A 57517-nucleotide genomic window follows, 5' to 3' on the forward strand; every position below is an offset into this window, starting at 1 on the left:
GGAGAAGCAACCTCCTTTCCCCGGCATGTTTTCGCGCCGCTTTTCCTCTGGGCGGGCGGACCAGCGGCCGCCTACCACCGGAGTTGCCTCGTGGTCGACCACATCGAACCGGCGCCCGACGCCGTCGCCGGGACCCGGGCGCGCTTCGCGGCGTTCGGGGACTTCTTCGCGGGGGTGCTCGGCGACGTCGGGATCGATGCCGGCGTGGGCGAGGTGCCGGGGGAGTACTGCCCGGGCGAGTTCAGCGTGCACGGGCGACTCGGCGGCGTCCCGGCGATCAAGCTCGTCGGGACCGCGCAGCGGGTGGTCGCGGGCGCGTGGCTGTTCTCCTCGGTGATCGTCGTCGAGGACGCGGCGCCCCTGCGGGCCGTCCTGACCGACGCCTACGCGGCCCTGGGGCTTCCGTGGCGTCCCTCCACGGCGGGTTCGGTCGAGGACCTTGCTCCCGGCGTGGCCGTCGACGCCGTCGAGGACGCCCTGCTGGCCGCGTACGCCGACGTCGTCAGCCTCTCGGGCGGCACGAGGGAGCCCCGCGTCGACACACCCATGGCGTCCGGCCTGTCCTGAGGCCGGACGCCGAAGGCATCAGGAGCCGCGCCGGATCCACTCCTCGAGGTGCGGGGCCTCGTCGCCGATGGTGGTGCTGTCCCCGTGCCCGGTCCGGGCGACGGTCTCCGTCGGCAGGGTGAGCAGCTTCGTCCGGATGGACTCGACGATCGTGGGGAAGTCGCTGTAGGAGCGTCCCGTGGCGCCGGGCCCGCCCTGGAACAGCGTGTCGCCGGTGAAGACGGTGCCCTCCTCCTCCAGGTAGTAGCACACGGAGCCGGGGGAGTGGCCAGGGGTGTGCAGTGCCCGCAGGGCCACCCCGGCCACCGCGATCGTGTCGCCGTCGCGGATCGACCGGTCGGGCGTCCGGTCGGGGAACACCATGTCCCACAGCGGAAGGTCGCCGTCGTGCAGGTGGATCGGCGCGTGCACGGCGTCGGCGAGGTCGCCGACCACGCGGATGTGGTCGTCGTGCGCATGGGTGAGGAGGATTGCCCGGACCGTCCGGCCGCCGACCCGCTCCACGATCGCCGCGGCATCGTGCGGCGCGTCGATGACCACGCACTCGTCGTCGTCGCCCACGATCCAGACGTTGTTGTCGACCTCCCAGGTGCCGCCGTCGAGCGAGAAGGTGCCCGAGGTGACGAGGTGTTCCACCCGCGCGGCCATCAGAGCTCCACCACCGAACGGAGCACCGTGCCGCCGTGCATCTTGTCGAAGGCCTCGTCCACCTGATCGAGCCGGATACGCTCGGTGACGAAGGCGTCCAGGTCGAGGGTGCCCTGCAGGTAGTGGTCGACGAGCATGGGGAAGTCCCGGCTGGGCAGGCAGTCCCCGTACCAGGAGGACTTGAGGGAGCCGCCGCGGCCGAAGACGTCGAGCAGCGGCAGTTCGATGGTCATCTCGGGGCTGGGAACGCCGACGAGCACGACGGTCCCGGCGAGGTCGCGGGCGTAGAAGGCCTGCTTGTACGTCTCGGGGCGTCCGACGGCGTCGATCACGACGTCGGCGCCGTTGCCGCCGGTCAGCGCGCGGATGGCCTCCACGGGGTCGTCGTCCTTCGAGTTCAGGACGTGCGTGGCGCCGAGTCCCTTCGCGAGCTCGAGCTTCCGGTCGTCGATGTCGACGGCGATGATCCTCGTGGCCCCGGCGAGCTTCGCCCCGGCGACGGCGGCGATGCCCACGCCGCCACAGCCGATGACGGCGACCGAGTCGCCGCGGGAGACGTTGCCCGTGTTGATGGCCGCGCCGATCCCCGCCATGACCCCGCAGCCCAGCAGGCCGACGGCCGCGGCGTCGGCCTCCGGGTCCACCCTGGTGCACTGGCCGGCCGCGACGAGGGTCTTCTCGGCGAACGCGCCGATACCGAGGGCCGCGGAGAGGACGGTGCCGTCCTCCAGGGTCATCTTCTGGGTGGCGTTGTGCGTGTCGAAGCAGTACTGGGGTTCACCGCGGCGGCACGCCCGGCACTCGCCGCAGACGGCGCGCCAGTTCAGGATCACGCGGTCTCCGGGAGCCACCGTCGTGACGTCCTCGCCGACCGCGCTCACGACGCCGGTGGCCTCGTGGCCGAGCAGGAACGGGAACTCGTCGTTGATGGCACCCTGCTTGTAGTGCAGGTCCGTGTGGCAGACGCCGCAGGTGAGGATGTCGACGAGCGCCTCGCCGGGCCCGGGATCCGGGACCAGGATGGTCTCGAGCGTGGCGGGGGCATCCTTCGCCCGTACCACGACGCCCTGAACTTTGTGCACCATGTGTTGCTGTCCTTCCGCTGGGGGCGGCGGCCGGGTGACCGACCTGCCGCTCCCAGCATATGGGGACGGCGCGGTGCCGCGGAGGGCGCCGGACCTACGCGGCGATCCGCGCCCGGACCTCGGCGAGTGACGGGTTCGTGGCGGTGCTCCCGTCGGGGAAGATCACGGTCGGTACCGTCTGGTTGCCGCCGTTGAGGGACGCGACGAGCTCGGCGGTCCCCTCGACCTCCTCGATGTTGATCTCGGTGTAGCCGATGCCCTGCGCGGAGAGCTGGGACTTCAGGCGACGGCAGTACCCGCACCACGTGGTGGAGAACATGGTGATGGATCCTGCTTCTGGCGTGTAGTCCACGGTGCTCCTCGTCTGTGCGCGGCGTCCCCGCGCGTAGGTGCTGGAAGGGTGGGGGGCCGGTATGGCCCCGCACCGTCGTCAACACGGAACCGCACCGGCTCATTCCTGCCGACCCGTTGCGGCAGGGACGCGCGCGGGTAGGCTCTCGGCATGGCTGAAGCAGAGGAAGACCCGAGCGTGAAGCAGTTGGCCGCCGTCCGCGTGGCCATCAACGAGGTGGACGAGCAGATCGTGGCCCTCATCTCCCGCCGCGAGCGCCTCGTCCGGCGGGCCGGCGCCCTCAAGCACGACGACGCCTCGGTCCGCGCCCCGGCCCGTGTGGAGCAGGTCATCACGAATGTCCGCGGCTACGCGGCCAAGCAGGGCGTGGACCCGAGCGTCGTCGAGCAGACGTACCGCGCCATGATCGACGCGTTCATCGAGTACGAGCTGCGGGTGCGGCGGGAGCGCTAGCGCCCGGATGACGCTCGCGTCGTCGCCGTCGGGTGGGCCTGTTGGTCGGCCCTGCGCGCACCCGATACGATCAGCAGGGCGGTCCCCGGGCTCACCGGGTGCCGTTCCGCCCTGTCGGGCGCCCCTGTTCCGATTCCCCAAGGAGACCCTCCGTGTCAGCGCCGCAGCCCATGAAACTCATCGTCGACGGCGAAGAGACGCAGGCGACGACGGGCACCACCGGGACGGAGCTGTTCTCCGAGCGGCGCGACGTCGTCGTCATGCGGGTCGACGGCACCCTGGTGGACCTCGACCAGGAGCTGTCCGACGGCGCCGCGGTGGACGGCGTGACGCTCGAGGACCCCGCCGGGCTGGAGGTCCTCCGCCACTCCGCCGCGCACGTCATGGCGCAGGCCGTGCAGCAGCTGCGCCCCGGGGCCCAGCTGGGCATCGGCCCGTACATCACGGACGGCTTCTACTTCGACTTCGACGTCGACGAGCCCTTCACGCCCGACGAGCTCAAGCAGCTCGAGAAGATGATGCTGAAGATCGTCAACGCCAACCAGCGCTTCGTCCGCCGGGTGGTGTCCGAGGACGAGGCCCGCGAGGCGATGAAGGACGAGCCGTACAAGCTCGAGCTGATCGGCCTCAAGGGCGGCGCCACGGACGAGGACGGCGCTTCCGTGGAGGTCGGAGCCGGCGAGCTGACCGTGTACGACAACGTCGACCGCAAGTCCGGCGACGTGGTCTGGAGGGACCTGTGCCGCGGTCCGCACCTGCCGAACACCAAGCTCATCTCCAATGCGTACGCGCTCACCCGGTCGGCGGCCGCCTACTGGCGCGGCAGCGAGAAGAACAAGCAGCTGCAGCGGATCTACGGCACGGCGTGGCCCACCAAGGACGCCCTCAAGGCCTACCAGGAGCGGCTGGCCGAAGCCGAGCGGCGCGACCACCGGCGCCTCGGCACGGAACTCGACCTGTTCTCCTTCCCGGACGAGCTCGGCTCGGGCCTGCCCGTGTTCCACCCCAAGGGCGGCGTGATCCGCAAGGCGATGGAGGACTACTCCCGCCAGCGCCACACCGACGCCGGCTACGAATTCGTCTACACACCCCACATCACGAAGGGGCACCTCTACGAGGTCTCCGGGCACCTCGACTGGTATCGGGACGGCATGTTCCCCGCCATGCACGTCGACGAGGAGCTGAACGAGGACGGCACGGTCCGCAAGCCGGGGCAGGACTACTACCTCAAGCCGATGAACTGCCCCATGCACAACCTGGTGTTCCGGTCCCGCGGGCGGTCCTACCGCGAACTGCCGCTGCGCCTGTTCGAATTCGGCTCGGTCTACCGCTACGAGAAGTCCGGCGTGGTGCACGGCCTGACGCGCGTGCGGGGCATGACCCAGGACGACGCCCACATCTACTGCACCCGCGAGCAGATGAAGGACGAGCTGACCGGGACGCTGAACTTCGTGCTGGGCCTGCTCAAGGACTACGGCCTGGACGACTTCTACCTGGAGCTCTCCACGCGCAACCCGGAGAAGTCGGTCGGCTCGGAGGAGATCTGGGACGAGGCCACCCGCACCCTCGAGGAGGTCGCCGAGGCGTCGGGGCTGGAACTCGTCCCTGACCCCGGGGGAGCCGCGTTCTACGGCCCGAAGATCTCCGTCCAGGCGCGCGACGCCATCGGCCGTACCTGGCAGATGTCCACCATCCAGCTGGACTTCAACCTGCCCGAGCGCTTCGAACTCGAGTACCAGGCGGCGGACGGCTCCCGCCAGCGCCCGGTCATGATCCACCGGGCCCTGTTCGGCTCGATCGAGCGCTTCATGGGCGTCCTCACCGAGCACTACGCCGGGGCGTTCCCCGCCTGGCTGGCACCGGTGCAGGTGCTCGCCGTCCCCGTGGCGGAAGCGTTCAACGACTACCTGTTCGACGTCGTCGACAAGCTCAAGGCCGAGGGGATCCGCGCGCAGGTGGACGCCGGCTCCGACCGGTTCCCGAAGAAGATCAGGACGGCGAGCAAGGAGAAGGTGCCGTTCGTCCTCATCGCGGGAGGCGAGGACCAGGAGGCGAACGCGGTCTCGTTCCGGTTCCGCGACGGCAGCCAGGACAACCAGGTGCCGGTCGACGAGGCCGTCCGCCGGATCGTGGAGGCGGTTCGCAGCAGGGAGGCGACACTCTGATGGCCGACGCCGACAGTCCGGACACGACCTCCGTCGGGCCGCCGGCGGTCTATCCGGGTGACCGGGAGGTCACCGACGGGTTCGAACTCGCCGGCGTGCCGGACTCCTTCCAGCGGCTGTGGACCCCGCACCGCCTCGCCTACATCAAGGGCGGGCAGGACCAGGTGACGACGGAGGAGTCGTGCCCGTTCTGCCGTGCACCGCAGCTGAGCGACGAGGACGCCCTGATCGTGCATCGGGGCGCGCACGCCTTCGTCCTGCTCAACCTCTTCCCCTACAACGCCGGGCACCTCCTGGTCTGCCCGTACCGTCACGTACCCGACTACACGGACGTCGACGACGCCGAGACCGCGGAGATCGCAGCCCTCACCCAGACGGCGATGCGCGTGCTGCGCCGGGTCTCCAACCCGTCGGGGTTCAACCTGGGCATGAACCAGGGCGTCACCGGTGGCGCCGGGATCGCCGCCCACCTGCACCAGCACGTGGTGCCGCGCTGGGGTGGGGACGGCAACTTCCTGCCGATCATCGCGCAGACCAAGGCCATCACGCAGACGCTCGGTGACGTGCGAGAGCAGGTCGCAGCGGCGTGGGTCGAAGACCGGGCCGGATCGGCGTCCTGATGCTCAACAAGTACGCGAGGGGCTTCTTCACCCGGCTCTTCACGCCCCTCGCGCGGCTGCTCCTGAAATGGGGGGTCACGCCCGACGCCGTGACCATCACCGGCACCATCGGCGTGGCCGTTGGCGCACTCGTGTTCTACCCACTCGGGCACCTGTTCTGGGGCACGCTCTTCATCACGGCGTTCGTGTTCTCCGATGTCGTCGACGGCATCATGGCGAGGATCAAGGGCCACAGTGGACTCTGGGGCAACTTCCTCGACTCCACGCTGGACCGCATCGCCGACGGCGCGCTCTTCGCCGGCGTCGCCATCTGGTTCTTCACGGGCGGGCAGAACACGCCCGTCGCGGTCGCGGCCCTGGCCTGCCTCGTGCTCGGCATGATCGTGTCCTACGCGCGGGCCAAGGCGGAGTCGCTCGGGTTCACCGCGAACGTGGGACTGGCCGAGCGCGCCGAGCGCCTCGTGTCCGTCCTCGTCGTCACCGGCCTCACGGGGCTGGGGCTGCCCGAGGGGTTCCTGCTCGCGGTGCTCGTCATCCTGGCCGTCGCGAGCCTCGTCACCGTCTACCAGCGCATCAGCACCGTCCGGCGGCAGTCCCGCGAACCGAGGCCGGCGGCCTGACCCCTCCCGTCCGCCTCAGGACACGGAGGCGAGGACCGGCCGGGCACCGGAGAATGCGGCCGTGTGGCCGCGTGGGGGTGTCAGTGCGGTGCCCAGGGCCGTGAGGTACTCGGTGCGCCGCTTCGGGGCCACCCTGGAGGTCGGGGCGGATGCCACGCCGGGGGTGTCGGAGTAATGGGTCGCGAGTCCGTCGTGCAGCAACCGGAGCGCCTCCGACTTCTGCTGTGACACGGCCGAGTGCGTCGTGCCGAGTTCGGCGGCGACGTGCGTCACGGAACGCCCCTCGAAGAAGACCTGCTCGATGATGTGACGCATCCGGGCGGGAAGATGGGCCACGGCGGCCCGCAGGTGGCGGATCTGTTCGTCGGCCAGAAGCGACGCCTCGGGAAGCTGCTCGAGGGACGGGACGAGATCGAGCACCGTGTCGTCGAGGACGCGCACGGAGCGGGCGGCGTCGTCGAGCGCGGCATGGACGTCCTGGCGGCTGATGCCGAGCGTCATGGCGAGCTCGTCCGTCGTCGGCGTGCGCCCGAGGGAGGCGGCCAGAGAGTCCTGCGCACCCAGGGTGTCGCCGATCCGCCGTCGGACGGAGCGCGGCGCCCAGTCGTTGGACCGCATCTGGTCCGCGAACGCGCCGGTGATGCGGCGCCGTGCGTAGGCGCCGAACGGCACGCCGAGCGTGGGATCGAAGGAGTCCGCCGAGGTGATGAGCGCGATCGCTCCGACGGACGCCAGGTCCTCCCGCGAGAGATGCGTGGCGCGGGCGCACAGGGACGACACGAGATACCCGACCAGTGGCAGGTTTCCGACGATGAGTTCTTCACGGTCCCGTGAATGCATGAGCAAGCTCCCCAGCTGCTTAGTCGCATTGCTGCCCGGACCAACCCCGTGGGGGCTGCCGCGCGGCGGTGTCCTGATGACGCTATCAGCGGCTTTTCGGACGAATGGGTTCGTGAGGCCAATCCTGCTCAAAGGCTGAGCTTCGCCGGCTTACACCCGGCAGAACTTCGGCCTGGGGTGTCGGATCCCGCGCGGCGGCGGCGATGATTCGTCGTCGTCGGACCCGTCTGAAGGGGGACCACTCATGCTGAGAGGAAGGACCTCCGATGGCGCACATCCCGGCGTTCCTGCCACCCGACCTGCACATCGTCTCCCAGGCGGAGTTGCTCCTGCTGGAGCGGGGAGCCGCCGCCCGGGAAGGCATACCGGCGGACCGTGCTGCGCGTCCGCTCCCGCCGTGGCCGGAGGAGCACCTCGACCGGCTGCTGGATGAGCTCGAACGCCGCGAGGTGGCCGCGGGCGACACAGTGACCGTCGCGGGGCGCGTATCATGAAGTGTCAGCTTTTATCTACGTTTTAGGGGCAAGTTGTGTCCACCGTTGAAGGAAATCCGGCCACCACAGCACAGACCGGTGGAAACCGGGTGAAGCGCGGTATGGCCGAGATGCTCAAGGGCGGCGTCATCATGGATGTCGTCACCGCCGAGCAGGCACGCATCGCCGAGGATGCCGGTGCAGTCGCGGTCATGGCGCTCGAGCGGGTACCCGCGGACATCCGGGCCCAGGGCGGCGTCTCCCGCATGAGCGACCCCGACATGATCGACAGCATCATCGCGGCCGTCTCCATCCCGGTCATGGCCAAGGCGCGGATCGGCCACTTCGTCGAGGCACAGGTCCTGCAGTCCCTCGGCGTCGACTACATCGACGAGTCCGAGGTCCTGACCCCCGCCGATTTCACCAACCACATCGACAAGTGGAAGTTCACGATCCCCTTCGTGTGCGGTGCCACCAACCTCGGCGAGGCCCTGCGGCGCATCAATGAGGGCGCCGCGATGATCCGGTCGAAGGGCGAGGCCGGCACCGGCGACGTCTCGAACGCGACGATGCACATGCGCAAGATCCGTTCCGAGATCAACCGCCTGTCCTCAATGGCCGAGGACGAGCTGTATGTGGCCGCCAAGGAACTGCAGGCCCCGTACGAGCTCGTGAAGGAGGTGGCCGCAGCAGGTCGCCTGCCGGTCGTGCTCTTCACCGCCGGCGGCATCGCGACCCCCGCGGACGCGGCCATGATGATGCAGCTCGGCGCGGACGGCGTCTTCGTGGGCTCCGGCATCTTCAAGTCGGGCAACCCGGCCGAGCGCGCGAACGCCATCGTCCAGGCGACGACGTTCCACGACGACCCCGACATGATCGCCAAGGTCTCCCGTGGGCTCGGTGAGGCCATGGTGGGGATCAACGTCGACGAGATCCCCCAGCCGCACCGCCTGGCCGAGCGCGGCTGGTAATCCACCCGGGCATCCGAAGGGTCGCAGCCGCGAGGCTGCGGCCCTTCGGCGTTCCCGGGAGCCCCGACGGGTCGCCGTCGGGTCAGAGCCCCAGGGCGTACGTCCTGCCGCGGCCGAGCAGCGTGAAGCCCCGGCGGGAGAGGAACGCGAAACCCTGCGGCGTGGCGTTCACCGCGAGGTCGACCGCCCCCGCCGCACCGGCGGCGCGCGCGGTGGCGCTCAGCAGCGCCGTCGCCAGCCCCCGCCGCTGGTAGGCGGGGAGGACCTCCAGCTGGTGGATGCCGCCCAGTCCCTTCAGCCCGGAGACCCCGGACGGATAGAACGAGTACGCCGCACCCGAGATGGTGCCGTGGTCGGGATCGCGCGTCACCGCATGCCAGGCCTGACGCGGCTGCGAGCGGACCACGCGCAGTTCCTGCTGCAGCGGACCCGAGTAGTCGGGCACGTCGGTGGTGAGGACGGCGGCGTCGTCCCCGGGCCGGACGACGGCGGAGACGGGCGCCGCCATCCACCAGGGTTGCCAGCTCGGGCTGAACCCGAGGTCGGCGAGCTCGGCTCCGTCCACCGCGCCGTTGAGCCAGACGCGTGCGGAGGACGCGCCGAGCCTGGTGCCCTCGGCCAGGGCCGGACGGACTGCGTGGGCGCGGACGGTGTCGGGGAACATCATCATGAGTTCCCGCCGCGCCGGCAGCCACACCCACGTGGCACCGTGCGTGGAGAAGGTCCTGCCGCCCGTCGCCGTCGCGAGGGCCGCGCACCAGGCGGACTGCAGCCGCTGGCACGAGGCGATGCTCACCACGCCTGATCACCGGCGGACGGGTGCCTCATGCGAGGCCGCGGCGCACGAGCAGGGGCTGCAGGTCCGCGTCCCGTCCCCGGAACCGGCGGAACGCCTCGAGCGGATCGATGCTGTTGCCCCGTGCGAGCAGCTCGCGCCGGAAGTGGTCGCCGTTCTCCCGGGTGAGCCCACCCGAGGACTTGAACCACTCCACGGTGTCGGCGTCGAGCATCTCGCTCCAGATGTACGCGTAGTAGGACGCGGCGTACCCGCCGGCGAAGATGTGCTTGAAGTAGGAGGTGCGGTACCGGGGCGGGACCGGGGCGAAGTCGATGCCGGCATTGGCGAGGGCGGCCGCCTCGAAGGCCAGCGGATCCTCGATCACCGCACCGGCCGGGACGGAGTGCCAGGCGAGGTCGAGCAGGGTCGCGCCGAGGTAGGCGGTCGTCTCGAAGCCCTCACCCCAGGCGCCCGCGGCGTGGATGCGGTCGATGATGTCCTGGGGGAGTGCCTCGCCGGTCTCGTGGTGGCGCGCGTAGTGTGCGACGATCTCGGGCCACAGGATCCACATCTCATTGACCTGCGACGGGTACTCGACGAAGTCGCGCGGCACGGAGGTCCCGGCGAAGAGCGGGTACGTGACGTCGGAGAACAGGCCGTGCAGGGCGTGGCCGAACTCGTGGAACATGGTGACCACCTGGTCGTAGGAGAGCAGGGTGGGCTCTCCGGCTCCCGGCTTCGAGATGTTCAGGTTGTTGATGACGACCGCCTGCGTGCCGTCGAGCCGGGACTGGTCCATGAAGGAGTTCATCCATGCGCCGCCGCTCTTGGTGTCGCGGGTGTAGAAGTCGCCGAGGAACAGTCCGAGCCCGGATCCGTCCTCGTTGAAGACTTCCCACACGCGCACGTCGGGGTGGTAGCCCGTGAGGTCGGGGCGCTCGGTGAACGTCAGCCCGTACAGGCGGTTCGCGGCGTAGAACACGCCGTCGTTCAGCACGCGCTCGAGCTCGAAGTAGGGGCGCAGGGCCTCCAGGTCGACGTCGAACTTCGCCTTCCGCACCTTTGCGGCGTAGAAGGCCCAGTCCCACGGCTCGATGGCGTGACCGGCCTCCGCCTCGAGTTCGGCGGCCTCCGCCCGGGCATTGCGTACCGCAGGCGCCGCGAGCACCCGCATGCGGTCGAGGATCGCCTCCAGCGACGGCGCCGTCTGGTTGTCGGTCGCCGCGGCCGCGTGGGTGTAGAAGCCGAGGAGGGCCGCGCGCTCGGCACGGAGCGCGGCCATGCGCACGGCGACGGCGAGGGTGTCCGACTCGTTGCCGCGTGCACCGCGGGTCACGGAGGCCTCGTGCAGGCGACGGCGGACGTCCCGGTCCGTGAGCGACTCCAGCGCAGGCTGCGCCGTCGGCAGGATGAGGGTCAGGAGGTACTTGCCCTCGTGGCCGGCCTCCGTCGCCGCGGTCGCCGCGGCGGAGATCGCGTCGGCGGAGAGTCCGTCGAGTTCCTCGGGGACGTCGAGGAGCAGTGCGGAATCGTTCGTGTCCTTGAGCAGCTTCTGCGAGAACTCGGTGCTCAGTGCCGACAGCTCCGCGTTCAGTCGGCGCAGCGTGGCCTGCGCGTCGTCGTCGAGCTCCGCTCCCGCGCGCACGAAGCTGCGCAGGTACTCCTCGACGAGGCGCACCGACTCGGCGTCGAGCCCGTCGAGGGGGACCTGCCGGATGCGCTCGAACAGGGCGCGATTGAGCTTGATGTTGTCCTCGTGCTCCGCGAGGCGGGGGGCGATCTGCTGCTCGAGTTCCTGGATGGCCTCCGTGGCGTGGCTGACCGAGTTGCTGAAGAAGACCCGCGCAACGCGGTCCAGGGTGCCGCCGGCGCGCTCGAGGGCGGTGAGCGTGTTCTCGAAGGAGGCCGGTTCCGGGGAGTCCGTGATGCGATCGATCTCGGCGAGGTGCTCGGCGAAACCGGCGTCGAAGGCCGGCAGGTAGTGCTCGTCCCTGATGGCCGCGAACGGGGGCAGCTGGTAGTCGAGGGTGCTGGGCTCAAGGAAAGGGTTGCTCATGGGAACTAACTTTTGCACGTTGTTGCACGTGTGCGCACCACCCTTGACCGCGTCGCGCCTGCCTCCCTACTGTCGGAATGCTTCGCTGCCTGATGATCCCCCGCCCGACCGGATCGGGAATCCTCCGGCGGGAGCGCACGGCACCGACGCCGCTGCGATGCGGGGCAAGCCGGGCAGCGCAGCCCGGCTTCGAGAAGGAGCACCGATGAGTCATCGTTCCCGAACGTCCATCCTGCTGACGCTGTCCCTCGCGCTCACGGGCCTCGGCGTGTCCGCCGGCCCCGCCGGCGGGGCACCGCCCCCGACGCCGGTCGGCACGACTCCGGTCGCCCCGACGCCCGACGGTACGACGCCGATCCCCGCCGTGGAGGGGCCCCTCGCCTCGACCGCCGCCTCCTACCCGTTCGGCGCCGCCGACCATCAGGAGGTGCCGCAGGACCTGTCGCGGCTGGGATACGTGGAGGAGGAGTACCTGGTCAGCGGTACCTCGAACGTCTACACGTGGCCCGCCGCCGGCCCCGCCCAGATCCGCACCGGGGACGCCCCGTACACCACCCGCGTGCTCGTCCGAAAGCCTGCGAAGGGCCAGAAGTTCAGCGGCAACGTCGTTGTCGAGATGCTCAACCCGAGCAATCTGTTCGACCTCAACATCGGCTGGGCCATGGCGCACGAACAGATCGTGGCCAACGGCGACGCCTGGGTGGGGATCACCGCCAAACCGATCGCCGTCCAGGCCCTGAAGAACTTCGACCCGGAGCGGTATGCGTCCCTCTCCTTCGCGAACCCGCTGCCGCTGGATGATCCGCTGAACTGCGCGACGGTCGCCGCCGACTCGGCCCGGACCACCGAGAACGGGCTGATCTGGGACATCTACTCGCAGGTGGGGGCGTGGCTGAAGAGCAGCGACGCCGACAACCCGCTCCGCTACGGAGCGCGGGAGTCCCGCGTGGAGTACGCCTACGGCTTCGGGTACTCCCAGACCGGCGGGTACCTGGTGAACTACATCAACGGCGTGCACCCGCTCGTCGTCGAGTCGGACGGTGAGCCCGTCTACGACGCCTACATCGTCGCTGTCGCGGGGGGTGCCTTCGCCGGGGCCTACCCGATGAACCAGTGCGAACCTCCTCCTCCGGCCACCGACACCCGCCGCCAGTTCAAGGACGTCGGCGTGCCCATCATGCGCATGATGTCGCAGTCCGACTACCTGCGCGGCATCGGCTCCCGGCGTGCGGACAGCGACGAGCCGGGCGACCGGTACCGGCACTACGAGATGGCCGGCGCCGGACACGCGACGCCGGACGAGCTGACGTTCTCGGCGTCGTCCGCGGACATCGTCGCGGCCGGTCGCGATGTCCCACCGGCCTCGTGCAACGAGGGACCGCGCAGCAGGTTCCCCAGCTCCATCTTCTTCAATGCCGCGCTCCGCAACCTCGACCTCTGGGTGCGGGACGGCATCGCACCGCCTCGCGCCGAGCCGATCCTGGTCCGTGACGGGGCTCCCGTGCTGGACGAGTTCGCCAACGTGCAGGGCGGACTGCGCTCGCCGTTCCTCGACGCGCCGACCAGCACCTGGTACGGCATGGCGACGGGGGCGTCGTTCTGCTTCATCGCGGGCTACGAGCGGCCGCTGTCCCAGGACGTACTCGACGGCCTGTACCGGAACCACGGAAGCTACCTCCGGGCTGTCAAGGACAGCGTACGGACGCTCGAGGACGAGGGATTCCTGACGCGCTACGACGCCCGCGAGCTGTGGCGCGACGCCGCGCGGAGCGACATCCCCTGACCTGAGGCGGCCCCCGGCCCCGGTCCCTACCGGGGCCGGGCGCCGGCGTGCACGCGTGCGAGCTCGGCGAGCGAGTCGTCCACGCCGCCGTCCTCGAACGCACCGAACTTCCGCTCGGCGGCGGTGCGCAGGAGGAAGTCAGCGATCGCCGGGTTCTTGGGCAGCAGCGATCCGTGCAGGTAGCTCGCGACGATGTTCCGGTAGCGGGCGCCCTCGTGCTTCTCCTCGGCGTTGTTGCCGGCACCCTTGACCACGGTCGCCAGGGGCCTGAGTCCGCTGCCGAGGAAGGTCTGTCCGCTGTGGTTCTCGTAGCCGTGGATCTCCCCGAACTCCTCGCTCGTGGCCACGACGTTCCCGATCAGCCGTTCGGCGCCGCCGCGGGTCTCGAGGTCGAGAACCCCGATACCGGGGATCACCGCGCCGTCGACGGTGTGGAAGCTGTTACCGAAGAGTTGGTAGAGCCCGCAGATGAGGAGCATGGGCGTGCCGCCCTCGGCGAGGTCCCGCAGCCGTGGCGCGATGGCCTGGAGGTCCTCCTGGATGACCACCTGGCCGCTGTCCTGCCCGCCGCCGCCCACAATGATGTCGACGTCGTCCGGGAACGTGTCGCCCGCGTTGTGCTCGAGGATCTCGGCGCCGTAGCCGCGCCAGGCCAGGCGCTGCCGGAGCACGAGGACGTTGCCGTAGTCGCCGTAGATGTTCATCTCGCGGGGGTACAGCTGCAGGATGCGCAGCGATCCCTTCTGCGGGTCGGCGGGCGCCTCGGTGAGGGCGGCAGCGGATGGGGCGTCACTCATCAGGAGACCACCTCGACCTTCGTGATCTTGGACAGCTCGCGGCGGACCGCGAGCATGGCGGTGTAGGTGCAGAAGATGCGCTTCGGTCGTCCCGCGGACGCCGCGATGAACTGCCGGAGCGCTTCGGTGGTGTCGGGTTCGACGGCTCCGACCCGGACGTCGTCGTACTTCAGGCGCAGCGCCATGTCGTAGGCACGGACCCCGCTGACGACGTCCACGCCGCCGAGGCCCAGCGAGTCGAAATCGACGTCCCACAGCCAGGACATGTCGCGTCCGTCGGCGTAGTTGTCGTTGATGGCGATCATCGTGGAGCACCCGGCGGGGTCGAAGGACTTCAGGCCGAGGCGGAACCCGCTCGGGTTCTTGACCAGCACCAGTTCCAGGGCCTGGCCGTCGACGACGAGGCTCTCGCCCCGGCCGAACGCCGGCTCCACGGCGGCGAGGGAGGAGAAGAGCCGGGCGCTGTCCGCGCTGCCGCCGAGGACGGCGCGGGCTGCCGCGAGGGCTGCCGCCGCATTGAAGATGTTGTACACGCCACGCAGGCGGAGGTCGGTGTGCGTCGTCGTGCCGTCGACCTCGAAGGTGGCCGAGTTGCCGTCCACGGACGCGAGGACGACGTCGGCGGGCAGGGCCGAGGCCGGTGCGGTGCCCGCGGCGCCGCGCAGTTCGTCGTCGTTCGGGAAGGTGCTCCGCAAGGAGGCGTCGAGACCGAAGTAGACGACGTCGGCTGCCGTGATCGACGCCGCCAGGCCGGCGACGCGCGGATCCTCGCGGTTCAGCACCACCGTGTCCGTGGTGGCGAGTGCGATCCGCTCGAGCAGGCGCGTGGTCGCGTCGATCTCCCCGAAGCGGTCCAGCTGGTCGCGGAGGACGTTCAGCAGCAGCGAGTACCGGGGAGGGACGAGCTTCACGAAGTGCACGGCGTGGGCCTCATCCAGTTCCAGGACGGCGACGTCGGCCTTCAAGCGCCCGCGCCAGTCGACCTCGCCGAGCAGGGCCGCGGCGACGCCGCGCGTGAAGTTGCTGCCCGTGCGGTTGGTGAACACCGTCAGGCCCTGGCCCTCGAGCAGTTCCACGACCATCTTGGTGGTGGTCGTCTTGCCGTTCGTGCCGCTGACGACGACGACGCCGCGGGGGAGGGTGGACAGGGCGCGGCCCATGAAGCCGGGGTCGAGGCGTTCGACCACGAGGCCCGGGAACGCGGAGCCGCCGCCGCGCAGGCGGGAGGCGAAGCGCGCGGCCTTGCCCACGAGAACTGGAAGGGGATTCATGCCTCCAAATTATCGCAGGCCCGCCGGCCTTCCCGGGACGCGGTGCGGAGGCGCCCCCCACGCCCAGGCGGGAACGGTGGCGGGAGAACCTAGAATTGGGGGATGACCTCCCCGTCCTCCCCGGTTCCTCCGCCCCCGTCCGGCGTCGTCGTCGGTGTCCTCGCCGTCCAGGGCGATGTCCGCGAGCACATCGCGACCATCGAGTCCCTGGGCGGGCGTGCCGTGCCCGTGCGGCGGGTGTCGGAACTGGCCGGCGTGGACGGCGTGATCATCCCCGGCGGGGAGTCGACGACGATGGACAAGCTCACCCGCACCTTCGAGCTGGCGGAGCCGCTGCGCGAGCGCATCGCCGACGGGATGCCCGTCTACGGATCCTGCGCCGGGATGATTCTGCTGTCCGACGTCCTCGCGGACCCGTCGACGGACCGCCTCGGCAACCCGCAGCAGACACTCGGGGGCCTGGACATGGTGGTGCGGCGCAACGCGTTCGGGCGGCAACGGGAGTCCTTCGAGACGGACCTGGCCTTCAGCGGCCTCGCCGCCACCCAGGGTGTGGCGGGTACCGATCCGGTGCGGGCGGTGTTCATCCGTGCGCCCTGGGTGGAGAAGGTGGGCGAGGACGTCGAGGTGCTGGCGCAGGTGCCGGCGTCGGAGACGCCGCAGCCCGGGCCCACCCCGGACGGGGACGGCGCCGGTACGGACTTGGAACCGGTCGCTAGGATTGTCGCAGTGCGTTCAGGGAACCTGCTGGCCACGAGCTTCCACCCGGAGGTCACCGGCGAGCGGCGGGTCCACGAACTGTTTATTCGGATGATCAGAGGAGAAGCGTAGGCATGTCGGGGCACTCCAAGTGGGCAACAACGAAGCACAAGAAGGCTGCGATCGACGCCAAGCGCGCGAAGTCCTTCGCCAAGCTGATCAAGAACATCGAGGTCGCGGCGCGGGCCGGCGGCGCTGACGTCGCCGGTAACCCCGGTCTCGAACTGGCTGTCTCGAAGGCCAAGAAGACCTCCGTCCCCATCGACAACATCAACCGCGCCGTCAAGCGCGGGGCGGGCCTGCTCGGCGAGGCCGTCGACTACCAGACCATCATGTACGAGGCCCGGGGACCGCAGGGCTCGGCGCTGCTGATCGAGTGCCTCACGGACAACAAGAACCGTGCCGCCTCCGAGGTGCGCCTCGGCATCTCCCGCAACGGCGGCACCATCGCCGATCCCGGCTCGGTCGCCTACCTTTTCGCGCGCAAGGGTGTCGTGACACTGCCGAAGAAGGACCTCACCGAGGACGAGCTGCTGATGTCGGTCCTCGACGCCGGTGCGGACGAGGTCAAGGAATCGGCCGAGACGTTCGAGATCGTCTCCGAGCCGCAGGACCTCCGGGCCGTGGTGGCCGCGCTCGACGAGAGCAGCATCGAGTACGAGACCGACGACGTCGAGTTCGTCCCGTCCATGCAGGTGGACCTGGACGCCGACGGCGCGCGGAAGTTCCTCAAGCTCGTGGACGCGCTGGAGGAGCTCGACGACGTCCAGAACGTCTACTCGAACGCGCACCTCCCGGACGAGGTCCTGGCCGAGCTCGAGAACGACGACTGACATCGTCCCTCCCGGCCCCGGGCGGCGGACAGCCCCGTGACCTTCCGCGTGATGGGCGTCGATCCCGGGCTGACCCGCTGCGGGCTCGCCGTCGTCGACATCGAACCGAACCGGCGCTCCACCCTCGTGGCCGTCGGGGTGGTCGGCACCGACGCGGGGCAGAGCCTCGACCAACGGCTCCTGGTCATCGCGGAGGCCGTCGACACGTGGCTGGACCTGCACGAGCCGCACGCCCTCGCCGTCGAGCGCGTGTTCAGCGGGACCAACATCAGCACCGTCATGGGTACCGCGCAGGCCTCCGGCGTCGTCATCGTGTCCGCCGCCCGCCGGGGCGTCCCGGTGGCCCTGCACACGCCCACCGAGGTGAAGGCGGCCGTGACCGGGAACGGGCAGGCGGACAAGACCGCGGTCACGAAGATGGTGACGAAGATCCTGCGCCTCGACACGCCGCCCCGGCCCGCCGACGCTGCCGACGCCCTGGCCCTGGCCATCACGCATGCGTGGCGCCGGGGCGTGGTGACGCAGGGTGCGGCCGCGGCCGCAGGGCTGGCCACGCCGGCGCAGCGCCTCTGGGCCGAGGCGGAGGCCCGGGCGCGACGCCGCTGACCGGACAGACGGCGGTGTGGCGACTCGTGCCCGCCGCGGGACACCGGTACCGTAGAGCATTAGAACGTATGTTCGACGTCGGGTGGACGCCCGGCGGTCCCGCCCCGCAAGTGCCTTTGGAGCCCTTCATGATCAGTTCCCTGCGCGGAACAGTGACCCACGTGGGCCTGCACTCCGCCGTCCTCGACGTCAACGGCTTCGGCATGCAGGTCCAGGCGACCCCCCAGACCCTCGCCGGACTCCGCATGGGGGAGCAGGCCAGCCTTGCCACGGCCATGATCGTCCGTGAGGACTCGATGACGCTCTTCGGCTTCGAGGACGCCGACCAGCGCGAGGTCTTCGAGACGCTCCTGGCGGTCAGCGGTGTGGGGCCCCGCCTGGCACTCGCCGTCCTCGCCGTGCACACGCCCGACGCCATCCGCATCGCCGCGTCGTCGGGTGACGACAAGGCGTTCAGCAAGGTGTCGGGGATCGGCCCCAAGGGTGCCCGGCGGATCGTGCTCGAGCTCGCCGGCAAACTGGTCCCGCTCGACGCGAAGCCCGGGGTGCCCAAGCAGACCTGGCAGGGCCAGGTCCTCACTGCCATGATGGGCCTCGGCTGGTCCGAGAAGGACGCCGGCGCGGCGATCGACGCCGCCGTCGACGAGGCGCCCGAGGTCGCCGCAACCGGTGACGTGGGCCAGATCCTGAAACTCACGCTGCGTCGGCTCGGCCAGGACGGCGCCCGCAGCTCGGCCCGGACGACGGTGGGCACATGAGCGACGGGCCGCAGGAGGCGCCGCTCGTCGCGCCGGCCGCCGATCCCGAGGACCGCGCCGTCGAGGCGGCGCTCCGGCCGAAGAACCTCGACGACTTCGTGGGTCAGAAGCGCGTGCGCCGGCAGCTCTCACTCGTCCTGGAGGCATCCCGCCTGCGCGGGCGCAGCGCGGACCACGTGCTCCTGTCCGGTCCTCCCGGCCTCGGCAAGACGACCCTCGCCATGATCATCGCGGCCGAGATGAACGCGCCGCTGCGCATCACGTCCGGGCCCGCCATCCAGCACGCCGGCGACCTCGCGGCGATCCTCTCCTCCCTCACCGAGGGCGAGGTGCTCTTCCTCGACGAGATCCACCGCATGTCCCGGCCCGCCGAGGAGATGCTCTACATGGCCATGGAGGACTTCCGCGTCGACATCATCGTCGGCAAGGGGCCCGGGGCCACGGCGATCCCACTGGAGCTGCCGCCCTTCACACTCGTCGGCGCCACGACCCGCGCGGGGCTCCTGCCCGGCCCGCTCCGTGACCGCTTCGGCTTCACCGGACACCTCGAGTTCTACTCCACCGAGGAGCTCGAGCTCGTGCTCCGGCGCTCGGCCATGCTCATGGACATGAAGGTCAACTCCGCCGCGTTCGCGGAGATCGCCGGCCGGTCCCGGGGCACACCGCGCATCTCCAACCGGCTGCTCCGGCGCGTCCGCGACTGGGCCCTGGTACACGGCGTGGACCTCATCGACGCCCGGTCCGCGAGTGCCGCGCTGGACATGTACGAGGTGGACGCACGGGGCCTCGACCGGTTGGACCGCTTGGTGCTCACCGCGCTCATCACCAAGTTCAACGGCGGACCCGTGGGGCTGTCGACCCTCGCGATCGCCGTGGGTGAGGAACCGGAGACGGTCGAGACCGTCGCCGAACCCTACCTGGTCCGCGAGGGCATGCTCGGGCGCACGCCGCGAGGACGCATCGCGACCGCGGCCGCGTGGCGGCACCTGGGGATCGAGATGCCCGCCACCGTGGCTGCCGCGATGCCCGAGGACCTGTTCTCCGTGACCCCCGAGGACCTGCTGGCCACGGACACGGCCACCGACAGCTGGTCCCAGCCGGAGTCCTGACGCTGGACGCTCAGGAAACGGCTCTACACTGGTGTCTCACGATGTGTGCCGCGGCACAGTCCTGCCACCACACCCCATCCCCAGGAACGGATCTCCAGTGCTTGCACATGTAGTCGCCCAACCCACCACCGGTCAGTCCGGCGGCTTCGACATCTTCAGCCTGCTGCTCCCGCTGGCTCTGGCCTTCCTCATCTTCACCATGTTCCGCAGGCAGCGGAAGGCGCAGCAGCAGGTCAGGGACATCCGGACGCAGATGGAACCCGGTACCGAGGTCATGACCCAGTTCGGTCTCTACGGCACCATCGTCTCGATCGACCAGGACAACAACAAGGCCGTCCTCGAACTGTCGCCGGGCACCTTCGCCACGGTCCACACGCAGGCGCTCGCCAAGGTGGTCCAGCAGGAACCCGCCGTCGCCGCCGAGGACGCGGACCCCGCCGTCGCCGACCGGGCGGACCGGGCCGATCGCGACGACCTGGACGGCGTCGTGGCGCCCGACGACGTGTCCTCGATCGACGGCGTCGACCGCCGCCCCGCCGGTGGGTCCACCGCCGCCGGCGCTCCGGGATCCACCTCCGGCGTCGAGACGCCCGACGAGACGCTGGCGCGCCTGGACCGGGAGGCGCAGCGGGAAAACCGCGACGCGCGCAACGCCCGCGACCCCAAAGCGAACCCGGACAACTAGCATTCCGTAGGGCGCCGGTCCGCGGACCGGCGCCCCCACGATCCACCGGCGCACCCGTCGCGCCACTGCATAAGGACTTCTCACCATGCCTCGTACCGGTCCCGGGACGGCAGCCAAGCGGACACTCGTCTGGCTGGGCGTACTGACAGCACTCCTCGCCACCCTGCTGGGAGCGGGCGCCCACTGGAGCACCGCGAGCTGGAGCCCGCGCCTGGCCCTCGACCTCGAGGGCGGCACCCAGATGATCCTGGCCCCCCGGGTCCAGGACGGCAGCGAGATCACCCCCGAACAGCTCGACCAGGCAGTGGAGATCATCCGCCAGCGCGTCGACGGATCCGGTGTCGCGGAAGCCGAGATCAGCACGCAGTCCGGCCAGAACGTGATCGTCTCGCTGCCCGGTACCCCCGACGCACAGACACGCGACCTCATCCAGGCGTCGGCCCAGATGGAGTTCCGCCCCGTCCTCGCCGGCGGGCCCGGCCAGGCCCCGGCCGCCGAGACCCCGACGCCCGAGGACCAGCTGCCGACGCCGGCCGCCGAGCCGCAGAACGCGAGCGATCCGAACTGGATCACCCCCGAGCTGTACCAGGAGTTCGAGGCCCTCAACTGCCTCGACCCGGCAGCGCTGGAGCCGGCTGAGGAGCCCGCGCCGGCCGACGAGCCGATGGTCGCGTGCGAACCGGACACCCAGGGCAAGTACATCCTCGGCCCCGTGGAGGTGCCGGGCACCGACATCACCACGGCGAGCTACGGGCTGCAACGCAGCCAGGGCGGCCAGGCGCTCAACAGCTGGGCCGTGAACATCGACTTCAACGACGAGGGCACCGAGACCTTCCGCGAGGTCACCGAGCGCCTCTACGCACTCGGTGAGGGCGACCCGCGCAACCAGTTCGCGATCGTCCTCGACGGCCGGATCGTGTCCGCGCCGACGACCAACGCCGTCATCCCCGACGGCAACCCCCAGATCAGCGGAAACTTCACGGAGGAGTCCGCGGCGGCCCTCGCGGAGCAGCTGAAGTACGGCGCGCTGCCGATCAGCTTCGAGATCCAGAGCGAACAGCAGATCTCCGCCACGCTGGGCGCCGATCAGCTGCGCCTCGGGCTCATCGCGGGGCTCATCGGCCTCCTCCTCGTCGCCGCCTACTCGATGTTCCAGTACCGGCTCCTCGGCCTGGTCACCATCGCCTCGCTCGTCGTCGCCGGCGTCCTGACCTATCTGGCCATCTGCATCCTCGGCTGGACGGAGAACTACCGTCTCTCGCTCGCCGGCGTCGCCGGCCTCATCGTCGCCATCGGCCAGACCGCCGACTCGTTCATCGTCTACTTCGAACGCATCCGCGACGAGCTCCGCGAGGGGCGCGGTCTCGTCTCCGCCGTCGAGAACGGCTGGCGGCGGGCCAAGCGCACCGTGCTCGCCTCGAAGGCCGTGAACCTGCTGGCCGCGCTCGTGCTCTACTTCGTCGCCGTCGGCAACGTCCGCGGGTTCGCGTTCACGCTCGGTCTCACCGCGATCGCCGACCTCATCGTCGTCTTCCTCTTCACCCACCCGGTCCTCCGCCTCCTCGCGAGGACGAAGTTCTTCGGTGAGGGCCACCCCTGGTCCGGCCTCGATCCGAGCCGGCTCGGCGGCATCCCGCTGTACCGGGGCGCCGGGCGCCTCCGCCAGCCGGGCGAGGGCACGGTCAAGCCGGTCGCCGTCGCGCGGACCAAGAACAAGGGTGCCTCGGCCGAGGCCGAGCGCCGCCTGACCATCGCCGAGCGTCGCCGTGCGGAACAGCAGAAGGCCCTCGCGGGCCGCACCGGTTCCACCCAGAAAGAGACCAACGAATGAGCCGCACGAACTTCGCCACCTTCGGCAACGAGCTGTACTCGGGGAAACGCTCCTACCCCTTCGTCGGCAAGCGGAACCTCTGGTTCCTCATCGCCGGTATCGCCCTCCTGATCTCGATCATCATCCCCGTGGTCAAGGGCGGCTTCAACCTCGGCATCGACTTCCGGGGCGGCTCGGAGTTCACCGTCTCCTCCACGCAGGACACGGATCCCGCGATCGGCGAACGGGCCGTGACCGACGTCGTCCCCGAAGCCGTCCCGCGCGTCACCAACATCGCGGGCGACACCATGCGCGTCCAGACGGAGCGCCTCTCGGACGACCAGACGCTGAGCGTGCGGGACAACCTGGCAAGCGGGTACGGGGTCGGTCAGGACGAGGTCACCTCGAGCTACGTGGGCCCCACATGGGGTGAGGACGTCAGCCGGCAGGCCCTCATCGGATTCGGGGTCTTCGTCCTCCTGGCCGCGATCCTCATGGCGCTCTACTTCCGCACCTGGAAAATGGCACTCGCCGCGATGGCCGCCCTGGTGGTGGTCATGGTCGTCACCGCCGGGCTCTACTCGCTGAGCGACTTCGAGGTCACGCCGTCGGCCATCATCGGCTTCCTGACGATCCTGAGCTACGCGCTCTACGACACCGTGGTGGTGTTCGACAAGATCCGCGAGAACACCGCGGACATCAAGACCTCCACGGAGCGGACCTTCGCCGAACAGGTCAACCTCGCGGTGAACCAGACGCTCGTCCGGTCCATCAACACCTCCGTCGTCGCGATCCTCCCGGTCGCCTCGATCCTGTTCATCGGGGCCTTCCTGCTCGGCGCCGGTACCCTCCAGGACCTCTCCCTCGCCCTGTTCATCGGCATCATCCTCGGCACCCTGGGCACCATCTTCATCGCCGCGCCGCTCTACGCCGCGCTCCGGCTCAACGAACCCGAACTGAAGCAGCAGGAGGAGCGGGTGCACGCGCGGCGCGCCCAGGCAGTTCCCGCCTGAGCGGACCACCGCCCCGGCACCGGCATCGGCCGCAGGCGGCCCGTCCGGGTCCCCTGGGGCCGATGCCGTTCTCCGCACGGCTAGAATTGGACCGTCGCATGACCGGTGGCATCGCGGGTCCTCGACGGGCCCGGGATCGAGATTGAGGGATGGCACATGGCTGAAGCGGTGAAGCCCACGGCAGGGCCGGACGGCGGCCCGGGCGCGCCCGGGGCGGGCGGGCAGGGTCCGATCGCCACGGACGCCGTGCGACCCGCAGCGTCCCGCGGACTCGTGCAGCCCGAATCTCCGACCTCCGCGCCGTCCGCGACGAGCGCCGACCAGGTGGCACCCGGCAGGCGCGGGCGGACCCGCGCGCGCATCGCCCGGCTCACCGGTCGTGGGTCCTCCGGCTACTCGCCCGTCCTCGAGCCGCTCCTGCGGACGGTCCGGGCCAACAACCCGAAGGAGGACCTCGACCTCATCCAGCGGGCCTACCTCGTCGCCGAGCGCAGCCACGAGGGGCAGACGCGCAAGAGCGGCGACCCGTACATCACCCATCCCGTCGCCGTCGCGACCATCCTCGCCGAACTGGGCATGACCGGTACCACGCTCGCGGCGGCCCTGCTTCACGACACCGTCGAGGACACCTCGTATACGCTCGAGGAGCTCAAGCGCGATTTCGGGCCCGAGGTGGCCATGCTCGTCGACGGCGTGACCAAGCTCGACAAGGTCTCCTTCGGTGACGCGGCGCAGGCCGAGACGGTCCGGAAGATGGTCGTCGCGATGGCGAAGGACATCCGGGTCCTCGTCATCAAACTCGCCGACCGGCTGCACAACGCCCGCACCTGGCGCTTCGTCTCGCCCGCCTCCTCCGCGAAGAAGGCACGCGAGACCCTCGAGATCTTCGCCCCGCTCGCCCACCGGCTGGGCATGAACACCATCAAGTGGGAGCTCGAGGACCTGTCCTTCGCGGCCCTGCACCCCAAGGTGTACGAGGAGATCGTCCGCATGGTGGGGGACAGGACCCCCGAGCGCGAGAAGCATCTCAGCCTCGTCCGGAACCAGATCGACGAGGATCTCCGTACCGTCAAGATCAAGGCGACGATCACGGGGCGGCCCAAGCACTACTACTCCATCTACCAGAAGATGATCGTCCGCGGTAAGGACTTCGACGACATCCACGACCTGATGGGCGTGCGCGTCCTGGTGGACAGTGTCCGGGACTGCTATGCGACCCTCGGCTCCCTGCACTCGCGCTGGAACCCCCTGCCCGGGCGGTTCAAGGACTACATCGCGATGCCGAAGTTCAACATGTACCAGTCGCTGCACACCACCGTGATCGGTCCGGGAGGCAAGCCCGTCGAGATCCAGATCAGGACCCACGACATGCATCGCCGCGCCGAGTACGGCGTCGCCGCCCACTGGAAGTACAAGAGCGGTGGCCGGCAGCTCGAGGCGCAGGACGGTGGGGACATGGGGTGGCTGCGCAGCCTCGTGGACTGGCAGCAGGAGACCTCGGACCCGAACGAATTCCTCGACTCCCTGCGGTTCGAGATCAATGCCGCGGAGGTCTTCGTCTTCACCCCCAAGGGCGAGGTGATGGCGTTGCCGGCCGGGTCGACGCCGGTGGACTTCGCCTACGCGGTGCACACCGAGGTGGGTCACCGGACCATCGGGGCGAGGGTCAACGGGAAACTCGTCCCCCTCAACAGCGCCCTCAATCACGGGGACTCGGTGGAGATCTTCACCTCGAAGGCCGAGGGGGCGGGTCCGAGCCAGGATTGGCAGGGCTTCGTCAAGAGCCCGCGCGCCCGGAACAAGATCCGGCAGTGGTTCACGAAGGAGCGGCGCGAGGAAGCCGTGGACAAGGGCAAGGACCTGCTGACGCGCGCCATGCGCAAGCAGAACCTGCCCCTGCAGCGCATGATGACGCACACCGCCCTGATGACCGTGGCGGAGGAACTCCACCACCAGGACATCTCGGCCCTGTACGCCGCCGTCGGTGACGGGCACACCTCCGCCCAGAACGTGATCGAGCACCTCGTCGCCCTGATGGGCGGGCACGAGGGTGCCGAGGAGAGCATCGCGGAGACCGTCGTGGCCACCCAGCCCCGGCGGCCCAAGTTCTCCGACTCCGGCGTGACCGTCCGCGGTGTCGGCGACGTCTGGGTGAAGCTGGCCCGCTGCTGCACCCCCGTCCCGCCCGATCCCATCATCGGGTTCGTTACGCGCGGCTCGGGTGTCTCCGTGCACCGGAACGACTGCCGGAATGTGCAGGAGCTGCGCGACCAGCCGGACCGCATCGTTCCGGTGGACTGGGCTCCGACGCAGTCGAGCGTGTTCCTCGTCGAGATCCAGGTCGAGGCCCTCGACCGCAAGAGCCTCCTCTCCGACGTCACGAGCGTGCTCGCCGAGAACCACGTGAACATCCTCGCCGCCAACGTGAACACGTCCTCGGACCGGGTGGCGATGTCCCGCTTCGCGTTCGAGATGGGCGACCCCAAATACCTCAGCCACGTCCTCAGTGCCGTCCGGCGCATCGACGGCGTGTTCGACGTCTACCGGACCACCGGCTCGCAGCGCCGACCCTGACGGCGGAACCGGGCGACCGCGGCTCCGGGGCCTGTCCCTCCGGCGTCCCGTGGGCGCCTCACCGTGTGGGGTCCCGTCCTCCGTGGTCCGCCGGGCGCCGGGCGGCCCGCACCCTCGACAGGGCACGGGTCTTCCCGGGCACCCGGGACGCATTGACGAGCGCGGCCTCCACGAGGCGGAGCGGGCAGTCCAGGCTCCGGTCCCCGCCAATCGCCCGCAGGATGCCCACCGCGTCGCGGTCCTCGCCATGCACCGCGATGTCCAGGGCCGTGCGGAGCGGCGTGGTCACGGGCACCCCGCCAACCCTGTTGACGTCGAACGGTCCGAGGGCCACCTGATGCATGACGGCGGGGGTGAACGGCGGCAGTGCCGTGGTCCGACGCCGGTGGTCCGTCACGAGGCTGATCACGGCCGGTGGAGATGCGCACCCGTAGACCCAGGCCGCGCAGGACCGGCCCAGTGCGACCCTCGGCCGTACCGACGAAGGGATGCTCCGGGCCGCGGCCTGCGCGCGGATGGCGGGATTCTCCCGGAAGTCGCTCCGGAGGTAGGACCCACCGATCACGAGACGCACGAGGCCCTCGAGACGCATGGCCTGCAGTTCCGGGGACGTGAAGATGTCCCCCGCGTGGAAGAGCGCGCCGCCGGTCGAGGTGACCGGAGGGTGCAGCGCTCCCGGGTACCGCTCGGGAGGAGCTGCGACGGAGGTGCTGTGCAGGGGGGCCATCACCTCAGCATGGGGACTGCCCCGCCCACGGAAAAGCCCTCCGGCGCCGATGTGGACAAGGGTGCCGGAGGGCTTCCGCCGCGTGCGGACGCTGCGCTAGGAGAAGTCCTGGGCCGACTTCTGCAGCATGTCGAGCCACTGTTCCCGGGCTGCCAGTGCTTCCCGGGCCGTGGCGATCTTCTTCGCATCACCGGCGCGTTCGGCGGCGGCGAGGTCGTCCTTGAGCTGGGCGATCGTCGCTTCGAGCTGGCTCAGGGCGCTGTTCGTACGCGCCTTGGTCTCCGGGTTCGTCTTGGTCCAGTGCTCGTCGTCGGCGGCCCTGACGGCGTCCTCCACCTTGCGGAGACCGGCGTCGATACGCCCCATGTCGGCGCGCGGCACCTTGCCCGCCTCGTCCCAGCGGTCGCGGACGGACTGCAGCGCCTTCTTCGCGGAGGCGAGGTCCCTGATCGGCAGGATCTGCTGGGCTTCCTTCAGCAGTGCTTCCTTGGCCACGAGATTGCCTGCGTACTCCTCGTCGACGGCTTCGTTCGCGGCCTTGCGGGCCTCGAAGAAACGGTCCTGGGCGGCGCGGAAGCGGGCCCACAGCGCGTCGTCGTCCTTGCGGCTGGCGCGCTTGGAGGCCTTCCATTCGTCCATCAGGTGCCGGTACTCGGCCGCGGTGTGGCCCCAGTCCGTCGACCCGGACAGCTGCTCTGCACGCTTGATCAGGGCTTCCTTGGCCTGCTTGGCCTCGGCGTTGTCACTGTCCAGCTGCGAGAAGTAGGCACGGCGGTGGCGGTCGAAGATGGTACGGGCAGAGCGGAAGCGCTTCCAGAGCGCGTCCTCCGTCCCTCGGCCCAGCCTCGGTCCGTTCTTCTGGGCAGCCTTCCAGAGCTCGAACAGCTCGTTCATCCGGGTGCTGCTGGCCTTCCACTGCACGGTGGACGGGTCGCGGCCGGCGAGCTCTTCCGCTTCCGCCACGATGGCCTCGCGGGCCGCGAGTTCCTTGGCCTTCAGTGCGTCGTGGACGGCCCGCTCGGCCTTCTCCAGGCCGGCGATGGCCTCCAGCAGCGCGTCGATGCGCGCCTCGAGAGCGAGAACGTCGCCGACCACCTTGCGTTCACCGATCTGCGCGCGCAGGTGCTTGGCCGTCTTCGCCATGTCCGACGCCGGTGCCTTGGCCTGCACCCGCTGCTCGAGGAGTGCCACCTGGCTGACGACGTCGTCGTACTTGCGCACGAAGTACGCGAGGGCCTCCTCGCGCGTCGCGTCCGGGTACTGGCCGACCGGATGCTCCTCGCCCTCGACGAGCAGGAAGACGTGGCCGTCCTCCTCGACGCGCGCGAACCTGCCGGCCTCGGCGAGGGGGGTGCTGTGGGCGACGGGGGCCGCCACCGGCGTCGCGGCCTTCTTCAGCGGGCGCGGGGCCATCGTCGTCGGAAGCGGCGGGCGGGGAGCGGACAGCGGGGGAGTGGGCGTGCTGACCGGCGCTGCCTCGGCGGCGACCGGCGGAGTCTCCACGGCAGCGTGGGCCGGGGCCGGAGCCTCATCCTCCGGAGCATCCGCGTGGGCGGCCTGGTCTGCCGGTGCCTCGTCGGCTGCCTGCTCTGCCGGTGCCTCGTCGGCTGCCTGCTCTGCCGAAGCCTCGTCGACGGCGACCGGCAGGGTGTCGACCGGCGCGTCCGCGGGGGCTGCGTGTTCCGCCGGGGCCTCATGGGCGGGAGCGGCTGCCAGTTCGGCTGGGGCCTCGTCGGCCGGCGTCGGGTCGACCGGCGCCGCTGCGTGGTCTGCCGACGCCTGGTCTGCCCGTGGGGATTCCTCTGCTCCTGCTCCGGGTCCTGCCGCTACGGGTGCTGCATCGGTACCGTCGCCTGCCGCAGCGTCCCGCTGCGAGTCCTGGCCGATGGTCGTGTCGTCGGATTGCTGACTGTCTGTCACCGCTAGAAGTCTTTCGCTCGTCGGATGGTCGTGAACCGCGCCACGGCCATTTCGTGCAGGGTCTCGGAGTCTATCGCTCACACCGACAGGGCAACGGCGGGACGTGCCTTCCGGCCGGTCTCGCTACGCACCCCGCCCCGACGTCACTACCGGGAACCTGCCCTGAGGCTACTTTACCCACTGGCCTGTGTTCCGCGGCATGGCGGGAGGGTTCCACGGCATCGCGGGAGGTACGCGTGCCGGGCAGAGCCGGCAGTCGCCGTCGGGCCCGGACTTTTCCCGCGGGGGGTGCCCTGCACCTAGGATTGAGGCCGCAGAACCGGACCGTCCCGTCGTCGGGACGAGGACCGGAAACCCCGCGCAGGAGGAGATCCCCCGCATGGCCCGCAAGGCATCACTGTCAGGCTTTCCCGAATGGCTCCCGGAGGAGCGCCTGGTCGAGCTCCACGTGCTCGAGGTGCTGCAGCGCACGTTCGAGCTCCACGGGTTCTCCAGCATCGAGACACGCGCCGTCGAGACGGTGGACCACCTCCTCCGCAAGGGTGAGATCGACAAGGAGGTCTACGCGGTCTCCCGCCTGCAGGCCGACGAGGCGTCCGCCTCCGAGAGCGGCCTGGCGCTCCACTACGACCTCACCGTGCCGTTCGCACGCTATGTCGTCGAGAACGCCGGTCACCTCGCCTTCCCTTTCCGCCGCTTCCAGATCCAGAAGTGCTGGCGCGGCGAGCGGCCGCAGGAGGGGCGCGCCCGTGAGTTCACGCAGGCGGACATCGACGTCGTCGGTGACGGCACGCTCCCGTTCCGGTACGACGTCGAGCTGGCCCTCGCCGTCGTCGAGGCGCTCGGCGCCCTGCCCATCCCCGACTTCACCCTGCGCGTGAACAACCGGAAGCTCGCGGAGGGGTTCTACCGGGCGATCGGGCTCACCGACACGGCGGCGGTGCTGCGCAGCATCGACAAGCTCGAGAAGATCGGCCCGGAGAAGGTAGGCGCGCTGCTGCGCGACGAGGTAGGAGCGGACGAGAAGCAGGTGCGCCTGGCCCTCGACCTCGCCGGGATCCGTACCCCCGACACGTCCTTCGTGGAGCGGGTCCGTGAGCTCGGCGTCACGAACGAGCTCCTCGAGGAGGGGCTCGAGGAGCTCCGGCAGGTCGTGGGGGAGGCGTCGCGGCGTGCGCCGGGCCGGGTGGTCGCGGACCTCAGCATCGCCCGCGGGCTCGACTACTACACCGGGACGGTCTACGAGACGGTGCTCGACGGGCACGAGGGGCTCGGCTCCATCTGCTCCGGCGGCCGCTACGATGCGCTCGCCCGCAAGGGCAACCGCACCTTCCCCGGCGTCGGTCTGTCCATCGGCGTCACCCGGATCGTCTCGCGGATCCTCAGCCAGGGCTTCGCGACGGTCTCGCGCGGGGTCCCGACGGCGGTCCTGGTGACGCTCGCGGACGACGACGCCTGGTCGCAGGCCCAGGACGTCGCGACGGCGCTCCGGGGCCGCGGCATCTCCGCCGAGGTGGCCGCGACGGCCGAGAAGTTCGGGAAGCAGATCAAGTTCGCGGACCGCCGCGGCATCCCGTTCGTCTGGTTCACCTCCACCGACGGCACGCACGAGGTGAAGGACATCCGGTCGGGCGACCAGGTCGCAGCCGACCCGTCCTCCTGGACACCCCCGGCCGATGACCTCCGGCCCGTCGTCGCCCGCGCCTGAGGCCCAGCGGGCCGGACCGCCGCGGCGGGCGTGCAGACCCGGCGGAACGTCACCGCGGGTCTGCACCGCCGCGCCGCGTGCACGCCTGCACGCGACCGGATGGTCGGCCGTGGTCCCTCAGACCGTGCGCCTGCGTCGGGCCAGGACCACAGCCCGCACGGCGACCCCGGCTGCGAGCACTGCGAGCATGGTCAGCACCGACGTCGCCGGCAGCGTGACGGCGAGTACCATGCAGGCCACCGCGCCGACGGCGTTGAGCCAGCGCGGGGCGTACCACTGCCGGTCGGCGAGCGTGAAAGCGGAGATGTTCGCGATCGCGTAGTACACGAGCACCCCGAAGCTGGAGAACCCGACGACGGTCAGGACGTCAGTGGCGAGCAGCAGCACCACGACGACGACGGCGGTCGCGACATCCGCCGCCCACGGCACCCCGAAACGCGTCGAGATACGCGAGAGCACCACCGGAAGATCCCTGGCGCGAGCCATCGCGAGGCTCGTGCGGCCCACGCCGGCGATCAGGGCGAGCAGCGCACCGAGACTCGCGAGCGCCGCCGCCCCGACGACCACGGCGTTCAGCACTCCGGCGGCCCCATCCGGCCGTGCCCCGGCGTCGACGACGTCCAGCAACGGCGCCGTCGACGCGGCGAGCGCCTCCGGGCCGAGCGCATGAAGCAGTGAGAGCGCCAGGAGCAGGTACAGCACGAGGGTGAACCCGAGGGCACCGAAGATCGCCCTCGGGATGTTCTGGCGGGGTTCCCGCACCTCCTCGCCCATGGTCGCAATACGCGCGTAGCCGGCGAAGGCGAAGAAGAGCAGGGCCGCGGCCTGCAGGACGCCGCCCGGCCCGCCGGGGACGTCGGACCCGGCGACGGCCGCGGGGGCTGCGGGAGCGGTGAACGCCACGACGACGACGAACGCCAGGACCGGCACGACGAGCGAGACGACCGCGCGCGTCGCGAGGGCCGTCCGCGTGACCCCGAGGAGGTTCACCACCGTCAACCCGACGACGGCGGCCACGGCAGCTGCCTTCTCCGCACCCGGTGCCGCATACAGGCCGAATGTGAGGGCCATCGCCGCGCAGGACGCCAGTTTGCCGGTGACGAACCCCCACCCGGCGAGGAACCCGGGCCAGTGCCCGAGCTGCTCCCGGCCGTACACGTAGGTCCCTCCGCTGGAGGGGTAATGGACAGCGAGCGAGGCTGTCGCCGCGGCGTTGCAGTAGGCGACGAAGCCGGCGATGACGACCGCGAGGGGCAGCAACACCCCCGCCGAGGCACTGGCGGGCGAGAAGACGACGAAGGCGCCGGCACCGATCATCGCGCCGACACCGACCGTGGTGGCATCGAAGCCGCCCATCGCGCGGCGCAGTCCCGGGGGCTGGGTCATGGTCCTCCTCGACGGTCCGGGAACCCGGTGGCTCCGGCACGGTATGGTCCCGCCGCGCGGTGGTCGCGGACGGGCTGTCCGGCCGGTCCGAACCGGACCGGTAAAGTTGGACGGGTTTGCACCAACTCTAGGCAGGCGAGCTCGCCTGCGACTCATCGAACTGTGGGAAGGAATGCTGTGCTCCGCACGCATGAACTCGGCTCGCTTCGGCCCGAGCACGTAGGACAAACGGTCACCCTGGCGGGATGGGTCGCCCGTCGCCGGGATCACGGCGGTGTCGCGTTCCTCGACCTCCGGGATGCCTCCGGCGTCGCGCAGGTCGTCGTCCGCGAGGAGGACGTCTTCTCGTCCCTGCGCAACGAGTACGTCCTGCAGATCGTCGGCGAGGTCCAGCAGCGCCCCGAGGGCAACGAGAACCCGGCCCTCCCCACCGGCGCCATCGAGGTCATCGCACACACCGTGACCATCCTCAACACCTCGGACCCCCTGCCGTTCCAGATCGACGAGCACGTCGAGGTGGGCGAGGAGGCACGGCTGCGCCACCGCTACCTCGACCTCCGCCGCCCGGGCCCCCAGGCCAACCTGCGCCTCCGGTCCGAGGCCAGTCGGATTGCCCGCGAGCTGCTGCACGCGGACGGGTTCGTGGAGATCGAGACCCCCACCCTGACACGCTCCACGCCCGAGGGTGCCCGCGACTTCCTCGTGCCCGCGCGCCTCGCGCCCGGCTCCTGGTACGCCCTCCCGCAGTCCCCGCAGCTGTTCAAGCAGCTCCTGCAGGTCGGCGGGTTCGAGAAGTACTACCAGCTGGCCCGCTGCTACCGCGACGAGGACTTCCGGGCGGACCGCCAGCCCGAGTTCACCCAGCTCGACATCGAGGCCAGTTTCGTGGAGGAGGACGACATCATCGCCCTCGGCGAGCAGCTCGTCGCCGCGCTCTGGAAGCTCATCGACGTCGAGATCCCCCTACCCATCCGCCGCATGACCTATGCCGAGGCGATGGCCAGATACGGCTCGGACAAGCCGGATCTCCGCTTCGGGCTCGAGCTCACCGAGCTGACCGAGTTCTTCAAGGACACCGGCTTCGGCGTCTTCAAGGCCCCCTATGTCGGTGCCGTCGTCATGCCCGGTGGGGCATCCCAGCCACGCCGACAGCTGGACGCCTGGCAGGAATGGGCGAAGCAGCGCGGGGCGAAAGGCCTCGCCTACGTCCTCATCGACGACGACGGCAGCCTCCGCGGCCCCGTCGCCAAGAACCTCACCGACGCCGAGCGCGAGGGCTTGGCCGCCGCGACCGGGGCGAACCCGGGCGACTGCATCTTCTTCGCGGCCGGTGACCGGTCGTCGTCGCGCGCCATCCTCGGTGCCGCCCGGGTCGAGATCGGCCGGCGCACGGGGCTCATCGCCGAGGGTGACTGGGCGTTCGTGTGGATCGTCGACGCGCCCATGTTCGAACCTGCCTCCGCCGCGGTCGCCGCGGGCGACGTCGCCGTCGGGGGTGGCGCGTGGACGGCTGTCCACCACGCCTTCACCTCCCCGAAGCCCGAGTTCCTCGACACGTTCGACACCGATCCGGAGAACGCCGTCGCCTACGCCTACGACATCGTGTGCAACGGCAACGAGCTCGGCGGCGGATCCATCCGAATTCACCAGCGCGACGTCCAGGAACGCGTGTTCGCGGTCATGGGCATCAGCAAGGAGGAAGCACAGGAGAAGTTCGGATTCCTGCTCGAGGGCTTCAAGTACGGCGCGCCTCCGCACGGCGGGATCGCCCTGGGCTGGGACCGGGTGGTCTCGCTCCTCGCGGGCACCGACTCCATCCGCGACGTCATCGCATTCCCGAAGTCCGGCGGCGGCTTCGACCCCCTGACCGCGGCCCCGGCGCCCATCACCGCGCAGCAGCGCAGGGAGGCCGGCGTCGACGCCAAGCCGAAGACCGACGCGACGCCGAAGGCCGCCGAGGGCTGACCTCCGGCTCCCCTCCGGAGGCGTGCAGTCGTGGCGGGTGCGGATCGCTGACACCCGCCACAGCTGTACCCGGAGATGCCCCCGGTGGATGCACTCGGTGGACGCCTCCGCGCCGCTTCGCTGTCGGACGAATTGTGACCGATCACCGGCAGCCGCCGTGGGGCTGTGGAATAATCCTCGGAGTACGTGCTCCGGGGTCGGTGTAAGTCCGAACCGGCGGTGATAGTCCGCGACCCGCTCAACGTCCCGCACCCGCGGGACGGCGGCGGTTGAGCCGGTGGAATTCCGGGACCGACAGTTAAAGTCTGGATGGGAGAAGCACGAACAGCAGGGACTTGCCGCTGCCCTTCGCCGGGCCGCGGCATCTGTCGTGGCAGCAGCCGCGACGGGAGGTCTCTCCTGCTGCCGTTGCCCGGAGCCGTCGACTCGGTGAAGGATCGGCATGGACTTTCTGCAGTGGCTCTTCGAGGCCCGCATCCCCGTAGGCAACGGGTCCCTCCTGCTGCGCGAAGTGGTGGGCAACGTCTTCGGTCTCCTCAGCGCCCTCGGCGGCATGCGCCGGCGCGTGTGGGCCTGGCCGGTCGGGATCATCGGCAACGTGCTGCTCCTCACCGTCTTCCTCGGATCCCTCTTCGGCGCCGCGAGCGCCGCCAATCTGCTGGGACAGGCCGGCCGGCAGGTCATGTTCATCGCCGTCTCGATCTACGGGTGGCGCCGGTGGCGCGAGGGCCGCGACCAGACCGGCCGGGCCGTCGAACCCCACTGGGCCGGGACGAGGGCGCGCCTGGGGATGGTCTCCTTCATGATCGTGGGCACCTTCGCCGTGACCCCCCTGTTCCGCATGCTCGGCTCCTACGAGCCCGTGTGGGCTGACGCCTGGACCTTCGTCGGATCCCTGCTCGCCACCTACGGGATGGCCAAGGGCTGGGTGGAGTTCTGGCTCGTGTGGGTCGCCGTCGACATCGTCGGCGTTCCCCTGCTGTTCAGCGCGGGCTACTATGCCAGCGCCTTCATGTACCTGTTCTACGGCGCCTTCACCCTCGTCGGCTTCTTCGTGTGGGCGCGCGCCCAGGCCGCCGGGAAGCCGCGCATCGAGACCCTCCTCCCGGATCCGACGCTGCGATGAGCACCGGGTCCGACACCGGCACGTCCGCCGCGGAGGCGACCGCGATGCTGCGCGGCCTGGACCTCGCGGGCCGTGGGGTGCGCGGCGCCAACCCCCTGGTGGGTGCCGTCCTGCTCGCCGCCGACGGCACCGTCCTGGGAGAAGGGCATCACCGCGGGGCGGGCACGCCGCACGCGGAGCCCGCCGCCCTCGCCGACGCCCGGCGGCGCGGCAACGACTCCAGGGGCGCCACCATGGTTGTCACCCTGGAGCCGTGCAACCACACCGGCCGGACCGGCCCCTGCAGCGAGGCGCTCATCGAGGCCGGCGTGGCCCGTGTGGTCTACGCGGCCGACGACGTCAACGGTGCTGCCGCCGGCGGGGCACGGCGGTTGCGGACGGCCGGCGTGGACTGCGTCGGGGGGCTCGAGGCCGTCCGCTCGCGGCACCTGAACCAGCGCTGGACGGCGTCCGTCCTCGCCCGACGCCCCTTCGTCACGCTGAAATCCGCCCAGTCCCTCGACGGGCGCGTGGCGGCTCGGGACGGCTCCAGCCAGTGGATCACGGGCGCCGACGCCCGCGCCGACGGACACCGGATCCGCGCCCTCGCCGACGCCGTCCTCGTCGGCACCGGGACCGTCCTCGCCGACGATCCGCGTCTCACGGCGCGCGTCGATAGCCGCCCGGACACCCCGCCGCGGAACGCCGGGAACGCCGTGGCGGCCGCACCTGCTCGGCACCCCACGCTCCGGGTCGTCCTGGGGCGCACCCCCGTCCCCGACGACGCCCTGGTCCGGGGCGAGGGCTTCCTCCACCTGGAGACCCGGGACGTCCACGCGGCCCTCGGCGAGCTCCACGCCCGCGGCGTCCGGCACCTCCTCGTCGAGGGCGGGCCGCGCATCGCCTCCGCCTTCCTCCGGGCCGGAGTCGTGGACGAGCTGTTCAGCTATGTCGCGCCACTGATCCTCGGCGACGGCGCCCCGGCCTTCCCCGACCTCGGCGTGGGGACCCTCACCGACGCCGTCCGCTGGGCGCTCGACGACGCCGGCGGTCCCGCCGTCCAGCAGTTCGGTCCCGACGTGCGGCTGCACCTCGGGCCCCCACCGGCTCCCTCCTGACCCGGCATCCCAGCCCACCACCCGCGAAGGAAGTACCAGTGTTCACAGGAATCGTCTCCGAGCAGGGCAGCGTCGTCTCCCTCGACCTCACCCCCGACGGCGAGAGCGCCCTCCTCGTCTTCGAGGCGCCCGACACCGGCCGTGACCTCACGCCGGGCGCGTCGATCGCCGTCAACGGCGTCTGCCTGACGGCCGTCACGCTCGACGGCGGCCGCGTGGGCGTCGACGTCATGGGGGAGACCCTGCGCCGCACCACCACGGGCGGCCTGCAGCCCGGCGCGCCGGTCAACCTCGAGCGGTGCGTCCCGGCGGGCGGGCGCCTCGACGGCCATGTGGTCCAGGGCCACGTGGACGGTATCGGGGTGCTGCTGGAGCGGGAGGATCTCGGCGCCTGGCACCGGCTCCGCTTCGGGCTGCCCGCCGGCCTGGGACGCTACGCCGCGGAGAAGGGGTCGGTCGCGATCGACGGCGTCTCCCTGACCGTCACCGCGGTCAGTCCGCCCGAGGACGCCGAGCAGTGGTTCGAGGTGGGGCTCATCCCGACCACCCTCCGGGAGACGGGCCTCGGCGCGAAGGCCCTGGGTGATCCAGTGAACCTGGAGATGGACGTGCTCGCGAAGTACGCCGAACGGCTCCTCGGCTTCGCCGCCGTCGACGCCCGCCGGGACGCTGCCACGGGCGGTGCCCGATGACGGAGAGCGCACCGGTGCGCCTCGACCCGATCCGTGACGCCATCGCCGCCATCGCCGCCGGCCGCGCCGTCGTCGTTGTGGATGACGAGGACCGCGAGAACGAGGGCGACCTGGTCTTTGCCGCCGAGGACGCGACACCCGCCCTCGTGGGGTGGACGGTGCGCTGGACGTCGGGCGTGCTCTGCGTGCCACTGCGCTCCGACGACGCCGACCGCCTGCTCCTGCCGCCCATGACGGCGGTCAACGAGGACTCCAAGGGCACGGCCTACACGGTCTCGTGCGACGCCGCGGCGGGCGTGAGCACGGGCATCAGCGCTGCCGACCGCGCCCGCACCGCGAGGGTGCTGGCAGATCCGGCCAGCGGCCCGCTGGATCTCACCCGGCCGGGCCACGTCTTCCCCCTGCGAGCCGCCCCCGGCGGCGTCCGCGAACGGCCCGGGCACACCGAGGCCGGCGTGGAGCTCAGCGTCCTGGCCGGCAAGCGCCCAGCGGCCGTCATCGCCGAACTCGTCCACGACGACGGCGACATGATGCGCCTGCCCGCGCTGCGCCGCTTCGCCGACGAGCACCGGCTCCCGCTGGTCTCGATCGAGGACCTCGTGGCCCACGTCCGGGCGCGCGAGGACCACCGCACCACCGCCTGACCCGGAACGACACCCACCGAGACATCCCGGCAGTACACGAACCGAAGGAGAACCATGAGCGGCCACGGAGCACCCAGCATCGACGTCAGCGCACTGACCACCCCGGACGGCGCACCCCTGCGCCTGGCGATCATCGCCGCGAGCTGGCACACGCAGATCATGGACGGACTGCTCGACGGCGCCCGCCGCGCCGCAGCGGAGGCCGGGGCCGAGGTGACGGAGATCCGGGTGCCCGGCAGCTTCGAACTGCCGGTCGCCGCCGCGCGCCTCGCCCCCCGCTTCGACGCCGTCGCCGCCCTCGGCGTCGTCATCCGCGGCGGCACGCCGCACTTCGAGTACGTGTGCCAGGCGGCGACGTCGGGCCTGACCGACGTCAGCGTCAGCACCGGCGTGCCGGTCGGTTTCGGGGTCCTCACCTGCGACACCGAACAGCAGGGCCTGGACCGCGCCGGCCTGCCGGGCTCCTCCGAGGACAAGGGGCACGAGGCCGTCTCGGCAGCCCTGGCGACGGCCGCCGTCCTCCGTGCAGCGGAGCGATGAGCACGGAGGCGTCCGTCACAGGATGCGGACCGCGTGCCGCGGCCGCCGTGCGAGCCGATAACCTAGGAGGTGTGAAAACCTTTGATTCCCTGTTCGAGGAACTCAGCATCAAGGCGGTCGAGCGCCCCACCGGGTCGCGGACCGTGGCCGAGCTCGACTCGGGCGTGCACGGCATCGGCAAGAAGGTCGTCGAAGAGGCGGCCGAGGTGTGGATGGCCGCCGAGTACGAGTCCGCAGGGGAGGCCGCGGAGGAGATCTCCCAGCTGCTCTACCACCTGCAGGTCCTGATGATCGCCAAGGGGCTCACGCTGGAGGACGTCTACAAGCATCTGTAGCCGCACCGGGCGCCCACGCGCCCGCCCGCGGCTCCTGCCCGTCCCTGTTCCTGCGTCCCTCAGCCTGAACGTCTCCACCAGCGAAAGATCCCCATGCTCCGTGTAGCAGTCCCCAACAAGGGCGCCCTCTCCGAGGCCGCCTCGTCCATGCTCTCCGAAGCCGGCTACCGCCAGCGCCGTGACACCCGCGAACTGGTGCTCGTCGACCCCGAGAACGAGATCGAGTTCTTCTTCCTCCGCCCGCGGGACATCGCGGTGTACGTGGGCTCGGGAACCCTCGACGTCGGCATCACCGGCCGCGACCTCTTCCTCGACGCCCAGGTGGAGGCCGAGGAGCTCATGCAGCTCGGCTTCGGCGCCTCCACCTTCCGGTTCGCCGGACCCGTGGGGGACTTCTCCTCGCTCGAGGAGCTCGAGGGCCGACGCCTGGCCACGAGCTACGAGGGACTCCTGAACGACTACCTCGCCGAGCGCGGCATCACCGCGTCGGTGGTCCGGCTCGACGGCGCCGTCGAGTCCTCGGTGCGCCTCGGGGTGGCCGACGCCATCGCCGACGTCGTCGAGACCGGTAGCACCCTCCGCGCCGCGGGCATGGAGATCTTCGGCGAGCCCATCCTGCAGAGCGAGGCCGTGCTGATCGGCCGGTCCGGCACGGAGGCGCCCGCGGGTCTGGACGTGCTGCTGCGGCGCCTGCAGGGCGTCCTCGTGGCCCGCCAGTACGTGATGATGGACTACGACATCCGGAAGCACCTCGTGGACGAAGCCGCGGCGCTGACCCCCGGGCTGGAATCGCCCACCGTCTCACCGCTGCGCGACTCCGAATGGGTCGCCGTCCGCTCCATGGTCAAGCGCCACCAGACCAACCGGGTCATGGACGAGCTGTACGAGCTCGGCGCGCGCGCCATCCTCGTCAGCACCATCCACGCCTGCCGGATCTAGGGGGAGGGCAGCCATGACCGTCGCCATCCGCGTCATCCCCTGCCTCGACGTCGACGCCGGGCGCGTGGTGAAGGGAGTCAACTTCGAGGACCTGCGCGACGCCGGGGACCCCGTGGAGCTGGCTCACCGCTACGACCGCGCCGGCGCCGACGAGCTAACCTTCCTCGACGTGACCGCCTCCTCCGGCAACCGCGAGACCACGTTCGACGTCGTCGCGCGCACCGCGGAAGAGGTCTTCATCCCGCTCACCGTGGGCGGGGGCGTCCGTGAGATCAGCGACGTCGACCGCCTCCTGCGCTTCGGCGCGGACAAGGCGTCCATCAACACCGCCGCCGTCGCCCGCCCGGCCGTGATCGACGAGATCACCGCGCATTTCGGCGCGCAGGTGCTCGTGCTCTCCCTCGATGCGCGGCGCACGCGGGACGCGAGCACGCCGTCGGGCTTCGAGGTCACCACGTACGGAGGCCGCAAGGGCACCGGGATCGACGCAGTGGCCTGGGCGAAGGAGGCCGCGGACCGCGGGGTCGGGGAGATCCTGCTCAACTCGATCGACGCCGACGGCACCAAGGAGGGCTTCGACCTCGAACTCATCCGCGCCGTGCGGGCCGCCGTCGGGGTGCCCCTCATCGCCTCGGGCGGCGCGGGCAGACCCGAACACTTCCCGCCGGCAGTGGCGGCCGGAGCCGACGCCGTCCTCGCCGCCTCGGTCTTCCACTTCGGCCCTCTGGACGCGATCGCCCAGGTCAAGGCCGCTATCCGGGACGCCGGCTTCCCCGTCCGCTAGTTCTCCAATCCGGCCGGGCTTCCCCGCCGACGGGCACCCGGCGCGGCGGCCCGGATCCGTGGGGGCGTTCCCCCGGGGATGGGCACCCGGCGCGGCGGCCCGGATCCGTGGGGGCGTTCCCCCGGGGATGGGCACCCGGCGCGGCTGCCCAGGAGACGGAACGGCTCAGGCGACGGAACGGCCCGGTCAGATGCCGACGGCGGCGCTCTGGAGGAGCGCGACGGCGTCGGCCTGGCCCTCGAAGGTGACCAGGGCCTGCGTGCGCCCGTGCGCGTGCATGAGCAGCTCACCCGGATCGCCGACGATCGCGACCGACACCGGTGCACGCTTGGCCACGTGCCGGGGCCCGTCGGGGCACACCAGGACGATCCCCAGGTCCACCCCCCGGTAGAGGAACGCCGCACGCTTGACGAGTTCCTCCCAGAGAGCGTTCGCGTACGCCGCGTCGAGGGCGCGCGGCGCCCAGCGCGTGGTCGCGCGACGGACGTCCTCGGTGTGCACGAAGTACTCGATCAGGTTGGCGCTCCTGTCGATCGCGCTGACGCGCATCGGCGACAGGAGGGGCGGACCGGCCACGAAGCGGTTCACGAGGGCCTCGTAGGCCGCCGGCGACGCCGCGCGTTCCGCCGTCTGCCGCGTCGCGCGCTCGGTCGCGGTGGAGAACTTCTTGATCACCATGCCGAGGCCGAGGGAAGGCCGGTGCTCGCGGAGGTAGAGATGCGCGGCCAGATCACGCGTCTGCCACCCCTCGCACAGGGTGGGGGCGTCGGGGCCGGCTGCGAGAAGGGTCTCGGCCAGGACCTCGCGGGACGGGGTTACGTAGCGCATCACTGCTGAAACTAGCATGACGGGCCGCTTCGGGGCAGGGCCCGCGGATCCCTGCGCGCGGCCCGCACTAGAATCAGGAGTGATGCTTCCCTCCACCTCCTCCCCGAACCTCACCGCCCCCTCCGCCGGCCCCGCCTCGGAGGGAAACGGTCCCGCCCTCGATCCCGGCATCGCCCGCGCCCTGAAGAAGGACGACGCCGGTCTCGTCGCTGCCGTCGTGCAGCAGTACGACACGCTCGAGGTCCTGATGCTGGGCTGGATGGACGAGGAGGCGCTGCGGCGGACCCTGACCACGGGCCGCGTGACGTTCTATTCGCGGTCCCGCGCGGAGTACTGGCGCAAGGGCGACACCTCCGGGCACCGGCAATGGGTCAGGGGCGTGGCCCTCGACTGCGACGGCGATACCCTGCTCGTCACGGTGGACCAGGAGGGCGCGGCCTGCCACACCGGTACCCGCACGTGCTTCGACGGCCGCGCCCTGCCCGCCGAGACCGCCCACCGTCCCGACCCCGAAGGACTCTGACCCATGCACCACCTGGGCACGATCAGCCCCACCCTCGAGGAATTCCGCGTCCTGGCGAAGGCCCGCCGCGTCGTCCCCGTGCACCTGACGGTCCTCGCGGACGCGCATACGCCCATCGGCGTCTACCGCAAGCTCGCTGCCGGGCAGCCCGGAACGTTCCTCATGGAATCCGCCGCCGTCGGCGGCGTCTGGTCGCGCTACTCCTTCATCGGCTCGCACTCACGCGCCACGTTGACCTCCCGGGACGGGCAGGCGCACTGGCTCGGAGAGCCCCCGGCCGGTGTCCCCGTGGCCGGGAACCCCGTCGAGGCCCTGCGCCTCACTGTCGAGGCCCTGCGGACCGAACGCTTCGAGGACCTCCCACCGTTCACGTCCGGGATGGTCGGATTCGTGGGGTGGGAGGCGGTCCGGCACTGGGAGCGGCTCACGAGCCCCCCGGAGGACGACCTCCTCCTGCCAGAGCTCGCCATGTGCCTGGTGTCCGACCTCGCCATCCACGACAATTCCGCGGGTTCCCTCACCCTCGTCGCCAATGCGATCAACTTCGACAACACCGACGAGCGCGTCGACGAGGCCTGGCACGACGCCGTCGCACGCGTCGAGGGGATGCTCGCGAAGCTCGTCGCCCCGACCGAGCTCGCCGTCTCGGTGATGGCGGCCGACGCGCCGGACGCCGAGGCGTCGACGGACCGCGTCCGCGAATCGTGGTTCGAACCGGACTACCTGGCGGCCATCGAGCGCGGCAAGCGGGCGATCGTCGACGGCGACGTGTTCCAGGTGGTCATCAGCCGACGCTTCGAGATCGAGTGCGACGCCTCCGCCCTGGACGTCTACCGGATCCTGCGCACCACGAACCCCAGCCCGTACATGTACCTGTTCAGCCTCGAGGACGCCGAGGGGCGCGGCTATTCGATCGTGGGCAGTTCGCCCGAGGCCCTCGTCACGGTGACCGGGGACGAGGTCATCACGCATCCCATCGCCGGATCGCGGCCCCGGGGTCGGACCACGGAGGAGGACCGCGACCTCGCCGTCGAACTCCGTGCCGACACCAAGGAGATGGCCGAGCACCTCATGCTCGTCGACCTCGCCCGCAACGACCTCTCCAAGGTCTGCACCCCGGGCAGCGTCGACGTCACCCAGTTCATGGAGGTGGAGAAGTTCAGCCACATCATGCACCTCGTGTCCACCGTGGTCGGACGGCTGTCGCCCTCGAAGAGCGCCTACGACGTCCTGGCCGCGACCTTCCCCGCCGGCACGCTCTCAGGGGCACCGAAGCCGCGCGCCCTGCGCCTCATCGACGAGGTCGAACCCCACCGCCGCGGGATCTACGGCGGAGTCGTGGGATACCTGGACTTCGCGGGGGACATGGACATGGCCATCGCCATCCGGTCGGCCCTGCTGCGCGACGGCAAGGCGTACGTGCAGGCCGGCGGGGGCATCGTGGCCGACTCGGTGCTCGAGGCGGAAGCGCTCGAGACGGTCAACAAGGCGGCGGCGCCGCTCCGGGCGGCGCTGACCGCGGCCGCACTGCGTCCGGCCACGGCGGACCTCCCGTGAGCGCCTCGGAACGCCCCGCCGCGGGTCGCTTCACGCGCCGCGGCACCGTGGTGCTGGGGATCGTGCTGCTCGCGCTGCTCGCCTTCGGCACGACGACGCAGACCTGGCTCACCGTGCGCCTTCCCCAGGACGCCGTCCAGACCCCCGACCTCGCCATCGCCGGCAGCGACGCGGCCACGCCCGTGACGGCGTTCGCACTCGTCGCGCTGGCGGCGGCCCTCGCCGTCTCGATCGCAGGGCGCGTGGCCCGCTGGATCATCGCCGGCATCCTCGTCCTCTCCGGGATCGGCATCGCGGTGTCCAGCGCCGGTGTCGCCCTCGATCCCTCCTCCGCCGCCGAACCGGCCATCGGGACGGCGATCGGCGTCAGCGGCCTCGCCGGCGCCGACGTGACCTCGACGGTGATGCCGTGGGTCGCCGCCGCGGCCGGCGCCCTCCTGGTGCTCGCGGCCCTCTGGGTGATGCTCGCCGGCCGGACGTGGGCGGCCAGCCGGCGGTACGACGCCGGTGCCTCCCGCACCGTTCCCGCCGCCCCGGGGAGCGCGCAGCCCGGATCTCCGGCACCCTCGACGGGGGATGTGCCACCCGGCGTCGTCCCCGAGGGCGATGCCGCCGTTCCGGCCGACGCGGCGGACGCGGCGGCCGTGTCTACGGGCTCGGCCGCCGCGCCCGGTGTGCTGCCTGGGGCCGCACCGGACGCCGTCCGGGACCCGGGTCCCGGGCAGGACCGGACGCGATCGGCGCGTCCGCAGCGGGGGAGCGCCCATGCCGACGAGATCGACAGCTGGGACGAGCTCTCACGCGGCAACGACCCGACCCGCTGACCCACGGTCTCGGCCTGCCCGCCGGCCCTGCCCCAGCCCGCCGCGTGCCGCCCCGCCGCCCCATCAATGGCAGAATGGGACACGACCCGTTCGAAGGAGATTACCCATGGCATCCGAGACCCGCGCCAGCGCCACCCGCAACACCCCGGCCACCCACGCCCAGATGGGTGACGAGACGATCGGGCACGGCAACAGCCCCGCCGCGTGGACCTGCGTGCTCATCATGCTGGTCGGTGCCGCGATCGCCTCCTTCGCCTACATCCTCGCCAGCACCGAGGGGAACCACGACTTCGGCACCCTGCTCTTCTGGGGCGGCATCGGCATCATGGTCGTCGGCCTGATCGTCGGCTTCATCATGCGCAAGATCGGCTACGGCGTGGGTGGATCGAAGCTCAAGAACAACGGCCACTAGATGACGGTCCTCGACGACATCATCGACGGCGTGCGCGAGGACCTCGCGGAGCGTCGTCGTGCGGTGCCCCTCGACGAGGTGCGCGCGGCCGCCCTCGCCGCCCCCGCGGCGCTGGATGCGTTCGCGGCCCTCGGTGCCGGACAGGGCGGAGCCGTGGCGGTCATCGCCGAGGTGAAGCGCAGCAGCCCGTCCAAGGGCGCCCTCGCGGACATCGCGGACCCGGCCGCCCTCGCCGCCCGGTACGAGCAGGGGGGCGCGGCCGTCATCTCCGTGCTCACGGAGCAGCGGCGCTTCGGCGGATCCCTCGCCGACCTCGACGCCGTCCGCTCGGCGGTGTCGCTGCCCGTGCTCCGCAAGGACTTCACGGTCGACGAGTACCAGATCTGGGAGGCGCGCGCCCACGGCGCCGACGTCGTCCTGCTGATCGTCGCGGCGCTGACCGACGAGGAGCTGGGCTCGTTCCTCGCACTCACCACCGAACTCGGGATGCACGCGATCGTCGAGACGCACACGGAGGACGAGGTGCGCCGGGCCGTGGCGGGCGGTGCCACGATCATCGGCGTCAACGTACGCAACCTCAAGACGCTGGACATCCACCGCGAGGTATTCGCGGACCTCGCGCCCCTCATCCCATCAGGGACGGTCGTCATCGCCGAATCAGGGGTGCGGGACGCCGCCGACGTCGCCGGGTATGCGGCCGACGGGGCACACGCGGTGCTGGTCGGGGAGGCGCTCGTGCGCCACAGCGACCCCGCGGCGACCATCGACGCCTTCAGGCGCGCCGGCAGGGACGCCTGGCATGGCATGGACACGCCGGCACGCGGCTGACGCATCACCGCGCCCGGCAGGCAGCGAGCAGTACACGGACCGGCCACCCCCGGTCCGCCAGGCACCCGGACGGCAGCGCCGGCCGGGTCAGGACCAACAGGACAGGAACGCTGAAGTCATGACCGACATGCACCAGGAGACCGGTAGCGACGGCACGGACGTCCGAGCAGAGGACGCCATCGACGCGGCAACGGCCGAGGCCTTCCTCAGCCACGACGAGAGCCTCCGCCACGCCCCCGGTCCCTACTTCGGCTCCTACGGCGGGCGCTGGATGCCCGAGTCGCTGATCGCCGCCCTCGACGAACTCCAGGACACCTTCGACAAGGCCAAGGCCGATCCCGAGTTCACGGCGCAGGTCGCCGAGCTCAACAGGAACTACGCCGGACGGCCGTCCCTGCTGACCGAGGCGCAGCGCTTCGCGGAGCACTGCGGCGGCGTGCGCGTCTTCCTCAAGCGCGAGGACCTCAACCACACCGGCTCGCACAAGATCAACAACGTGCTGGGCCAGGCCCTGATCGCCAAGCGCATGGGCAAGACCCGCGTCATCGCCGAGACCGGTGCCGGCCAGCACGGTGTGGCGAGCGCGACGGCGGCGGCCCTCCTCGGGCTCGAGTGCGTCGTCTACATGGGGGCGGAGGACACGCGCCGGCAGGCGCTGAACGTCGCGCGCATGCAGCTGCTCGGCGCGACGGTCGTCCCCGTGACCAACGGTTCCCAGACGCTGAAGGACGCGATCAACGAGGCGCTGCGGGACTGGGTGGCGAACGTCGAGACCACGCACTACCTGCTCGGCACCGCCGCGGGCGCGCACCCCTTCCCGTCCATGGTCCGGTACTTCCACGAAGTGATCGGAGACGAGGCGAGGGAGCAGATCCTCGAGCAGACGGGCAAGCTCCCCGACGCCGTCTGCGCGTGCGTCGGCGGCGGGTCGAACGCCATCGGCATGTTCCACGGCTTCCTCGACGACCGCGACGTCGCCCTGTACGGCTTCGAGGCCGGCGGTGACGGCGTCGAGACCGGCCGCCACGCCGCCACCATCACGCTGGGCCGCCCAGGGGTGCTGCACGGTGCGCGGTCCTACCTCATGCAGGACGAGGACGGGCAGACCATGGAGTCCCACTCCATCTCCGCGGGCCTCGACTACCCGGGCGTCGGCCCCGAACACGCCTATCTCGCCGATATCGGGCGGGCGCACTACGAGCCCATCACCGACGCCGAGGCCATGGAGGCCTTCAAGCTCCTCAGCCAGACCGAGGGGATCATCCCGGCCATCGAGACCGCCCATGCCCTCGCCGGTGCCATGAAGGTTGGACAGCGCCTCGCGGCCGACCTCGGACCAGGGGAGGACGCGTCGGACAAGACCATCGTCGTCAACCTCTCGGGCCGCGGCGACAAGGACGTGGCGACCGCCGCGGACTACTTCGATCTCCTCCCGGACGACAGTGCCGAGCAGGAAATCGCCCAGGAGGGTGAACAGCTGTGACCACGCATCCCGCCCCTGCGGCGTCGACCGGTCCCGCCACCGGGTCTAAGGCGGCCGCGGCCATCGACAAGGCACGCGCCGAAGGCCGCGCGGCACTCATCGGCTACCTGCCCGCCGGCTTCCCCGACGTCCAGACCACCATCGACGCCGGCATCGCCATGGCCAGGAACGGCGTGGACCTCATCGAGATCGGCATCCCGTACTCGGATCCGGTCATGGATGGACACGTCATCCAGGAAGCGACGGTCGAGGCGCTGGCCAACGGGTTCACCGTGCCACGGATCTTCGACGTCGTCGCCGGCATCACGAGCGCCACCGACGCCGCCGTCCTCGTCATGACCTACTGGAACCCGGTCATGCGCATGGGCGTCCGCGAGTTCGCCGAGCGCCTCTCCGCAGCAGGCGGCGCCGGACTCATCACACCCGACCTCATCCCCGACGAGGCCTCCGAATGGCTCGAGGCCTCCGACGAGTTCGGCCTCGACCGGGTGTTCCTCGTGGCCCCGTCCACCTCGCCGCTGCGCATGCAGGACACCGTCGACGCCAGCAGGGGCTTCGTGTACGCCGTATCGGTGATGGGCGTGACCGGTGCGAGGACGTCGGTCGGCGCCGCCGCCCGGGCCGTCGTCGACGCCGCGCACGCCGCCGGGGCAGAGCGGGTCTGTGTGGGCCTCGGGGTCTCCTCCTCCCACCAGGTCCGGGAGATCGGCGCGTACGCGGACGGCGTGATCGTGGGCACCGCCCTCGTCGCCGCACTGCGCGACGGCGGCGTGGATGCAGTCGCCGAGCTCACGCGCGAACTGGCCACCGGCACAGGCAAGGAACCCGCGTGATCGGGGGGAGCCTCGCAGCGTCGATCCCCAGCCCGCCCGCGGACTGGGCGAGCTTCAGCCTCGGCCCCGTCACCATCCACGCGTATGCCCTGTGCATCCTCGCCGGCATCATCCTGGCGCTCCTCCTCACGCAGAAACGGTTCGTCTCCTTCGGTGGCCACGCGGACGCCGTATGGGACATCGCCATCTGGGCCATTCCGTTCGGCATCGTCGGCGGGCGGCTCTACCATGTGTTCTCCTCCCCGGACGCCTACTTCGGGCCGGACGGCGATCTCGCCCGCATCCCGCAGATCTGGCAGGGCGGCCTCGGGATCTGGGGTGCGATCGCCCTCGGCGCCGTCGGAGCCTGGATCGGAGCGCGGCGCGCGGGCGTCAAGCTCTCCGCGTTCGCCGACGCCGCTGCCCCCGGGGTGCTGCTCGCGCAGGCCGTCGGACGCCTCGGCAACTGGTTCAACCAGGAGCTCTTCGGAGCGCCCACCACCCTGCCGTGGGGACTCGAGATCGACGCCGACAACGTCAACTTCCCGCCCGGCGTGGACCCCGGCACGCTCTTCCACCCCACGTTCCTCTACGAGCTGCTCTGGAACCTCGCCGGTGTGGTGTTCCTGCTGCTGCTCTCACGGAAGATCACCCTGCGCGGCGGCCGCATGTTCTGGCTCTACGGGGCCTACTACACGCTCGGGCGCGTCTGGATCGAAGCGCTCCGCATCGACGACGCCGAGATGATCACGCTCCTCGGCACCACCCAGCGCCTGAACGTGTGGACCAGCATCGCGGTCTTCCTCGTGTCCGTTGCCGTCCTCATCTACCTGTCGGTCAAGCGTGATCGCGTGGGGGAGCTGGCGGTCTACCTGCCCGGCCGTGAACCGCAGCAAGCCGACGCCGTCGATGCCGGCGGCGCCGGGCACGAGGGCGCCGACAGCACCACCGTCAGCAGCGGTTCTTCCGCGGCCGTGACGGCCGACGGTCCACGGAACAGTCCGGAGATCGGGTCCAGGCCCACGGCCGACAGCACCCCTGCGTCCGACGCTGCCCGAACCCGGCACACGGAGCTCGCCGGCAACGCCCCCGAGGGTGCCTCCCGTAACGCTTCCGCCACAGGCAGCTCCGCCCCGGACGCGGGGCAGGGCGGGCAGAATCATCGTGGTAATCTTTCGGAAACAGACGGCTCCTGAGTAGACGATCGCATACTCGGGGCCCCGCGTGAGCGGAGCCGCGGGAATCGGTCCCCGACAACAGTCCCCGGGCCACCGCCCCTCAAGGACGCAACACCACACTGTTGTGGACCCCAGGTGCGACGGCCCGATCACCCTCCGAGCCCGCACCGACACTCCCGGCGCCGGACGCCCCCAGCATGTGCCCGCCAAGAGCGCCGGGCGCCACCGGCGGGGGTACCGGGACTCGAGATACACATGACGGCGACCGCTCCCACACAGCGGCGCCGCGGGGCCAAGGCTGTCCCCTCCCGACGCTCCATCATGGGGGAAGGATCCTTATCTGATGACTGCTTTGACGCCAGGAAAGCCGACCGACACCGCACCCGCGGCGACGGCCCCCGGCACCGATGACGACGCCGGTGCCGTGACCTCTCCCTTCACCCGGTTCGCGTCGATCCCGGAGGCCACGGGCCTCTACGATCCCGAGAACGAGAAGGACGCCTGCGGCCTCGCCGTCGTCGCGACCCTGCGCGGTGAGCCCGGACACGACATCGTCGACGCCGCCCTCACCGCGCTGCGCAACCTCGAGCACCGCGGGGCCGTCGGAGCCGACGAGGGCACGGGTGACGGCGCGGGCATCCTGACGCAGATCCCCGACGAGTTCTTCCGCGCCGTCGTCGACTTCCGGCTCCCGGCCGCCGGCTCCTACGTCGTCGGCACCGCCTTCCTCCCGACCGAGCCCACGGAGCAGGCGACCGCCCGCGCCGGCCTCGAAGCCCTCGCAGAGGCCGAAGGGCTGGAGGTGCTCGGCTGGCGCGTGGTGCCCGTGGTCGCCGACCTCGTCGGCGCGATGGCCCGCGCGTGCATGCCGCACTTCGTCCAGCTCTTCCTCGCCCCAGCCGACGGCGATGCGGCCGACCTCGACGCGAAGGCGTTCCGCGTGCGGAAGCGCGCGCAGAACAAGTACGGCGTGTACTTCCCGTCGCTGTCCTCCCGGACCATCGTCTACAAGGGCATGCTGACCACCGCGCAGGTCGAACCGTTCTACCCCGACCTGGCCGACGAGCGCTTCAAGACCTGCCTCGGGATCGTCCACTCGCGGTTCTCCACCAACACCTTTCCCTCCTGGCCGCTCGCCCAGCCGTTCCGCACCATCGCCCACAATGGCGAGATCAACACGGTCAAGGGCAACCGCAACTGGATGCGCGCGCGGCAGTCGCAGCTGTCCAACCCGCTGCTGGGGGACGCGCCGGAGGAGCTGTACCCGATCTGCACCCCTGGTGCGTCCGATTCCGCAACCTTCGACGAGGTCGCCGAGCTCCTGACCCTCTCGGGTCGCCCGATCACGCACTCGATCATGATGATGATCCCGGAGGCGTGGGAGAACCACGCCACCATGGATCCCGCGCGCCGCGCCTTCTACCAGTACCACTCCATGCTCATGGAGCCGTGGGACGGCCCCGCCGCCGTGTCCTTCACGGACGGCCGCCTCGTCGGCGCCGTCCTGGACCGCAACGGCCTGCGCCCCGCCCGCTACTGGGTCACCGAGGACGGCCTCGTCATCCTCGCCTCCGAGGTGGGCGTGCTCGACGTCGAACCCTCCCGCGTGGTCCGCAAGGGCCGAGTCTCACCGGGCAAGATGTTCCTCGTCGACACCGAGGCCGGCCGGCTCATCGAGGACCAGGAGATCAAGGCGGAGATCGCCGCCGCGAATCCGTGGGGGGAGTGGGTCAAGGAGAACCTGATCCAGCTCGAGGACCTCCCCGAGCGCGAGCACGTCATCCACACGAAGGCGTCCATCAACCGGCGCCAGCGGACCTTCGGCTACACGCAGGAGGAACTGCGCATCCTGCTCGGCCCCATGGCGAAGGCCGGCGCGGAACCCCTCGGTGCCATGGGCTCGGACACGCCCATCGCGGTGCTGTCCAAGCGCCCGCGCCTGCTCTTCGACTACTTCGTGCAGTCCTTCGCGCAGGTCACCAACCCCCCGCTGGACTCCATCCGCGAGGAACTCGTCACCTCCATGGGCGTCACGATCGGGCCGGACGGGAACCTGCTGTCCACCGGCCGGGTCCGGTCCAAGCAGATCGCCCTGAAGTTCCCCGTCATCACCAACGACGAACTGGCGAAGATCGCCAACCTCGAGACCGACGACGGCGACCGGCTGACGGTCCGGGTCCGCGGACTGTACCGGCACGACGGCGGCGAGGCCGCACTCCGTGCCCGCCTCGCCGAGATCTGCGAGCAGGTCTCCAGCGCCCTGAACCGCGGCGTCGAGTACGTGGTGCTCTCCGACCGTGACTCGAACGCGCAGTGGGCGCCCATCCCGTCCCTGCTCCTGACCAGCGCGGTCCACCACCACCTCCTCCGGAGTGCCACCCGCACCAAGACGTCCCTCGTCGTCGAAGCCGGTGACGTCCGGGAGGTCCACCACATCGCGGTCCTGATCGGTTACGGCGCCTCCGCCGTGAACCCCTACCTGGCCATGGAGAGCTGCGAGGAACTGGTCCGCAACGGCGACATCACCGGCGTCACCGCGGAGGCCGCCGTCGCGAACCTCATCAAGGGCCTCGGCAAGGGTGTCCTGAAGATCATGTCCAAGATGGGCATCTCCACGGTCAGCTCCTACTGCGGCGCCCAGACCTTCGAGGCGCTCGGGTTGTCCCAGGAGCTCGTGGACGAGTACTTCCACGGCACCCAGACGCAGCTCGGCGGCATCGGCCTCGACGTGGTGGCGGCCGAGACAGCGGCCCGGCACGACAGCGCCTATCCCGAAGACGGCATCGAGGATCCGCACCGCGGGCTCGACAACGGCGGCGAGTACCAGTGGCGCCGCGAGGGACCGCCGCACCTGTTCAATCCGGAGACCGTCTTCCGGCTGCAGCACGCCACCCGCGAGCGCCGCTACGACATCTTCAAGGCCTACACGCGCGGCGTCGACGACCAGTCGAAGGACCTCATGACGCTGCGGGGGCTGCTGAGGTTCCGCGGCGACGCCCGCGAACCGATCGGCATCGACGAGGTAGAGCCCGTCTCGTCCATCGTCAAGCGGTTCTCGACCGGCGCCATGAGCTACGGATCCATCTCGCAGGAGGCGCACGAGACCCTCGCCATCGCGATGAACCGCCTCGGCGCCAAGTCCAACACCGGCGAGGGCGGCGAGGACGTCGAACGGCTCATGGATCCGGAGCGCCGCTCCGCCATCAAGCAGGTGGCCTCCGGCCGGTTCGGCGTCACGAGCCTCTACCTGACCAACGCGGACGACATCCAGATCAAGATGGCGCAGGGAGCCAAGCCCGGCGAGGGCGGCCAGCTCATGAGCCAGAAGGTCTACCCGTGGATCGCCCGCACCCGGCACTCCACGCCCGGCGTGGCCCTGATCTCCCCGCCGCCCCACCACGACATCTACTCGATCGAGGACCTCGCCCAGCTCATCTACGACCTCAAGCGGTCCAACCCGAGCGCCCGCGTCCACGTGAAGCTGGTGTCCGAGGTCGGCATCGGCACGGTCGCGGCGGGCGTCACGAAGGCCAAGGCGGATGTGGTCCTGGTGTCCGGGCACGACGGCGGCACCGGTGCCAGCCCGCTCAACTCGCTCAAGCACGCCGGTGCCCCCTGGGAGCTCGGCCTCGCCGAGACGCAGCAGACGCTGATGCTCAACGGCCTCCGCGACCGCGTGGTGGTGCAGGTGGACGGCCAGCTGAAGACAGGACGCGACGTCGTCATCGCGGCGCTGCTGGGCGGCGAGGAGTTCGGGTTCGCCACGGCACCCCTGGTGGTCTCGGGCTGCATCATGATGCGCGTGTGCCACCTCGACACCTGCCCCGTGGGCGTCGCCACGCAGAACCCCGAGCTGCGCAGCCGCTTCACGGGCAAGCCGGAGTTCGTGGTCAACTTCTTCGAGTTCATCGCCGAGGAGGTCCGCGAGATCCTCGCGGAGCTCGGGTTCCGGACCCTCGAGGAGGCCATCGGCCACAGCGAACTGCTCGACGCCCGGGAGGCGATCGAGCACTGGAAGGCCGACGGCCTCGACCTCGAGCCGATCCTGCGCGGCAACGAGTTCGGGTCGGCGGAGCCGATGCGGAACACGATGAAGCAGAACCACGAACTGGACCAGCACTTCGACAACAAGCTCATCGAGATGAGCGCCGACGCGCTGCAGCACCGCGCGCCCGTGCGCATCTCGGTGGACGTCGTCAACACGGACCGTTCGGTGGGCACGATGCTCGGTCACGAGGTCACCCGCACCTTCGGCCTGGACACGCTCCCCACCAACACCATCGACGTCACGCTCACCGGCCAGGCCGGGCAGTCGCTCGGCGCCTTCCTGCCGGCCGGCATCACCCTGCGGCTCCTGGGCGACTCCAACGACTACGTGGGCAAGGGGCTCTCCGGGGGGCGCATCATCGTCCGCCCGGACCGCGCCAACGTGTTCCGCGCGGACCACAACGTCATCGCCGGGAACGTGATCGGTTACGGGGCGACCAGCGGCGAGATGTTCCTGCGCGGTCAGGTGGGGGAGCGCTTCCTCGTGAGGAACTCCGGGGCCACCGCCGTCGCCGAGGGCATCGGTGACCACGGCTGCGAGTACATGACCGGTGGCCAGGCGCTGATCCTGGGCCGGACCGGCAGGAACTTCGGCGCGGGCATGTCCGGGGGGACGGCCTTCGTGCTGGACCTCGACCGCGCCCGGGTCAACCGGCAGAGTCTCGAGAACGGCGAGCTGCTGCTCGTCGGCCTCGACGCCGAGGACATCGAGATCGTCCGGCAACTGCTGATCCGGCACGTCGAGGAAACCGAGTCGAACCTCGCCGAGAGCCTCCTCGACTCCTTCGAGGACACCATCGCACGATTCACCAAGGTCCTGCCGCGCGATTACGCCGCGGTCCTGGACGCCCGCGCCACCGCCGTCGAGCAGGGCCTCGACCCCGACGGCGAAGAGGCGTGGACCAAGATCCTGGAGGTAACCGGTGGCTGACCCACGCGGATTTCTGAAGGTGCGCGAGCGCCAGACCCAGCCACGCCGGCCTGTCCCCGTCCGCATCATGGACTGGAAGGAAGTGTACGAGGCACAGGAGCAGGGTGTCCTCAAGGCGCAGGCGGGGCGCTGCATGGACTGCGGCATCCCGTTCTGCCACCAGGGCTGCCCGCTCGGCAACCTCATCCCCGAGTGGAACGACCTCACGTTCCGCGACAAGGGACGTGAGGCGATCGAGCGCCTGCACGCCACGAACAACTTCCCCGAGTTCACGGGCAGGCTCTGCCCCGCGCCCTGCGAGTCGTCGTGCGTCCTGGGCATCAACCAGGATCCGGTCACCATCAAGCAGGTCGAGGTGTCCATCGCCGATCAGGCGTTCGCGGAGGGCTGGGTGGACCCGCACCCGCCGGAACGCCTCACGGGCCGCACCATCGCCGTCGTCGGATCCGGACCTGCCGGCCTCGCCGCCGCACAGCAGCTCACCCGCGCCGGGCACACCGTGGCGGTGTACGAGCGCGACGACGCCATCGGCGGCCTGCTGCGCTACGGGATCCCCGACTTCAAGATGGAGAAGATCCACCTCGAGCGGCGCCTGGACCAGATGAAGGCCGAGGGAACCCGCTTCCGCACCGGCGTCGCCGTGGGCAAGGACATCAGCTGGGGCCAGCTCAAGCGGCGCTACGACGCCGTGATCATCGCCACCGGTGCCACCGTGCCGCGTGACCTGCCCATCCCCGGGCGGGCGCTCGACGGCGTGCACTTCGCGATGGACTACCTCGTGCAGGCCAACCGCGTGGTCGCCGGTGAGCGGGTCGAGGACCAGATCCACGCCGAGGGCAAGCACGTGGTCATCCTCGGCGGCGGGGACACCGGGGCCGACTGCCTCGGCACCGCGCACCGCCAGAAGGCCGCGTCCGTCACGACGCTGGCCATCGGCCAGCAGCCGTCCACGGAGCGCCGCCCGGACCAGCCGTGGCCCACGTTCCCCACGCTCTTCGACATCGCCAGCGCCCACGAGGAGGGCGGTGAGCGTCGCTACCTGGCGTCCACCGTCGAGTTCGTCGGCGAGAACGGCGTGCTGCGCGCCATCAAGGTCGCGGAGACCGAGTTCGTGGACGGCCGCCGTATCCCGAAGGCCGGATCGGAGCGCGAGATCCCGGCGGACCTGGTGTTCCTCTCGCTCGGCTTCACCGGCGCCGAGCCGGCCGGCATCACCGAGCAGGTCGAGGCGGAGTTCGACGATCGCGGGAACGTGGCGCGCGACGGCTACTACATGACGAACACCCCCGGCGTCTTCTCGGCGGGCGACGCCGGCCGCGGCCAGTCACTGATCGTCTGGGCCATCGCCGAGGGCCGCGCCTGCGCCGCCGCGGTCGACCAGTGGCTCATGGGCTCCACGAGGCTGCCCGCGCCCGTCGCGCCGTCCGACCGCTCCATCGCCGTGCTCTGACCGACATCCCCACTCACCCCTCCGACCAACACGACTAGGCTAGGTTTCATGAGACGCGCAAAGATCGTTGCAACATTCGGCCCCGCAATCGGCAGCTATGAGAACACGCTCGCCGTGCTCGAGGCGGGCGTCGACGTCGCCCGGATGAACATGAGCCACGGCGACTACGCCGTGCACCTCAGCACCTACGAGAACGTCCGCCGGGCCTCCGCGGAGCTCGGCAAGCCCGTCGGCATCTTCGCCGACCTGCAGGGCCCGAAGATCCGCCTCGGCCGGTTCGTCGACGGCCCGCACGCCCTGGCCCCCGGCGACGTCTTCACCATCACCGTCGAGGATATCGAGGGCACTCAGGAGATCTGCTCCACCACGTTCAAGGGCCTGCCGCACGACGTCAACGTCGGCGACCTGCTGCTCATCGACGACGGCAAGGTCACCCTCCGCGCCACCGCGGTCGACGACGTGAAGGTCACCACGGAGGTCGTCGTCGGCGGCATGGTGTCCAACAACAAGGGCATCAACCTGCCCGGCGTGGCCGTCAACGTGCCCGCCCTCAGCGAGAAGGACGAGGACGACCTCCGCTGGGCCATCCAGACCGGCGTCGACATGGTCGCCCTGTCCTTCGTCCGTGATGCCGGCGACGTCAAGCGCGTCCACGAGATCATGGACGAGGAGGGCCGCCGCGTTCCCGTCATCGCGAAGATCGAGAAGCCCCAGGCCGTGGACGCCCTCGAGGAGATCATCGACGCCTTCGACGCCATCATGGTGGCCCGCGGAGACCTCGGCGTCGAGCTGCCCCTGCAGGACGTCCCGATCGTGCAGAAGCGCGCCGTCGAGCTCGCCCGCCGCTGGGCCAAGCCCGTCATCGTCGCCACGCAGGTCCTCGAATCCATGATCGACAACCCGCGCCCCACGCGGGCCGAGGCCTCCGACTGCGCCAACGCCGTGCTCGACGGCGCCGACGCCGTCATGCTCTCCGGCGAGACGAGCGTGGGCAAGTACCCGATCGAGACGGTCACCATCATGGCCGACATCATCGAGTCCACGGAGCGCCACGGCCTCGAGCGGGTCCCGCCGCTCGGCAGCAAGCCGAAGACCCGGGGCGGTGCCATCACGCGCGCCGCCGTCGAGATCTCCGACCAGCTCGACGCCAAGTACATCTGCACGTTCACCCAGTCCGGGGACTCGGCACGCCGCCTCTCCCGCCTGCGCCCCAAGAAGCCGGTCTTCGCCTTCACCCCGGTGCAGTCGACGCTGAACGCCATGTCGCTCATCTGGGGCGTCCAGCCCCGCCTCGTCGAGTTCGTGGAGCACACGGACCAGATGACGGCCCAAGTGGACCGCGTCCTCTTCGAGCAGGGCCTCGTCGAAGTGGACGACCTCGTGGTCATCGCGGCCGGGTCCCCTCCCGGACAGGCCGGCTCGACCAACTCCCTCAAGGTGCACCGCGTCGGTGACATCACCGACGCCGGTCAGCTGCCCGGCGACCACACGTCCTACATCAAGGAGGGCGTGGGCCCCTGGCCCCTCAAGAAGAAGTAGCCCTGCCCGCAGCACAGATGACAGGACCCCCTCCCGGATCGGGAGGGGGTCCTGTCGTTTAGGGACTCGCGTGCGGTCAGTTGACCTGGTTGATGATGGTCTCCGCGACCTCGCGCATGCTCAGACGGCGGTCCATTGACGTCTTCTGGATCCACCGGAAGGCCTCGGGCTCGGTGAGGCCCATCTTCGTCGTCAGGAGGCTCTTGGCACGCTCGACGAGCTTGCGGGTGGCGAACTGCTCCTGCAGATCGGTCACCTCCGCCTCGAGCGCCTTGATCTCCTCGTGGCGTGACATGGCGATCTCGATGGCCGGGATCAGGTCGGCCGGGGTGAACGGCTTGACCACGTAGGCCATGGCACCGGCGTCGCGGGCCCGCTCGATGAGCTCCTTCTGGCTGAACGCGGTGAGCAGGACCACGGGCGCAATGCGCGCCTTGACGATCTGCTCCGCGGCGGTGATGCCGTCCATGACGGGCATCTTCACGTCCATGAGTACCAGGTCCGGCTTGTGCTCCTGGGCGAGCTGGACGGCCTTCTCGCCGTTGTCGGCCTCGGCCACGACCTCGTAGCCCTCCCCGCGCAGGATCTCGATGATGTCGAGTCGGATGAGCGTCTCGTCCTCGGCCACGATGACCCGGCGTGCGGGCCCGGCGGGCGTGGATTCGGTGGGTTCAGACACTGTTGCTCCTTGGTGATGACGGGGTGCGGGGGGCCCGGTGAGGGCTTGCTTCCGGTCCCGGAACCAGCCTATCGGCATGTAGAGTGGATTCGCGCACCGGCCCTGCAGGAAGTCATCCCTTCCGGCGGCCGTGGCAGGGACGGCCCGAATGGCGGAATTGGCAGACGCGCTGCACTCAAAATGCAGTATCGAGAGGTGTGTGGGTTCGAGTCCCACTTCGGGCACCTGAATGATCGGTGGGACCGGCCGCCCGCGAGCGATTCGTCCGGGTACCTTCGTGTGGTTCGCTGACGAGTGCACTCGGCACGGTTGCGCGGGAGTATCGCCTTCTTGCGCACCTCCGAACTCGACAGCTTCCGGGTCGTTCAGGGTCCGCAGTGGACCTAGGAGCCGGCAATGTTGGGGGAGGCCCAAACGGACAGCCCGGTCGGCCAGGCGGTCGCTGGAAGCGCTCGCCCACCTGACAAGCAATGAAGCCGACGAACCATCCACGCCCTTCAGTGCCGTGCAGTGGGACGGCACCTTCGTTGGCCCTCACGCTGACCACGACAGCAGGTGAGCTCATCGGCATGACCCTCATCGTCCCGGCGATCCACCGCATCACGCTACGGTCTACGGTGCCCCGCTCATAGCGTTACATTCCGCGGCAGCAGCCAGCCCTGCTCCTGTGGGGAGAGGCAGCATACGAGCGCAATCCCACGCGTGCGGATGCCGACCATTTCCCTGCTGGCCGGCCCTTCTCTCCCTGCCGACGGTCGTCTAGTATGGTCGCGCACCGCGAGTCGGTGTTGGGGTGGCCCTGCTGGAGAAGCTCAGTCCGAAAGTGAAATCGCACCCGGATGTAGCGGGGACGAAACTGTTCGAGTGAGGACGCCCGAACGGGTTCTGGTTCTCGCGCATCTGCTGGGGTACAAACGGGCGGCCTCGCCGGACGGCC

50 protein-coding genes, 1 tRNA gene, 1 pseudogene and 1 riboswitch are annotated in these 57517 nt (G+C 70.5%); of the genes and pseudogenes, 39 read left to right on the forward strand and 13 right to left on the reverse strand.

Annotated features, from left to right (window positions below):
- Window positions 1–567: pseudogene (locus ACX80F_RS12660) on the forward strand (hypothetical protein); the annotation flags it as partial.
- An 18-nt stretch (window positions 568–585) separates the two neighbouring features.
- On the opposite strand, the gene ACX80F_RS12665 reads toward ACX80F_RS12660, so the two are convergent.
- The 3 genes from ACX80F_RS12665 to ACX80F_RS12675 all read right to left on the reverse strand — a co-directional run bounded on the left by ACX80F_RS12665 (window position 586) and on the right by ACX80F_RS12675 (window position 2652).
- Window positions 586–1215, reverse strand: coding sequence for an MBL fold metallo-hydrolase (locus tag ACX80F_RS12665; RefSeq protein WP_459336760.1), 630 nt, complete (start codon window positions 1213–1215; stop codon window positions 586–588).
- The gene (locus tag ACX80F_RS12670; RefSeq protein WP_459336761.1) at window positions 1215–2300 is read right to left on the reverse strand and encodes an S-(hydroxymethyl)mycothiol dehydrogenase; all 1086 of its coding nucleotides are present in this window, start codon (window positions 2298–2300) and stop codon (window positions 1215–1217) included. The genes ACX80F_RS12665 and ACX80F_RS12670 overlap by 1 nt, the downstream gene beginning before the upstream one ends.
- Window positions 2301–2394: 94 nt before the next feature.
- Entirely contained in the window at window positions 2395–2652 is a 258-nt protein-coding gene (locus ACX80F_RS12675; protein WP_459336762.1) for a mycoredoxin, read from the reverse strand.
- 150 nt (window positions 2653–2802) lie between these two features.
- On the opposite strand from ACX80F_RS12675, the gene ACX80F_RS12680 reads away from it, so the two are divergent.
- The 4 genes from ACX80F_RS12680 (at window position 2803) to pgsA (ending at window position 6510) form a co-directional block, all read left to right on the forward strand.
- Window positions 2803–3105 (forward strand): chorismate mutase, encoded by a 303-nt coding sequence (locus tag ACX80F_RS12680; protein ID WP_459336763.1) that lies wholly within the window; start codon window positions 2803–2805, stop codon window positions 3103–3105.
- 170 nt (window positions 3106–3275) lie between these two features.
- Window positions 3276–5270 carry a threonine--tRNA ligase gene (gene thrS / locus ACX80F_RS12685; protein ID WP_459336864.1) on the forward strand — a complete coding sequence of 665 codons (1995 nt, stop codon included), beginning with the start codon at window positions 3276–3278 and terminating at the stop codon, window positions 5268–5270.
- Window positions 5270–5890, forward strand: coding sequence for an HIT family protein (locus ACX80F_RS12690; protein ID WP_459336764.1), 621 nt, complete (start codon window positions 5270–5272; stop codon window positions 5888–5890). The genes thrS and ACX80F_RS12690 overlap by 1 nt, the downstream gene beginning before the upstream one ends.
- Window positions 5890–6510, forward strand: coding sequence for a phosphatidylinositol phosphate synthase (pgsA, locus tag ACX80F_RS12695; RefSeq protein ID WP_459336865.1), 621 nt, complete (start codon window positions 5890–5892; stop codon window positions 6508–6510). The genes ACX80F_RS12690 and pgsA overlap by 1 nt, the downstream gene beginning before the upstream one ends.
- Before the next feature lie 15 nt (window positions 6511–6525).
- On the opposite strand, the gene ACX80F_RS12700 is transcribed toward pgsA, so the two are convergent.
- Complete coding sequence (locus ACX80F_RS12700; RefSeq protein WP_459336765.1) at window positions 6526–7350, reverse strand: sigma-70 family RNA polymerase sigma factor; 825 nt, start codon at window positions 7348–7350, stop codon at window positions 6526–6528.
- A gap of 266 nt (window positions 7351–7616) precedes the next feature.
- Here ACX80F_RS12700 and ACX80F_RS12705 point away from each other — a divergent pair, with 266 nt between their 5' ends.
- Together ACX80F_RS12705 and pdxS are read left to right on the forward strand one after the other, a co-directional pair.
- Entirely contained in the window at window positions 7617–7844 is a 228-nt protein-coding gene (locus ACX80F_RS12705) for a hypothetical protein (RefSeq protein WP_459336766.1), read from the forward strand.
- Window positions 7845–7879: 35 nt separating this feature from the next.
- Complete coding sequence (gene pdxS, locus ACX80F_RS12710) at window positions 7880–8794, forward strand: pyridoxal 5'-phosphate synthase lyase subunit PdxS (protein ID WP_459336767.1); 915 nt, start codon at window positions 7880–7882, stop codon at window positions 8792–8794.
- Window positions 8795–8876: 82 nt separating this feature from the next.
- Here the strand turns inward: pdxS and ACX80F_RS12715 are convergent, their stop codons facing one another.
- Together ACX80F_RS12715 and ACX80F_RS12720 are read right to left on the reverse strand one after the other, a co-directional pair.
- A complete protein-coding gene (locus tag ACX80F_RS12715; protein WP_459336768.1) occupies window positions 8877–9590 on the reverse strand; it encodes a GNAT family N-acetyltransferase in 714 nt (237 codons plus the stop codon).
- A 28-nt stretch (window positions 9591–9618) separates the two neighbouring features.
- Window positions 9619–11628, reverse strand: a complete 2010-nt coding sequence (locus tag ACX80F_RS12720) for a M3 family metallopeptidase (protein WP_459336769.1) — start codon at window positions 11626–11628, stop codon at window positions 9619–9621.
- A 205-nt stretch (window positions 11629–11833) separates the two neighbouring features.
- Here ACX80F_RS12720 and ACX80F_RS12725 point away from each other — a divergent pair, with 205 nt between their 5' ends.
- A complete protein-coding gene (locus tag ACX80F_RS12725; RefSeq protein ID WP_459336770.1) occupies window positions 11834–13411 on the forward strand; it encodes an alpha/beta hydrolase domain-containing protein in 1578 nt (525 codons plus the stop codon).
- 26 nt (window positions 13412–13437) lie between these two features.
- Here the strand turns inward: ACX80F_RS12725 and ACX80F_RS12730 are convergent, their stop codons facing one another.
- Both ACX80F_RS12730 and ACX80F_RS12735 read right to left on the reverse strand, forming a co-directional pair.
- Window positions 13438–14208, reverse strand: a complete 771-nt coding sequence (locus ACX80F_RS12730; RefSeq protein ID WP_459336771.1) for a type 1 glutamine amidotransferase — start codon at window positions 14206–14208, stop codon at window positions 13438–13440.
- A complete protein-coding gene (locus tag ACX80F_RS12735) occupies window positions 14208–15479 on the reverse strand; it encodes a MurT ligase domain-containing protein (RefSeq protein ID WP_459336772.1) in 1272 nt (423 codons plus the stop codon). Before ACX80F_RS12735 ends, ACX80F_RS12730 begins: the two co-directional genes overlap by 1 nt.
- 102 nt (window positions 15480–15581) lie before the next feature.
- On the opposite strand from ACX80F_RS12735, the gene pdxT reads away from it, so the two are divergent.
- The 9 genes from pdxT (at window position 15582) to ACX80F_RS12780 (ending at window position 25626) form a co-directional block, all read left to right on the forward strand.
- Window positions 15582–16310 (forward strand): pyridoxal 5'-phosphate synthase glutaminase subunit PdxT, encoded by a 729-nt coding sequence (gene pdxT / locus ACX80F_RS12740; protein ID WP_459336773.1) that lies wholly within the window; start codon window positions 15582–15584, stop codon window positions 16308–16310.
- Between the two features lie 2 nt (window positions 16311–16312).
- Entirely contained in the window at window positions 16313–17071 is a 759-nt protein-coding gene (locus tag ACX80F_RS12745; RefSeq protein ID WP_459336774.1) for a YebC/PmpR family DNA-binding transcriptional regulator, read from the forward strand.
- A 36-nt stretch (window positions 17072–17107) separates the two neighbouring features.
- Window positions 17108–17677, forward strand: coding sequence for a crossover junction endodeoxyribonuclease RuvC (gene ruvC, locus ACX80F_RS12750; RefSeq protein WP_459336775.1), 570 nt, complete (start codon window positions 17108–17110; stop codon window positions 17675–17677).
- Between the two features lie 128 nt (window positions 17678–17805).
- A complete protein-coding gene (gene ruvA, locus ACX80F_RS12755; protein ID WP_459336776.1) occupies window positions 17806–18435 on the forward strand; it encodes a Holliday junction branch migration protein RuvA in 630 nt (209 codons plus the stop codon).
- A complete protein-coding gene (ruvB, locus tag ACX80F_RS12760) occupies window positions 18432–19544 on the forward strand; it encodes a Holliday junction branch migration DNA helicase RuvB (RefSeq protein WP_459336777.1) in 1113 nt (370 codons plus the stop codon). The genes ruvA and ruvB overlap by 4 nt, the downstream gene beginning before the upstream one ends.
- 97 nt (window positions 19545–19641) lie before the next feature.
- The gene (gene yajC / locus ACX80F_RS12765; protein WP_459336778.1) at window positions 19642–20229 is read left to right on the forward strand and encodes a preprotein translocase subunit YajC; all 588 of its coding nucleotides are present in this window, start codon (window positions 19642–19644) and stop codon (window positions 20227–20229) included.
- Window positions 20230–20314: 85 nt separating this feature from the next.
- Window positions 20315–22060, forward strand: coding sequence for a protein translocase subunit SecD (secD, locus tag ACX80F_RS12770; protein WP_459336779.1), 1746 nt, complete (start codon window positions 20315–20317; stop codon window positions 22058–22060).
- The gene (gene secF / locus ACX80F_RS12775; protein WP_459336780.1) at window positions 22057–23052 is read left to right on the forward strand and encodes a protein translocase subunit SecF; all 996 of its coding nucleotides are present in this window, start codon (window positions 22057–22059) and stop codon (window positions 23050–23052) included. The genes secD and secF overlap by 4 nt, the downstream gene beginning before the upstream one ends.
- A 156-nt stretch (window positions 23053–23208) precedes the next feature.
- Window positions 23209–25626, forward strand: a complete 2418-nt coding sequence (locus ACX80F_RS12780) for a RelA/SpoT family protein (protein ID WP_459336781.1) — start codon at window positions 23209–23211, stop codon at window positions 25624–25626.
- 58 nt (window positions 25627–25684) lie between these two features.
- Here the strand turns inward: ACX80F_RS12780 and ACX80F_RS12785 are convergent, their stop codons facing one another.
- Complete coding sequence (locus ACX80F_RS12785) at window positions 25685–26353, reverse strand: hypothetical protein (protein ID WP_459336782.1); 669 nt, start codon at window positions 26351–26353, stop codon at window positions 25685–25687.
- Window positions 26354–26449: 96 nt separating this feature from the next.
- Window positions 26450–28273 carry a DUF349 domain-containing protein gene (locus tag ACX80F_RS12790; protein WP_459336783.1) on the reverse strand — a complete coding sequence of 608 codons (1824 nt, stop codon included), beginning with the start codon at window positions 28271–28273 and terminating at the stop codon, window positions 26450–26452.
- Window positions 28274–28652: 379 nt separating this feature from the next.
- Between ACX80F_RS12790 and hisS the strand changes: the two genes are divergently transcribed.
- Window positions 28653–29981 (forward strand): histidine--tRNA ligase, encoded by a 1329-nt coding sequence (gene hisS / locus ACX80F_RS12795; protein WP_459336784.1) that lies wholly within the window; start codon window positions 28653–28655, stop codon window positions 29979–29981.
- A 117-nt stretch (window positions 29982–30098) separates the two neighbouring features.
- Here the strand turns inward: hisS and ACX80F_RS12800 are convergent, their stop codons facing one another.
- On the reverse strand, window positions 30099–31367 hold the full coding sequence (locus ACX80F_RS12800) for an APC family permease (protein ID WP_459336785.1): 1269 nt from the start codon (window positions 31365–31367) through the stop codon (window positions 30099–30101).
- A gap of 177 nt (window positions 31368–31544) precedes the next feature.
- Between ACX80F_RS12800 and aspS the strand changes: the two genes are divergently transcribed.
- From aspS to hisF, 9 genes are all read left to right on the forward strand, one after another.
- Window positions 31545–33332, forward strand: coding sequence for an aspartate--tRNA ligase (gene aspS, locus ACX80F_RS12805; protein WP_459336786.1), 1788 nt, complete (start codon window positions 31545–31547; stop codon window positions 33330–33332).
- Window positions 33333–33515: 183 nt separating this feature from the next.
- Window positions 33516–33657, forward strand: a riboswitch (FMN riboswitch).
- A 117-nt stretch (window positions 33658–33774) separates the two neighbouring features.
- Complete coding sequence (pnuC, locus tag ACX80F_RS12810; protein WP_459336787.1) at window positions 33775–34458, forward strand: nicotinamide riboside transporter PnuC; 684 nt, start codon at window positions 33775–33777, stop codon at window positions 34456–34458.
- On the forward strand, window positions 34455–35555 hold the full coding sequence (gene ribD / locus ACX80F_RS12815) for a bifunctional diaminohydroxyphosphoribosylaminopyrimidine deaminase/5-amino-6-(5-phosphoribosylamino)uracil reductase RibD (RefSeq protein WP_459336788.1): 1101 nt from the start codon (window positions 34455–34457) through the stop codon (window positions 35553–35555). The genes pnuC and ribD overlap by 4 nt, the downstream gene beginning before the upstream one ends.
- 38 nt (window positions 35556–35593) lie before the next feature.
- Window positions 35594–36247, forward strand: coding sequence for a riboflavin synthase (locus tag ACX80F_RS12820; RefSeq protein ID WP_459336789.1), 654 nt, complete (start codon window positions 35594–35596; stop codon window positions 36245–36247).
- Window positions 36244–36891 carry a 3,4-dihydroxy-2-butanone-4-phosphate synthase gene (gene ribB, locus ACX80F_RS12825; RefSeq protein WP_459336790.1) on the forward strand — a complete coding sequence of 216 codons (648 nt, stop codon included), beginning with the start codon at window positions 36244–36246 and terminating at the stop codon, window positions 36889–36891. The genes ACX80F_RS12820 and ribB overlap by 4 nt, the downstream gene beginning before the upstream one ends.
- Before the next feature lie 54 nt (window positions 36892–36945).
- The gene (ribH, locus tag ACX80F_RS12830; protein ID WP_459336791.1) at window positions 36946–37431 is read left to right on the forward strand and encodes a 6,7-dimethyl-8-ribityllumazine synthase; all 486 of its coding nucleotides are present in this window, start codon (window positions 36946–36948) and stop codon (window positions 37429–37431) included.
- A 71-nt stretch (window positions 37432–37502) separates the two neighbouring features.
- Window positions 37503–37766: a phosphoribosyl-ATP diphosphatase gene (locus tag ACX80F_RS12835; RefSeq protein ID WP_459336792.1), complete on the forward strand. Its 264-nt coding sequence runs from the start codon at window positions 37503–37505 to the stop codon at window positions 37764–37766.
- Between the two features lie 93 nt (window positions 37767–37859).
- Window positions 37860–38705: an ATP phosphoribosyltransferase gene (gene hisG, locus ACX80F_RS12840; protein WP_459336793.1), complete on the forward strand. Its 846-nt coding sequence runs from the start codon at window positions 37860–37862 to the stop codon at window positions 38703–38705.
- 13 nt (window positions 38706–38718) lie between these two features.
- Window positions 38719–39489, forward strand: coding sequence for an imidazole glycerol phosphate synthase subunit HisF (hisF, locus tag ACX80F_RS12845; protein WP_459336794.1), 771 nt, complete (start codon window positions 38719–38721; stop codon window positions 39487–39489).
- A 186-nt stretch (window positions 39490–39675) separates the two neighbouring features.
- Here hisF and ACX80F_RS12850 read toward each other — a convergent pair whose 3' ends face one another.
- Window positions 39676–40317: a TIGR03085 family metal-binding protein gene (locus tag ACX80F_RS12850; RefSeq protein ID WP_459336795.1), complete on the reverse strand. Its 642-nt coding sequence runs from the start codon at window positions 40315–40317 to the stop codon at window positions 39676–39678.
- A gap of 82 nt (window positions 40318–40399) precedes the next feature.
- On the opposite strand from ACX80F_RS12850, the gene hisI reads away from it, so the two are divergent.
- From hisI to pyk, 11 genes are all read left to right on the forward strand, one after another.
- Window positions 40400–40840, forward strand: coding sequence for a phosphoribosyl-AMP cyclohydrolase (gene hisI / locus ACX80F_RS12855; RefSeq protein ID WP_459336796.1), 441 nt, complete (start codon window positions 40400–40402; stop codon window positions 40838–40840).
- 3 nt (window positions 40841–40843) lie between these two features.
- The gene (locus ACX80F_RS12860; RefSeq protein WP_459336797.1) at window positions 40844–42397 is read left to right on the forward strand and encodes an anthranilate synthase component I; all 1554 of its coding nucleotides are present in this window, start codon (window positions 40844–40846) and stop codon (window positions 42395–42397) included.
- Complete coding sequence (locus ACX80F_RS12865) at window positions 42394–43221, forward strand: Trp biosynthesis-associated membrane protein (RefSeq protein ID WP_459336798.1); 828 nt, start codon at window positions 42394–42396, stop codon at window positions 43219–43221. The genes ACX80F_RS12860 and ACX80F_RS12865 overlap by 4 nt, the downstream gene beginning before the upstream one ends.
- Window positions 43222–43384: 163 nt before the next feature.
- A complete protein-coding gene (locus tag ACX80F_RS12870) occupies window positions 43385–43633 on the forward strand; it encodes an HGxxPAAW family protein (protein ID WP_442859110.1) in 249 nt (82 codons plus the stop codon).
- A complete protein-coding gene (gene trpC, locus ACX80F_RS12875; RefSeq protein WP_459336799.1) occupies window positions 43634–44461 on the forward strand; it encodes an indole-3-glycerol phosphate synthase TrpC in 828 nt (275 codons plus the stop codon). It abuts the gene before it with no gap.
- 127 nt (window positions 44462–44588) lie between these two features.
- Window positions 44589–45944, forward strand: coding sequence for a tryptophan synthase subunit beta (gene trpB / locus ACX80F_RS12880; protein ID WP_459336866.1), 1356 nt, complete (start codon window positions 44589–44591; stop codon window positions 45942–45944).
- Window positions 45941–46777 carry a tryptophan synthase subunit alpha gene (trpA, locus tag ACX80F_RS12885; RefSeq protein WP_459336800.1) on the forward strand — a complete coding sequence of 279 codons (837 nt, stop codon included), beginning with the start codon at window positions 45941–45943 and terminating at the stop codon, window positions 46775–46777. The genes trpB and trpA overlap by 4 nt, the downstream gene beginning before the upstream one ends.
- Window positions 46774–47952, forward strand: a complete 1179-nt coding sequence (gene lgt, locus ACX80F_RS12890) for a prolipoprotein diacylglyceryl transferase (RefSeq protein ID WP_459336801.1) — start codon at window positions 46774–46776, stop codon at window positions 47950–47952. The genes trpA and lgt overlap by 4 nt, the downstream gene beginning before the upstream one ends.
- Before the next feature lie 325 nt (window positions 47953–48277).
- Window positions 48278–52912: a glutamate synthase large subunit gene (gltB, locus tag ACX80F_RS12895; RefSeq protein ID WP_459336802.1), complete on the forward strand. Its 4635-nt coding sequence runs from the start codon at window positions 48278–48280 to the stop codon at window positions 52910–52912.
- A complete protein-coding gene (locus ACX80F_RS12900; RefSeq protein ID WP_459336803.1) occupies window positions 52905–54362 on the forward strand; it encodes a glutamate synthase subunit beta in 1458 nt (485 codons plus the stop codon). The genes gltB and ACX80F_RS12900 overlap by 8 nt, the downstream gene beginning before the upstream one ends.
- 48 nt (window positions 54363–54410) lie before the next feature.
- On the forward strand, window positions 54411–55901 hold the full coding sequence (pyk, locus tag ACX80F_RS12905; protein WP_459336804.1) for a pyruvate kinase: 1491 nt from the start codon (window positions 54411–54413) through the stop codon (window positions 55899–55901).
- Between the two features lie 76 nt (window positions 55902–55977).
- Here the strand turns inward: pyk and ACX80F_RS12910 are convergent, their stop codons facing one another.
- The gene (locus ACX80F_RS12910; protein WP_459336805.1) at window positions 55978–56580 is read right to left on the reverse strand and encodes an ANTAR domain-containing response regulator; all 603 of its coding nucleotides are present in this window, start codon (window positions 56578–56580) and stop codon (window positions 55978–55980) included.
- Between the two features lie 142 nt (window positions 56581–56722).
- Between ACX80F_RS12910 and ACX80F_RS12915 the strand changes: the two genes are divergently transcribed.
- Window positions 56723–56804: transfer RNA gene (locus tag ACX80F_RS12915), tRNA-Leu, on the forward strand.
- Window positions 56805–57517: the final 713 nt, after the last annotated feature.

Source organism: Arthrobacter sp. TMS2-4, from assembly GCF_054511075.1.

Coding starts and splice junctions, on each gene's coding strand:
- ACX80F_RS12665 (WP_459336760.1), bottom strand. CDS start 1,215: ATGGCCGCGCGGGTGGAACACCTCGTCACCTCGGGCACCTTCTCGCTC.
- ACX80F_RS12670 (WP_459336761.1), bottom strand. CDS start 2,300: ATGGTGCACAAAGTTCAGGGCGTCGTGGTACGGGCGAAGGATGCCCCC.
- ACX80F_RS12680 (WP_459336763.1), top strand. CDS start 2,803: ATGGCTGAAGCAGAGGAAGACCCGAGCGTGAAGCAGTTGGCCGCCGTC.
- thrS (WP_459336864.1), top strand. CDS start 3,276: ATGAAACTCATCGTCGACGGCGAAGAGACGCAGGCGACGACGGGCACC.
- ACX80F_RS12690 (WP_459336764.1), top strand. CDS start 5,270: ATGGCCGACGCCGACAGTCCGGACACGACCTCCGTCGGGCCGCCGGCG.
- pgsA (WP_459336865.1), top strand. CDS start 5,890: ATGCTCAACAAGTACGCGAGGGGCTTCTTCACCCGGCTCTTCACGCCC.
- ACX80F_RS12700 (WP_459336765.1), bottom strand. CDS start 7,350: ATGCATTCACGGGACCGTGAAGAACTCATCGTCGGAAACCTGCCACTG.
- ACX80F_RS12705 (WP_459336766.1), top strand. CDS start 7,617: ATGGCGCACATCCCGGCGTTCCTGCCACCCGACCTGCACATCGTCTCC.
- ACX80F_RS12720 (WP_459336769.1), bottom strand. CDS start 11,628: ATGAGCAACCCTTTCCTTGAGCCCAGCACCCTCGACTACCAGCTGCCC.
- ACX80F_RS12725 (WP_459336770.1), top strand. CDS start 11,834: ATGAGTCATCGTTCCCGAACGTCCATCCTGCTGACGCTGTCCCTCGCG.
- ACX80F_RS12730 (WP_459336771.1), bottom strand. CDS start 14,208: ATGAGTGACGCCCCATCCGCTGCCGCCCTCACCGAGGCGCCCGCCGAC.
- ACX80F_RS12735 (WP_459336772.1), bottom strand. CDS start 15,479: ATGAATCCCCTTCCAGTTCTCGTGGGCAAGGCCGCGCGCTTCGCCTCC.
- pdxT (WP_459336773.1), top strand. CDS start 15,582: ATGACCTCCCCGTCCTCCCCGGTTCCTCCGCCCCCGTCCGGCGTCGTC.
- ACX80F_RS12745 (WP_459336774.1), top strand. CDS start 16,313: ATGTCGGGGCACTCCAAGTGGGCAACAACGAAGCACAAGAAGGCTGCG.
- ruvA (WP_459336776.1), top strand. CDS start 17,806: ATGATCAGTTCCCTGCGCGGAACAGTGACCCACGTGGGCCTGCACTCC.
- ruvB (WP_459336777.1), top strand. CDS start 18,432: ATGAGCGACGGGCCGCAGGAGGCGCCGCTCGTCGCGCCGGCCGCCGAT.
- secD (WP_459336779.1), top strand. CDS start 20,315: ATGCCTCGTACCGGTCCCGGGACGGCAGCCAAGCGGACACTCGTCTGG.
- secF (WP_459336780.1), top strand. CDS start 22,057: ATGAGCCGCACGAACTTCGCCACCTTCGGCAACGAGCTGTACTCGGGG.
- ACX80F_RS12780 (WP_459336781.1), top strand. CDS start 23,209: ATGGCTGAAGCGGTGAAGCCCACGGCAGGGCCGGACGGCGGCCCGGGC.
- ACX80F_RS12785 (WP_459336782.1), bottom strand. CDS start 26,353: ATGGCCCCCCTGCACAGCACCTCCGTCGCAGCTCCTCCCGAGCGGTAC.
- hisS (WP_459336784.1), top strand. CDS start 28,653: ATGGCCCGCAAGGCATCACTGTCAGGCTTTCCCGAATGGCTCCCGGAG.
- ACX80F_RS12800 (WP_459336785.1), bottom strand. CDS start 31,367: ATGACCCAGCCCCCGGGACTGCGCCGCGCGATGGGCGGCTTCGATGCC.
- pnuC (WP_459336787.1), top strand. CDS start 33,775: ATGGACTTTCTGCAGTGGCTCTTCGAGGCCCGCATCCCCGTAGGCAAC.
- ribD (WP_459336788.1), top strand. CDS start 34,455: ATGAGCACCGGGTCCGACACCGGCACGTCCGCCGCGGAGGCGACCGCG.
- ribB (WP_459336790.1), top strand. CDS start 36,244: ATGACGGAGAGCGCACCGGTGCGCCTCGACCCGATCCGTGACGCCATC.
- ribH (WP_459336791.1), top strand. CDS start 36,946: ATGAGCGGCCACGGAGCACCCAGCATCGACGTCAGCGCACTGACCACC.
- hisG (WP_459336793.1), top strand. CDS start 37,860: ATGCTCCGTGTAGCAGTCCCCAACAAGGGCGCCCTCTCCGAGGCCGCC.
- hisF (WP_459336794.1), top strand. CDS start 38,719: ATGACCGTCGCCATCCGCGTCATCCCCTGCCTCGACGTCGACGCCGGG.
- ACX80F_RS12850 (WP_459336795.1), bottom strand. CDS start 40,317: ATGCGCTACGTAACCCCGTCCCGCGAGGTCCTGGCCGAGACCCTTCTC.
- hisI (WP_459336796.1), top strand. CDS start 40,400: ATGCTTCCCTCCACCTCCTCCCCGAACCTCACCGCCCCCTCCGCCGGC.
- ACX80F_RS12860 (WP_459336797.1), top strand. CDS start 40,844: ATGCACCACCTGGGCACGATCAGCCCCACCCTCGAGGAATTCCGCGTC.
- ACX80F_RS12870 (WP_442859110.1), top strand. CDS start 43,385: ATGGGTGACGAGACGATCGGGCACGGCAACAGCCCCGCCGCGTGGACC.
- trpC (WP_459336799.1), top strand. CDS start 43,634: ATGACGGTCCTCGACGACATCATCGACGGCGTGCGCGAGGACCTCGCG.
- trpB (WP_459336866.1), top strand. CDS start 44,589: ATGCACCAGGAGACCGGTAGCGACGGCACGGACGTCCGAGCAGAGGAC.
- gltB (WP_459336802.1), top strand. CDS start 48,278: ATGACTGCTTTGACGCCAGGAAAGCCGACCGACACCGCACCCGCGGCG.
- pyk (WP_459336804.1), top strand. CDS start 54,411: ATGAGACGCGCAAAGATCGTTGCAACATTCGGCCCCGCAATCGGCAGC.